We start from the raw sequence: 56287 nt of genomic DNA on the forward strand, positions 1-56287 counted from the left end.
CCTGGAACTTCCCGCTGGCGATCTTCACCGGACAGGTTGCGGCAGCACTTGCCGCCGGCAACGCTGTGCTGGCCAAACCCGCCGACCAAACGCCGCTGATCGCCCACCGCGCCGTGCAACTGATGCATGAGGCTGGCGTGCCGCGCGCAGCCATGCAGCTGGTGCCGGGCCGTGGCAGCGTGGTTGGTGCCGCCATCACATCGGACCCGCGGGTCAATGGCGTTGCCTTCACCGGCTCCACCGCAACAGCGATGCGTATCCGCAAGGCGATGGCCGACAACCTGCAGCCCGGCGCCCCGCTGATTGCGGAAACCGGCGGTCTGAACGCGATGATTGTCGATTCAACCGCGCTGCCGGAACAGACAGTGCAAGCTGTGATCGAAAGCGCCTTCCAGTCGGCCGGCCAGCGCTGCTCGGCGCTGCGCTGCCTTTACCTGCAGGAGGACATCGCCGACACCGTGCTGAAGATGCTGAAAGGGGCGATGGACTGCCTGCATCTGGATGATCCCTGGCATCTGTCGACTGACAGCGGACCGGTGATTGACGAAGGCGCCCGGGCTGGCATCCTTGCCCATGTCGCCAAGGCCCGCGCTGAGGGCCGGGTGCTGAAGGAAATGCGCGCGCCGCAAGGCGGCACCTTTGTGGCGCCCACCATGATCGAAATCCCCGGCATCGGCGCACTGGAGGAAGAGATCTTTGGCCCCGTCCTGCATGTGGTCCGATTCAAATCCCAACAGTTGGATCAGGTGATTTCAGACATCAATGCAACCGGTTACGGGCTGACCTTCGGGTTGCACACCCGTATCGACGACCGGGTGCAGCATGTCTGCGACCGGGTCCATGCGGGCAATATCTATGTGAACCGCAACCAGATCGGCGCCATTGTCGGCAGCCAGCCGTTCGGCGGCGAGGGTCTGTCCGGCACCGGCCCCAAGGCCGGCGGCCCCTATTACCTCAGCCGTTTCTGCGCGCCGGACCGGCAGCAAAGCAACGCGGTATGGGAGACCACCTTTGCCGAACTGCCCGGGGAAAGCGGCGTGCCTGCGCGCGCCGTGACCACCTCCCTGCCCGGCCCGACCGGGGAATCGAACCGCCTGACCGTCTCGGCCCGTCCGCCGCTGTTGTGCATGGGACCGGGGCCCGAGGCTGCGGCGGAACAGGCCAAAGAGGTGATCAGCCTCGGCGGCACCGCGATTGAGGCGCATGGCATGTTCGACCTGCACCGGCTGGAGGCGATCCAAGGCATTGCCGGCGTGCTGTGGTGGGGCGACGAGGCGACAGGCCGCGAGATCGAACAATGGCTGGCCAAGCGCGACGGCCCGATTATACCGCTGATCCCGGGCAAGCCCGACCGCGCCCGAGTCCTGGCTGAACGCCACGTCTGCGTCGATACCACGGCATCAGGCGGCAATGCGGATCTGCTGGGCGGCAACGCCTGAGCTGCGCCCGATAAGTGCTTGACGCTGGGCCGTTTCCGGCCCAGCGTTCCCCCATGTTTCCGATCCGCGACCACAACCCGTCCGGGCGCAAGCCCTATGTCGTCTATGCGCTGATGGCGGCGAATATCCTGGCCTATGTCTACTACACGGCCAGCTATGCCAGCCCCCGCGCGCTGGCCTATTTCTATGACGCCTATGCGGTGGTGCCGGCCGAGGTCAGCCACGGCTACGGGTTCGAGACCCTGTTCACATCAATGTTCATCCACGCAGGGCTGATGCATCTGGGCGGCAACATGCTGTTCCTGTGGATCTTCGGCGACAATCTGGAAGATGAGATGGGCCACATGCCTTTTCTTGCGTTCTACCTTGCCAGCGGTATCGGCGCCGGGTTGATACACGTCTATTCGGCGCCCGGTTCCATGGTGCCCACAGTGGGGGCCTCTGGCGCAATTGCGGGCGTCATGGGCGGCTACCTGCTGATGTTCCCCAAGGCCCGCGTCGATATCCTGCTGGTGCTGATCATCTATTTCCGCATCTTCACCATCCCCGCCTTTGTGATGCTGGGCGTCTGGCTGGCGATGCAATTCTTCGGAGGCCTCGGTGCCGATCCCGACCAAGGCGGTGTCGCCTATTGGGCCCATGCCGGCGGCTTTGCCGTCGGGTTGATCCTGTGCCTGCCCCTGTGGCTGCGGCGCGGCGGCCCGGCGTTCTGGAACCGGACGCATGGATCACCGCCGCATCCGGAGAACGAATATGAGTATTCCGCCAGCCGCATCCCCAAACTGCCGCGCAAGAAGCGCAACCCGGGACCTTGGGGGAAGTAGAAAGACGGCAAAGAGTTCGGGTCAAGGAAATGCCGGAATTGATGTCCCCTCAGGCGGGCTCGATAAGCCAAGGCCGGATTGCAACGGCCGCAACGAAAAGCTGTTCTGTCAAAGACAAGAAAGGCTGACCTGAAACCGGAACGCAAAGCCTTATTGACCAGTGCTTGGATTGAAGCTGTTCAACTGCAAAAGGCGCCCGTTGATCGTCAAGCGGCCTGCTGTGATAATAATCTAAAAGTAATGCAGGCCGCTCTAACCCGATTCCCCTCCCCCAGAAGAAGACCGGGATGTCCGGGATGTAGGGCTGCAAAAGACTGTGTCCAGCAGAGGAACCCCAAATGCCCCAGCTCAAAGCCACCTGCCACTGCGGCGCCGTTGAGATTGAAGCAGAGTTTCCCGAGGGCCTCGCCTCGGCTGCGCGCTGCGATTGCTCGTTCTGCCGCCGCCGCGGGGCGGCTGCAGTCACCGCCATTGCCGCCAGCCTGAAGGTGCTGAAAGGGGCAGAAAACCTCAGCCTCTACACCTGGGGCAGCCATACGGCGAAACACTATTTCTGCAAGACCTGCGGTATCTACACCCATCACCAGCGCCGCTCAGACCCCAAGGAATGCGGTGTCAATCTGGGCTGTATCAAGGGTGCCAATCCGCGGACGCATCCCGAGACCTATGGCGAGATCCCGTGGAACGACGGGATAAATCACCCGTCTGATCAGCGATAACTTTTGCCCGGCCGATAGGCGGGCGCAGTCCTCATCCAATCACACAAAACAAAAAACGCGGCGCAATGGCCGCGTTTCACATTCTCAGTCTTACGGGCAATTCAGCCGCGGATCACCTTGGCGAAGCTATCAAAGATCGGCTCGTTCGAGCACACCACAGAACCGGAATCGATAATGCCCGCTTCGGGGTCGATTGCCTCGGCAAACCCGCCGGCTTCTTTCACGATGATGATGCCTGCGGCCAGATCCCAGGCGTTCAGGCGGCGTTCCCAGAAGCCCTCGTAACGGCCTGCGGCCACATAGGCCATGTCCAGTGCGGCAGAACCCCAGCGGCGCACACCGGCGCAGGCGGGCATCAAGCGGGCCAGATCCTGCAGCGTCAGCGGCAGATCGGCACGGCCGCCGAACGGCACGCCGGTGGCAAAAATCGATTCAATCATCCGGTGACGGCCCGAAACCCGGATACGGGTGTCATTCATCCAGGCACCGGCGCCCTTTTCGGCAAAGAACATCTCGTCCTTGGCAGCGTCATAAACGACGCCTGCAACGATCTTGCCCTTATGCTCCAGCGCGATCGAGATCGCCCAATGCGGCAGCCCGTGCAGGAAGTTGGTGGTGCCGTCCAGCGGATCGACGATCCAGCGGCGGGTCGGATCCTCGCCGTCTTCCTCACCGCCCTCTTCGGCCAGCCAGCCATAGGTCGGGCGCGCATTGCGCAGATCGTCCTTGATGATCTTTTCAGCGGCGATGTCGGCCTTGGAAACAAAATCGCCGGCACCTTTCATCGACACCTGCAGGTTCTCCACCTCGCGGAAGTCTTTCACCAGGGAACGGCCGGCCTTGCGGGCGGCCTTGATCATCACATTGAGGTTTGCGCTGCCAATCATGTCTGCAGAATCCTGTCACGTCGGGGAGATGCCGGTCAAACCGTGCCTATACGCCCCCTGCCCGCAGTTGCCAAGGGGCTTTGCCGCATTGAGGGTTCCGGGCCTGACGCCCGGTTACAGCTGTCAGGGCGGTTGAATTCCTGTGTTGCGGCGCCCAAACTCCAACGCAATCAGATCAAGGAACATTCCCATGCCCGACCAGATGCAGCGTATCGTGCTGGCCAGCCGCCCCGAAGCCCAGGCCAGCGAAGACAATTTCCGCCTTGAGGCGGTGGACCTGCCCCAACCCGGCGAAGGTGAAGTGGTTGTAAAAGTTCATTATATGTCGCTGGACCCCTATATGCGCGGCCGCATGAACGCGGGCAAATCCTATGCTCCGCCGGTCGAAATCGGGGAAACCATGACCGCGGGCGGTGTCGGCGAAGTGATTGCCTCAAACAGTCCGGAGTTTGCTCCCGGCGACTTTGCCCTGGGTATGTTCGGCTGGGCCAGCCATGCCTGCGCCCACGCCTCAGAGCTCCGCAAGCTGGACCCGCAGATGGCGCCGCTCACCACCGCGCTCGGCGCTCTCGGCATGCCGGGGTTTACCGCTTGGCATGGCTTGGACGCTTATGGCCGCCCGCAGGCAGGTGAAACCCTGGTGGTCGCGGCTGCAACCGGCCCGGTGGGGTCAATGGTCGGGCAGCTGGCGAAACAGGCAGGCCTGCGCGTGGTCGGTGTCGCGGGCGGCGCAGACAAATGCAATCTGGCGGTTGAGACCTTCGGCTTTGATGCCTGCCTGGACCACCGTGCCTATGCGGATGCCGGAGCGCTGAACGAGGCACTGGCCGCTGAATGCCCCGATGGCATCGACATCTACTATGAGAACGTCGGCGGCAAAGTGCTGGAAGCGGTGCTGCCCTTGATGAACCCCCATGGCCGGATCCCGGTCTGCGGCATGATCGCCTGGTACAACAGCGCAGAAACCGATCTGACCGCCCCCGCCGTCTGGCGCACGGTCCTGACCCAGTTCCTGTCGGTGAACGGTTTCATCATCTTCAACCACTACGACCGCTATCCGGAGTTCCTGAAGCAGGTCGCGCCAAAGATCGCCGGCGGCGATATCAAATACCTGGAAGACATCGCCGAAGGGCTGGAAAACGCCCCCAAGACCTTTCTGTCGATGATGCAGGGCGGCAATACCGGCAAACAGATCGTCAAACTGGTCTAAGGCCGGGCGCAGCGCTGACGGTATCACGCAACCGCGCGGAGCGGGCACGGAAGCCGGAACGGCGCCCGGCCGCTCCGCGCCTTGTCAAACATGCTGCAGCTTGCGCGCCTCGACCTTGGCCAGTCGGATCAGTTCCTGCATATAAGGTTTCTCGCGGTCCTCCACCCGGATCGCCGCATACAGCCTGCGGGTGATCCCCGATTTGGTCAGCGGCCGGGTCACATAATCCGACGAGTACTTCACCTCCCGCACCACCCAGTCCGGCAGCACCGACACACCGCGGTTTGACGCCACCAGCAGCAGGATCACCGCTGTCAGCTCAACCTGGCGGATCGACGCAGGTTCCACTCCTGCAGGGATCAGCAGCTGGCTGAACACGTCCAGCCGGGTCTTGTCCACGGGGTAGGTGATCAGGTTCTGACCAATAAAATCCGCAGCCTCGACAAACGGTTTCTCCGCCAGGGGATGCTGGGCCGATGCAACAAACACAGCATTGTAATCAAACAGCTCAATAAACTCGACGCCGGCGATGTCCTCGGGATCGGAAGAGACCACCAGATCCACCTCCTCTTTCTGGAGCGCGGGCAAGGCATCAAAGGCCAGGCCGGGGCGGATATCCACATCCACATCGCCCCAGTTCTTGCGGAACCCCTCAAGCACCGGAAACAGCCATTCAAAACAGGCGTGGCATTCAATGGCGATGTGCATCCGCCCGGTATTGCCATCCCGCAAAGAGGAAAATTCCGCTTGTGCGGCCGCAAGTTGCGGCAAAACCTGTTCGGCCAGCCGCAACAGGCGCAGGCCCGCCGGTGACAGTTTCATCGGCTTGGACCGGCGGATAAACAGCTCCACCCCGGCCTGTTCCTCCAGCCCCTTCACCTGATGGCTCAATGCGCTTTGGGTGATGTTCAACTGATCCGCGGCGCGGGCCAGCCCGCCGGCCTCGTGGATGGCCTTGATCGTGCGGAGGTGACGGAACTCAATATGCATTCTTTAGTCGCGCTCATGTTGTTCTTGAGGATTATGAAATTGTCTCACAATGCTGCACATGCAACAAGAGCTGAAATCAACCTAGCGAGAGACCTGAGATGACGACGCCCAAGATTTCCTTTGAATTCTTCCCGCCGCAAAATCTCGAAGCCTCCTTCCGGCTTTGGGACACCGTGCAAGTCCTCGCCCCGATGGACCCGCGGTTTGTGTCCGTGACCTATGGCGCAGGCGGCACCACCCGCACCCTGACCCGCGACGCAGTGGCGACACTGCACAAATCCTCCGGTCTGAACGTGGCTGCGCATCTCACTTGCGTGAATGCTTCCAAGGCCGAAACGCTGGAGATCGCTGACCAGTTTGCCGAAGCCGGCGTGACCGAGATCGTCGCCCTGCGCGGCGATGCGCCCAAGGGCGAAAGCAAATTCACCCCGCATCCCGACGGTTTTGCCAATTCGGTGGAGCTGATCAAAGGGCTGGCGCTGCGCGGTAATTTCAACATCAAGGTCGGCGCCTACCCGGACCGACACCCGGAAGCTGCGGATCAGGCAGCGGACGTGGAGTGGCTGAAGCGCAAGCTGGACGCAGGCGCGGATGAGGCGCTGACCCAGTTTTTCTTCGAGGCCGAGACCTTTTTCCGCTTCCGCGATGCCTGCGAAAAGGCCGGGATTGATGGCAGCAAGCTGACCCCCGGCATCCTGCCGATCGAAAACTGGAAAGGCGCGCGCAACTTTGCCAAGCGCTGCGGCACCATCATCCCGGATTGGGTTGAGAACGCTTTTGAAAAGGCGCTGCGCGATGACCGCGAGGAATTGCTGGCCACGGCGATCTGCACCGAACTGTGTTCGGACCTGCTGGAGGGCGGCGTCGACAAGCTGCATTTCTACACGCTGAACCGCCCTGAACTGACCCGGGATGTCTGCTTTGCCCTGGGCGTCATCCCCAAGGTCTCGCTTCAGAACGTGGCGTAAGCCTTGCGGGCTCCGGCGCGCGGTTTCAAATGGAGGGCACATCCCCGCCAAGGACCCGCGCGCTATGTATTACGCTGAAAAAACCGCCGACCTGCTGTCAGGGGAACAGATCACCCGGATATCCGGTCTGGACTTCATGCAAGGCATCCTGGACGGCCGCCTGCCGGGTCCGCCGATTGCCGAAACGCTGGGGTATCATCTGCACAGCGTCGAAGACGGCCGGATTGTGTTCCGCGGTACGCCGGAATTTCCCGTCTGCAACCCAATGGGCACCGTGCATGGCGGCTGGTACGGCACACTTTTGGACAGCGCCATGGCCTGTGCGGTGATGACCAAGGTGCCTGCAGGGTCGGTCTACACAACGCTGGAATACAAGATCAACATCCTGCGGGCGATCCCGCTGGGCACCGCCATCGACTGCAGCGGCAGCATCGACCATGTGGGACGGTCCACCGGTGTGGCACATGGCGAAATCCGGGGAATTGAAGACGGACGCCTCTATGCCACCGGCTCCACCACCTGCATTGTGATGAAGATCGCCGCGTGATGAAGGTCGCCGCGGGCTGACCTTTTGGTGCAAACGCCTTCCGGGCTTGCCCGCCGCCTTCATCTGTCTATGCTCCAGCAGGACACACGCAGGACCGGAAAGAGGGCTGATCATGCCGCCAAACAGTCTCGGCCGGGCCGCCACAGCCCGCATTCAAATCCTTGCTCCTGCCAAGGAGCTGGATTTTCTGGATACGCAATCCGTTGTTCTGCCGGCGCCTGTCACCCCGCTGGAGGCCTGGAACATCATGCACGCAAAGCCATTGCCGGGCATCAAGCTGGCCTTCCGGCTGCGCGACGCCATTTCCGCATGTTTCGGGGTTAAACGCATCGGCGGCATTTCCCGGACCCCTAAAGAGGCAGTGCAAACGGGCGACAAGCTGGATTTCTTTCTGGTGGAGGCCCTGTCGGATGAAGTGATGACTCTTACGGTCCGGGATCGGCATTTGGATGTCATGGCCTGCGTTTGCTCCAGCAGCGGTGTTCTGTCAGTGACGTCCTCCGTCAAAACACATAATCTGTTTGGCCGGGTTTACATGATCCCGGTCCGGCCGGCCCACAAACTGATTGTGTGGCTGTCACTGAAACGGCTGCGCCGGGAGTTTGACCGGCGGGCAGCTGCCGACTGACATTGCCGCCTGCGCCCGGTTTCATCCGCTAACGGTTTACGGGAAACGTCAGGCCCGCCCTTCAGGTCTTGGAGAACCTGGTCAGCCAGCCGCCAGCCGACCCATCGGGGGTTTTGCCGGTGCTGACGCTGCTGTGCAACCGCTCACTGCCGTCCAGTCCAACCCGGCGGCGGCTGCGCAGCAGGAAAATCTTACCCCAGCCGCGCCAGGTGCCAACAGACGGCGCCTTGGGATCGACCGGAAACCGCATCCGCCAATCCAGCGGCAGCGGCAAGCCGCGGTCTTCGGCCTTTTCCAGCATCCACACCAAAGAGACGTTGGCCTTGGGCCGGGCTTCCTCATAGCCGCCAAGCTGGCCGCCGACGTCACCATGGGCGCCGCGGAACCAGACCTGCTCCACATGTCCGCCCCAGTCCTTTGGGCAATCCCACAACACTGGTTTGAAAACATCGCGTGTCTCGTCCAGCGCCAGCGCGTGGTAACCGCTTTTGACATGGTGGCCCAGGTGGTGGTTGTGGAAGTTGTGCCGGTTCTCCGCCCAGCGCCACAGCAGCGGCAGGCGCAGCCCCAAAGCCTTGACCGTGTCCCAGGCGCCGACCATTTCAATCTCGACTTCTTCGTGGCAATGCGCTGCCGTAAATGCACTCGACGTCTTGGACCGCCCGTTCAGACGGTAATGCCGGTAGGCGGTGCGGATATTGCGCACGGTCGCATGTTCTGCCTGCAGCAGGCCGATCCGGTCGATCACCCCTGCCAGCGAACGCACTGCATAGGCGCCGCGGGAATAGCCGAACAGATAAATCCGGTCGCCGGGCCGGTAACGCGAAGCGAGATAGCCATAGGCCCGGCGGATCTGGCGATTGATGCCGCGCCCCATCATCACATCGGGGGCGCTGCCCCAGCCTTTCCACTGAACGCCGGATTCATAAAAAACCGAGACCTGCCCGCCCATTTCGCGGCACAGACGGAACAGCTGGCCGGCATGGGTTTCATGCCCCTCTTCCAGCGTCGACATGGTGCCGTCCAGGATGATCACATGGGCATGCGGCCCGCGCAGCTTGGTTTCGCCGGAGTGTTCCGAGCGCAGCGGCCGTCCAAGCCACCCTAGAACCTTCTTACTCAGCTGCCTCAGAAACATCCCTAAGCACTTCCCAAACTCTCAGCGGGGTGAACGGCATGTCCACTTGCCGCACGCCGCAGTCCCAGACCGCGTCCTGCACCGCATTTGCAACAGCGGCCAGCGCGCCAACGGTGCCTGCCTCGCCGCAGCCTTTCATCCCCATCGGGTTCTGTGTCGACGGCACAGGCTCGGAGGTAAAACCAATCATGGGGACGCCATTGGCCCGCGGCAAGGCATAGTCCATGAACGAAGCTGTGAGCAGTTGTCCGTCAGAATCATAGACAACATGTTCCAGCATGGCCTGTCCCAGCCCCTGTGCCACCCCGCCATGCACCTGCCCTTCGGCCAGCATCGGGTTGATCAAATTACCAAAATCGTCAACTACAGTGTAGCGCACGACGTCGGATTGCCCAGTCTCCGGATCAATAACAATTTCGGCAATATGTGCGCCGTTCGGAAACGAGCGCCCCGGCAGCCGGGCCCGCGCCGCGTGACGCTGCAGATCGAGCCGGCCTTGCGCGCGGGCCATCTCTGCCGCTTCCAGCATCGTGGGGGTCAGGTTCGATCCAGGCGCCCGGAAGGTTTCGCCGTCAAACCCGACCGCCTCTTCGTCCACACCCATCTCCTCCGCCAGGAAGGGGATGAAGGCGGCAATCATCGTATCCACTGCGGCCAGTGTGGCGTTCGCCTGTGTCGTCACAGACCGCGACCCGCCGGTGCCGCCGCCCGTGGCAATGCGGTCACTGTCGCCTTGGATGACATGGATATTTTCCGCCGGTATACCGCTTTGGTCGGCCAGGAACTGGGCATAGACGGTTTCATGCCCCTGCCCGTTGCTTTGCGTGCCGACATAGATATTCACCCGGCCACCCTCCAGAAACTCCACTTCCGCGCCTTCTGAAGGATCGCCCAAAATGCTTTCGATATAGTAACAGACCCCAACGCCCCGGTACTTGCCGCGTTTACCATCTGCGGCGCGGCGGGCAGCGAATCCCTTCAGGTCCGCCTCTTCCGCAGCCCGGCTCAAAACTCTGTCGAAGTCGCCGACGTCATAGGTCTCTCCTGTCACGGTGCCATAGGGGAAGGCCGCCGGTTTGATAAAGTTGCGCCGCCGCAGCTCCAGCGGGTCCACACCCAGCTCGCGCGCGGCGCGGTCCATCGCCCGCTCCAGCACATAGATCGCCTCGGGCCGCCCGGCGCCGCGATAGGCATCCACTTGCGTCGTGTTGGTATAGATCCCTCCACCTGCAGCCAGGCGGTCTGAATGTCATAGACGCCCGCCAGCACCCGGCTGAACAACTGGGTCTGGATCGGCTGACCGAAATGCGAATTGTAAGCGCCAAGATTGCAACGGGTGCTGACCCTGTAGGCGGTGATTTTCAGATCCGCATCAAAGGCCAGTTCCGCCAGCGAGGTCAGATCGCGCCCGCCGTTGTCGCTCAGCATCGACTCGGTCCGGTCGGCGATCCAGAACACCGGGCGGTCCAGCGCGCGGGCGGCCTGGGCGACAACGAAATATTCCGGGTAGGGAAAAGCCTTCATGCCAAAGCCGCCGCCCACATCCGGGATCGTGACTTTGACGTCGGCCTCATCCAGACGCATCTTGGCCGCCAGCTGGGATTTGATCGCCCAGACCCCTTGCCCGCCAAAGGTGAAATGCAGCCGCCCGCCTTGCCATTCGGCAAAGCAGCCGCGCGGCTCCATCGAGTTGACGATGATCCGGTTGTCATCGACCTGCAGCGCAACGGTATGCGCCGCGGTGCAGAAAGCCTCGGCCGTTGCGGCCTCATCCCCCAGGCCCCAGTCAAAGGCCGTGTTGTCCGGCACCTCCGAATGCAGCGCCTCGCCGCCCGGCAAGACGTCCATCTTCGCAGGCAGATCGTCGATATCCAGCTCAATCAGCTCACCGGCATCACGGGCCTGGTCCAGCGTCCCGGCAATGACCACCGCCACCGGTTCCCCCACATAACGCACCCGGTCCCGTGCCAGCATCGGCCGTTCCGGCGCGGCGCCGGCGGTGCCATCCCGGTTCTTCACTGTGGTGCCATCCATCGACACATCAAGGCCGGCGGCTTCAAGATCCGCCAGGGTGATCACCGCGTGAACGCCTTCACCTGCGCGGGCGTCCTCAACGTTCAGCGCCGTGATCACGCCATGCGCCACCGGGCTGCGCAATACCCAGGCGCGCAGGGCACCCGCTGGGGCCGCATCCTCGATGTACTGCCCCTGACCGGTCAGAAAACGCAGGTCCTCGACCCGTTTCACCGGCTGACTTTTACCGAATTTGTCCATGCTTGCCCCCTTGTTCGCGCTGGCTGGCGTTCCGGGGGCGAGACTAACCTCAGCGGGCAGCTTGTCCAGACAGCTCGATCACCGTCGCCACGTCAGACAGGCCATAACCGTTGAATTGCGTGCTCATGGCGGAAGAATAGGCGCCCAGCCCTGGAAACAGCACATAGTCGCCGGTCACGGCATCACAGGGCAGCGGCAGCCCGTCCGGCAAACGGTCCAGACTGTCACAGGTGGGCCCGAACACCACACGCGGCTTACGCGCGCCCGTGCGATGGGCGCCATCCCCCCCGACAACTTCCACCCGGCCCGGCAGCCCCATGTCGCGGATATCCACCAACCCGCCATAGATGCCGTCATTCAGGAACACCACCTCACCGCCTTTGCGCATCCCCTTGATACGGGCCGCCAAGGTGAAGCTTTCGGAGACCATCGCCCGGCCCGGCTCGCAGATCAGCGTGGGTTTGTCTGTGCCAAATGCCGTGTCCGCGGCTTTGGAAATGGCGGCAAAGACCTTCTCCAGATCCGGCGCCACACCATCCCGGTTGGCCGCAAAGCCGCCACCCGCATTGAGACGGGCGATCTTCACTCCCGCCGCGTCCACAATCCGCTTGGCAGCGTGAACATATTCCACCCATGCGCTTTCATCCTCGCACTGGGTGCCCGGATGGAAACACAGCGCAGGTGTCCAGCCCTCCGCCGCCACCTGTTTCAGCAGCTCTATCGCTTCTTCCGGGGCTGCGCCGAACTTGCTGCCAAAATCATAGGCCGCTCCGGCCACCGGCAAGGCAAATCGCACCGCAATCTCGCAAGAGCGCGGCACTGCGGCCAGTTTCTCCAACTCGCTCAGCTCATCCACCGACCAGCTGGCGACACCATGTTCGATCCCCGCCGCGACTTCGGCAATGGAGCGCATCGGATTGTTGTAATGCATCACCGCATCTGGGCTGGCAGCACGCACTGCAGCCATTTCCGCAGGCGAAGCGACATCAAATGCAGTGATCCCCGCCGCCACCAGATTGGACAGCACGGCAGGGTGCGGGTTGGCCTTCACCGCATAGGTCACCAGTCCTGGAAACCCTTCGCGGAACCGCCCCGCAACCTCGTGCAATACCCGCGGCGAGAAATACAGGATCGGGTGATCCGGTGCGCTGCGGGCCAGGTGGGATTCAGGGGAAAGCCAAAGCGGTGGAATTTGCTGCATCAGGAAAAGCCTCGTTTATTTTGCATATTTTCCGACAAATTCCCGTCGATTCCGCTCGTCACTTTTTTTATAGTGACGAAAATAGACGTCACATCGAAGGAATAACATGCAAACCGACGATACCGATCAGCGTCTTGTCACCCTGTTGCGGGAAAACGCCCGCCGTCCGGTGGCGGAACTTGCCCGGCATCTGGGGCTGGCCCGCACCACGGTACAGGCGCGGATCGAACGGCTGGAAACAACCGGGGTGATCACCGGCTATACGCTTAAATCCTCGGCTGCCTCCCGCCCGCCGCTGCAAGCCACGGTGCTGATGTCGATTGAGCCGCGCTCGGGCCTGAGGTGCTCGCCCGCCTGCGCAGCCTGCCTGGGGTTGAGGTCGTGCATACAACCTCAGGACGGTTCGACCTTTTGGCTCAGGTGGTGGCGCAAAGCACGACCGAGCTTGACAACACCATCGACCACATTGCCGAGGCCCGTGGCGTGCGCTCCTCTGAGAGCCTGATCCATCTGGCAACAAAACTGGACCGGACCGGGCAGTAAAGGTCAGACGGTCCTCACATACTCCAGCAGCCAGTCCCGGAACAGCCGTGCTGCCGGGCGCAGGGCGCCGCGGTCGGGATAGATCAGGTGATAAGCCTCCTGCCCCGGCACCGCGACCTCCGGCAGGCAGCGCACCAGCCCGCTTGCGCTGACCGCCGCGTCCGACGCAGGTGCGCGCGCCAGCGCAATCCCCATACCCTGCGCTGACAGTTCTGCCGCCATCAGGGAGTTGTCGGCAAAGAAATAACGCGCCTGCCCGTGCGAGAGCCGCAAGGCCTCAAACAGCTGCACCCAGCTGGCCCGATGGGTCGAGACTTCAATCAGCGGAAAGCGGAACAGATCCTGCGGTGTCCGGACCTGAGCCGCAATCTCTGGCGGAGCCACCGGATACAGCACCTCCCGCAGCAGCTCGTCCCCTTCGGTGCCAAACAGTGACGGGTTGCCGAATACGATCTGCAAATCGGTGAACCGGTTGGCAAAATCCGCCGCCATATTGCCGGTGCTGAGCGCCAGGTTGATTTGGCTGTGCACCGCCTGGAACTGCGGCAGCCCCCGCGCCAGCACCCCATGGGCAAACAGCAGCACCGACTGCACAAACAGCCGCTGCTCGCGGCTTTCGCCGAACAAGCCGGTCGTGGCTGTTTCCAGCATCAGCAGCGATTGCTGCACGGAGGGCAGATAGGCCCGCCCGGCCTCGGTCAATGTCACCGCCTGGGCGTGGCGGTGAAACAGCGGTGTGCCCAGCTGCGCCTCCAGTGCTTTCACCTGCTGGCTGACTGCAGCCGCCGACATGTTCAGCTGGGCTGCCGCACGGGCAAAGCTTTCGGTGCGCGCTGCCGCTTCAAACACGCGCAGCCAGTTGAGTGAGGGTATCCGGGTCGTCATGCACACAGGCTAAGCAGAACTTAGCCTGACCGGCAAGACATACCGTGCTGGGATTGCCTCGGCCCGGACTAGGGTTTTCAGCAGCGAACAGCCGCGGCTACGGCCGCTCCTCCAAAAACCACATGAGAGACGAGACATGACACGTCCCGCCAGCACACCGCGTCCCAAACGCAATATATGGAATTTCACCCCCCAGCTGCCGATCCAGACCTCCCCCTATTGGGATTGGCCACTACGGCCGCTGGCCTCGATCAGATATCTGCTGCAAAGCTGGAACCCGCTGGCGCTGCGGGCATTTCTTCTTGTCCTTGCCATTGTCACCTGGAATTTCTTCACCCCGTCACTGGACCGGATTGCCACGCTCAGCTGGGACTGGGTGTTTGAAATCTGGCTGCGCAACTTCTGCATTCTGATGGTTGTGGCCGGCGGGCTGCACTTGGCGTTGTGGAGGTTCCGCACGCAAAACGACGTCTACCGCTATGACATGCGCCCGATGATGAAAGGCGCCAAGGTGTTCACCTTCAAGAACCAGGTCTGGGACAACATGTTCTGGACCCTTGGCCCGGCGCTTGCCTTCTGGACCTTCTGGGAGAGCTTCATCCTTTATGCCTATGCAAACGGCTGGATCACGATGATCACTCTGGAAAGCAACCCCGTCACCATGATCCTGATGACCATCTTCATCCCGGTCTGGGCAGGCTTCCACTTTTACTGGCTGCACCGGCTGCTGCACGTGGGCGTGCTTTATACCAAGGTGCACGCATGGCATCACCGAAACATCAATACCGGCCCGTGGTCCGGCCTGGCAATGCACCCGGTGGAAAGCTTCTTTCTGATGTTCGATACCATGATTTTCTTCCTGCTGCCCTCGCACCCGGTTCTGGCGGTCTTCCTGCTGTTCCACCACGGCATCGGCGCCCCGGCCTCACACGCCGGGTTTGAGCATGTGAAATTCGGCAACAAGGCCAAGTTCCTGGTTGGCGATTTCTTCCACCAGCTGCACCACCGGTTCTTCGACTGCAACTACGGCACCTGGGAGACGCCCTGGGACGAGTGGTTCAACACTTTCCACGATGGCACCGATGAAGGCAACGAAATGGTCAAGGAACGCCGCCGCAAGATCTGGGCGTCAGAGTAACCAGCGTACCACAGCACGCACCGCCGGGCACCCGGAATTCAAAACGGGCGGCCCGGCTTCCCTATTTGAAGACCGGGAAAAACGAGGAAGGGTATCTACACCTTCGGCCGCCACCCGGCGCACCGCAATGACATCGTCAAGGGTCTGATCGGCCTGAAAAAACCGGTGTAGGTTTGATCATGTGCAACCCGGCCAACGAGACCGGAAACCAGGCCTGCGTTAATGCGCGCATCGCTCTCCAGACTCTGTGGGACGTGCATCCGGATATGGCGCGCGCAACCGCACCGGGCCGCTTTGCCGGCACCGCGATGAATTAGAGGCAATTCATCACCAAGAATAAGATTATGCGCCACGCCATCACTTGCATGGAAATCGGCTCCGGCATGTATTTCACCAACCGCTCATAGGGCGTAGTCGAAATGGTCGCCAAGAGAGGCATCCCGGTGCAGGTGCATATGGGTCTGATGCCGTCGCTCAGCCATTGGTGCGGCAGCCTGGGCCGGCCGCATAAGCAGATGTACCGGGAGTGGGTAGAAGCGTTGCAGGAATTCCAATCGGAAGTCCGCGCCAGGAAGTTCCCTTATAAGGCGCAGGCGATCTTCATGCACGAAGGCGAGCTGGAGAAACTGCTCGAAGCACTGGACAAGCTGTAAATTGGATAAGCTGAAACCGGAGCAAAGCTGAGCGCGCCCAAGGCGCGCGTGTTGGCTTTAGCGCCTCCGGCGCGGAATTTGGGTATTTGAGACCAGAAAGAAGCAGCAAGCGAAGCGCCCTTGCCCGCTGGCCGTCCGTCCGCCAAGGGATAATCCTGCCAAGAGCGAGGGCAGCTTCTTCCTGGTGCGGTCATCGGCTCCCCAGCCTGTACCGCATAAGAAGAGTGCCGTGATTCCAGTTAACGAAATCTTACCGCTTCTTTCTGGTCTTAAATACCCAATTGCTCTCTGCCAGCCGCAGACGGGACACTTGCGGCAAAATCCGCCTTCCCCTTCCTGCCTCCATTGGGTAATTGATCGGCCACTTGCATGAGGGATCACAGCGATGGCGATGGAAAAGACGTTCAACGCGGCGGAAGCCGAAAGCCGCCTTTACAAGGCCTGGGAAGAAGCGGGCTGTTTCAAGGCCGGCGCCAATGCCAAGCCGGAGGCCTCCGCCTATTGCATCATGATCCCGCCGCCGAATGTGACCGGTGTTTTGCACATGGGCCATGCCTTCAACAACACGCTTCAGGATATCCTGATCCGCTGGAAGCGTATGCAGGGGTTCGACACCCTTTGGCAGCCCGGCACCGACCATGCGGGTATCGCTACCCAAATGGTTGTTGAGCGGGAACTGGCCAAGACCCAGCAGCCCTCCCGCCGCGAGCTGGGCCGTGAGAAATTCCTGGAGAAAGTCTGGGAGTGGAAAGAGAAATCCGGCGGCACCATTGTTGAGCAGCTGAAACGCCTCGGCGCGTCCTGCGATTTCTCCCGCACCGCCTTTACCATGGCGGGGGCGCATGGCGACACCCGCACCGGCCACGAGAACTCCCCCAACTTCCACGACGCCGTGATCAAGGTCTTTGTGGAGATGTACAACAAGGGGCTGATCTACCGCGGCAAGCGGCTGGTCAACTGGGACCCGCATTTCGAGACTGCGATCTCTGACCTTGAAGTCGAGAACCTGGAAGTCGCGGGCCATATGTGGCACTTCAAGTACCTGCTCGCAAATGGAGCGACATATGAGTATTTGGAGAAAGATGAAGAAGGCAATGTGACCTTCCGCGAGGAACGCAATTACATCTCCATCGCCACCACCCGGCCCGAGACCATGCTGGGCGACGGCGCGGTGGCCGTGCATCCCTCAGACGAACGTTACGCGCCAATCGTTGGCATGCTGTGTGAAATCCCGGTCGGCCCCAAGGGACAGCGCCGCCTGATCCCGATCATTACGGACGAATACCCGGACAAGGACTTTGGCTCGGGTGCGGTGAAGATCACCGGCGCGCATGACTTTAACGACTATCAGGTTGCCAAGCGCGCACGGATTCCGATGTACCGGCTGATGGACATGCGCGGCCAGATGCGGGCTGACGGCGAAAGCTATGACGCGGCTGCCACAATTGCCATGGCTGTGGCCAAGGGTGAGAAGGCACTGTCTGAAAACGAAGCCGACGCCATCAATCTGGTGCCGGACGACCTGCGCGGTCTGGACCGGTTCGAAGCCCGCAAACTAGTGGTGGAGCAGATCACCAGCGAAGGCCTCGCAGTGATGCAGACCGTCACCAAGACCGATCCCGAGACCGGTGAAGACGTTGAAATGCAAGAGCCTTACGTCGAGAACAAGCCGATCATGCAGCCCTTTGGCGACCGCTCCAAGGTTGTGATCGAACCGATGCTGACCGACCAGTGGTTTGTGGACGCGGAAAAGGTTGTCGGCCCGGCGCTGGATGCGGTGCGCAATGGCGATGTGAAGATCCTGCCGGAGTCGGGCGAGAAGACCTATTACCACTGGCTGGAAAACATTGAGCCCTGGTGCATTTCGCGCCAGCTGTGGTGGGGTCATCAGATCCCGGTCTGGTACGGGCCGAAGCTTGACGAAAGCGGCAATCTGATCGGCGGAGAAGTTGAAGCTTTCTGTGCAAGCAACATCGAAGACGCCCGAGAACAGGCGCAGGCACACTATGCGCAAAAGTTTGTGGGCTACACAGTTGCCGAATTTGACGCCGATAACGACCAGTTTCTGGATGATGAGACTAGACGTGCTCTGCTAGAGGATCTCGGTGAGTCCTACGTTGAAAACCTGACGCCTGGACGGTTCTGGGGCGTAAACTACGACGCTAAGATTCTGAAAATCGGCCGCGACCCCGACGTCCTCGACACTTGGTTCTCCTCCGGCCTCTGGCCGATTGGCACGCTGGGCTGGCCGGAAGACACGGTGGAGATGCAGAAATACTTCCCGACCTCGACCCTGGTCACCGGTCAGGACATTCTGTTCTTCTGGGTTGCCCGGATGATGATGATGCAGCTGGCTGTGGTCGATCAGATCCCGTTCGACACTGTCTACCTGCATGGCCTGGTGCGCGACGCCAAGGGCAAGAAGATGTCGAAGTCCACCGGCAACGTGGTGGATCCGCTGGAGATCATCGACGAATTCGGCGCCGACGCGCTGCGTTTCTCCTCCGCTGCGATGGCCGCGCTTGGCGGCGTGCTGAAACTGGATATGGAACGCCTTAAGGGCTACCGGAACTTTGGCACCAAGCTGTGGAATGCGGTGAACTTTGCCCATTTCAACAACGTCTATGATGAAAACACCCCGGCCTATGCCTGCCCGGATGCGCAGGCCGCGGTGAACCAGTGGATCATCGGCGAGACCGCCAAGGTTCGGGTCGAAGTGGACGCAGCACTGGACGCCTACCGTTTCAACGACGCCGCTAATGCGCTTTATGCCTTTACCTGGGGCAAGGTCTGCGACTGGTATATCGAGCTGTCTAAACCGCTGTTCACCTCCGAGGATGAGGCGGTGATCACTGAGACCCGTCAGACGCTGGGCTGGGTGCTGGATCAGTGCATGATCCTGCTGCACCCGATCATGCCCTTCATCACCGAGGAACTGTGGGGCAACACCGCCAAGCGCGAAAACATGCTGGTGCATGAAGACTGGCCCGCATATGGCACAGAGCTGGTCAATGCCGATGCCGACGCCGAGATGAACTGGGTGATCACCGCGATTGAGAATATCCGCTCCACCCGCGCGCAGATGCATGTGCCGGCGGGCGCCAAGATCCCGATGGTGGTGACCGAATTCTCCGATCAGGCGCGTTCCGCCTGGGAGAAGAATGAGGCGATGATCCAGAAACTGGCCCGCATCACTTCGTTGGAGCAGGTGGAGAGCTTCCCCAAGGGCTGCGCGTCTGTTGCTGCCCCCGGCGCCGCCTTTGGCCTGCCGCTGGCGGATGTGATCGACGTCGATGCCGAAAAGGCGCGGCTGGAGAAAACCCTGGGCAAACTGGCCAAGGAACTGGGGGGCTGCGCGGGCGGCTGAACAACCCGAAATTCGCGGCCTCGGCCCCGGAGGATGTGGTTGCCGAAGCCCGCGAGAACCTCCGCCTGCGCGAGGAAGAGGAAGCCAAGATCAAAGAAGCCCTGGCGCGCCTGGCTGAGATCGGCTGAACCGGCTGTTAAGCATGTTTCAAACGCCCGCCCTCCCCGGCGGGCGTTTTGCCTTCCGCGGCAAGCCCTTGAACCAGGTGCACTTTCGGCGGAACGGGGAAATTCTTAACAACCGCCCCATTGTCATTGCCGCGCTTTTGTATCAGCCTGCACTCAACCATAAAAAGAAGGGAGGCTGCAGCCCATGCCCAAAGGATACTGGGTGGCCCATGTGGATGTGCAGGACATGGAGCGCTATGAGGACTACAAGACTGCAGCCAGGCCGGTGCTGACTGAGTTCGGTGCAAAGTTCCTGATACGCGGCGGCGAGCGCGAGGTGCGCGAAGGAGCGTTCCGCTCGCGCACTGTTGTCCTTGAATTCAAGGATTTCGAAACTGCAAAAGCCTGCTATGATTCCATGGCTTATCAGGACGCCAAGGCCTTTCGCGATCTGGTCTCGTCGGGTGATATGCAAATCATAGAAGGGTACGGCGATTAACCCGCCCGCCCAGCCGCTTTGACCGAGGTCTGCTGATGCCCCTGCTTAAGAAATTCTTCCAAGCGTTCCGCCCGACTGAGCGCCCGGGATTGCCGGACCCGGATGCCGAATTGGCACTGGGTGCCCTGCTGGTGCGGGTGGCGCAGTCCGACCGCGATTATCAGCTGGAGGAAATCAGCCTGATCGACCGGATCCTTGCCCGGCTCTACCAGCACAACGCAATCGAGGCCGCCAAGGTGCGCGCCACCTGCGAAAAGCTGCATGCCGCGGCGCCGGAAACCGACACCTTCGGGCGGCTGATCCGCGAGACCACCGGGCTGGAGGAACGGCTCGCCGCGATGGACGCGCTGTGGGAAGTGGTGCTGGCCGACGGCAACGAGCACGCGGGCGAAGTCACCATCGTCGAAGAGGCCCGCAAAGCGATGGGGCTGTCTTATGCCGACAGCCAGAAAGCCCGCGCCCGCGCGGTTGGGAAATTCAGCGGCACAGCGGAGGAAACCTGATGTTCAAGGAACTCCTGCAGCGATTGCTGGACCCTGCGCCCGCGCCGCTGGATGATGAGGGCGCGCGGCTTGCCCTGACCGCCTTGCTGGTGCGGATTGCCCGCTCGGACCACAATTATTCCGAGGTGGAAAAGGACCGGATCGACCGGATCCTGTGCACCCGCTACCGCCTGGACACCGGCGGGGCCCTGATACTGCGCGAACAGGCTGAAGCGATGGAGGCCGAGGCGCCTGACACTGTGCGCTTCACCCGCGCGATCAAGGACGCCGTGGCTTATGAGGACCGCACGGGTGTGATTGAAGCGCTGTGGCAGGTGGCCCTGGCCGATGGCCACCGCGATGCAAATGAAGATGCTCTGCTGCGGCTGTCCGCCAGTCTGCTGGGAGTTTCGGATGTGGACAGCGCAATGGCGCGCAAACGGGCAGAGGCTGGTTTATGATTGCTCATCTTGGAATGTACGACCGTCCGGAAACGGCTGCGGCCAACGACCGGTTCTGGGCATTGATCCGCGCGCAACTGGGCCACGGGCCGGAACAGCTGACCCGTGGCGCCGATTTCTGGGAGGTCTGGAAATCGCCGGAGCTGCTGCTGTCACAGACCTGCGGCTGCCCGTACCGCACCCGGCTATATGGCGAGGTGGAGCTGGCGGGCACCCCGGACTACGGCCTGCCGGGCTGCCCGCCAGGCTATTACAATAGCGTCTTTATTGCCCGCAGCGCGGACGCGGGCCGGCCGCTGTCTGCCTTTTCCGGGCGCCGCTTTGCTTATAATGAAGGGCTGTCGCAATCCGGCTGGGCCGCACCGATGGTTCATCTGCACGACCGCAGCATCCTGCCAGGTGCGCTGCTGGAGACCGGCGGCCACAGCCTGTCGGCGCAAGCCGTTGCCGAGGGCCGGGCCGATTTTGCGGCCCTGGACGCGCTGACCTGGGAATTGGTCAAGACGCACGACGTGTTCGCCGAAGGGCTGACCGAAATTGAACGCACAGAGCCAACCCCGACCCTGCCCTACATCACCGCCCTGAACCAGGACCCGCAGGCGCTGTTTACTGCCATCGAAGCTGCAATCCGCGCGCTGGACGAAGACACCAAGACACTGTTGCATCTGAAAGGGCTGGTGCAGTTTGCCCCCAGCGACTACCTGGCGGTGCCGACACCGCCCGGCCCGGTGCTGACCGAACAGCGCATCCGTGCTGCGTAACTGACGCAGCGCCCGCTTCCGAAATGGCGGCTCATCCGGTCATTTCGGCGCCTGCGGCGCCGGCTTGTGCGGTTTGAACGTTGCATTCGGTCTTTTTTTCGGTCCAATAAGAACGAATTTCCACTTACAGGGACAAAGACACCTTGACCGATACTTCGCCCGTTCTGCAAATCCGCGGCCTGCATAAATCCTATGGCGAGCTGGAAGTGATCAAAGGCGTTGATATCACCGCCCACAAGGGCGACGTGGTCTCGCTGATCGGGTCTTCGGGATCAGGCAAGTCTACCCTGCTGCGCTGCTGCAACCTGCTGGAAGACAGCCAGCAAGGCGAAATCCGGTTCAAGGATGAGCCGATTACCTGGTCCGGCCAGGGATTGAACCGCCGCCCGGCGGACGCCAAACAGGTTCTGCGCATCCGAACCAATCTGTCGATGGTGTTCCAGCAATTCAACCTGTGGGCCCATATGACCATCCTGCAGAATGTGATGGAGGCACCGGTCACAGTGCTGGGCCGCGACCGTTCTGAGGTCGAAGAAAAAGCCCGCCACTATCTGGCCAAGGTCGGCATCGGCGACAAATGCGATGTCTACCCGGCGCAGCTGTCGGGCGGCCAGCAGCAGCGCGCTGCCATCGCCCGGGGCCTGTGCATGGAACCCGAAGCACTGCTGTTCGACGAGCCCACCTCTGCGCTCGATCCCGAGCTGGAGCAGGAAGTCGTCAAGGTGATCAAGGACCTCGCCGCCGAGGGCCGCACCATGCTGATCGTGACCCATGACATGAACATGGCGGCGGATGTTTCCAGCCACATCGTGTTCCTGCACCAGGGGCTGATCGAAGAAGAAGGTTCGCCGGACGAATTGTTCGGCAACACCCGCTCACCGCGGCTGAGGGCGTTCCTGTCCTCGACCCGGCACGGCCAATAAGCAATAACAAACAGACCCAAAAACCAAACAGAACGGGAGTAAATACATGAAATCATTGATCCTTGGCACCGCCGCCCTGGCGCTGACCGCAGGCATGGGCCTGGCGGACACCGTGCGCCTGGGCACCGAGGGTGCCTATGCACCGTGGAACTTCGTCAATGACGCGGGCGAGATCGACGGCTTTGAGCGCGAGCTGGGCGATGAGCTGTGCAAGCGTGCCGAACTGACCTGCGAATGGGTCAAAAACGACTGGGATTCGATCATTCCGAACCTGGTTTCCGGCAACTACGACACCATCATCGCCGGTATGTCGATCACCGACGAGCGCGACGAAGTCATTGATTTCACCCAGCCCTACACGCCGCCGGATCCGTCCGCTTATGTGGCCCAGTCGGCAGACGTTGACCTGACAAGCGGCGTGATTGCGGCCCAGGCGACCACCATTCAGGCCGCCTTTGTTGCCGAGCAGGGCTGGACCCTGGTCGAGTTCGCCACCCCGGAAGAAACTGTCGCAGCCGTGCGCAACGGTGAAGCTGACGCGGTTCTGGCTGACAAAAGCTTCCTCGACACGGTTGTGGGCGACGATCTGGTGATGCTGGAGAAATCCGAAGCACTGGGCGGCGGCGTTGGCATGGGCTTCCGTGAATCCGACGCCGAGCTGCGCGGCACCTTCGACGCGGCGATCCAGACCATGAAAGACGACGGCACGCTGAACGAACTGATCGCCAAATGGGAAGTTTCCTCCCAGTGGTAATCTGATCCTGTTACAGGATCTGCAGGCCCGCCGCCGCGGCGCGCGGGCCTCATTCATTCTCATCCGGTGCCGCGCGCCGGGCGTGAACAGAGAAAGACAGGCCCACTTATGTTTTCCTATTGCACGGACCCATCGACGCTTGAGGGGCTGAGCTGGCTCAGCTGCTACCTGACCACCGGCAAGCATTTGAACCTTTATATCTCGGTCTTTGTGGTCCTGACACTGCTGGCCATTACAGCTCCGGTTGCGCTGATGTTCGGATTTGGCGCTGCCAGTGCCGCCCGTTCCAAATTCCTGCCGCTGCGCTGGTTTGGCATGGGCTATACCAGCATTGTACGCGGCGTGCCTGATATTGCCTTCTTCCTGTTCTTCGTTATCGCGCTGGATCAGGCGTTCGAGTGGATGCGTCACAAGGTGAAATGCCCGGAGTGGGACGAACCGGTCCGGCAGGGTATCGACTTTGTGGTCTGCGACGCGGCGAAACTGCCGCTGTCCACCGCGCCGCAATGGGTGCATGAAACCTACGGCTTCTTTCTGGCGGTTCTGACCTTCTCGATCGTGTTTGGCGCCTTTGCTGCCAACGTCCTGTTTGGCGCCATGCGCGCCGTGCCGCGGGCGCAGATCGAAACCGCCGAGGCCTATGGGATGACCAGCCGCCAGGCTTTCTGGCGCATTCTGGTGCCGCAGATGTGGGTCTATGCGCTGCCGGGCCTGTCGAACCTGTGGATGGTGCTGATCAAGGCCACGCCGCTTTTGTTCCTGCTGGGGGTCGAGGACATCGTTTATTGGGCACGGGAGCTGGGCGGCACCAAGACCGCCAGGTTCACCGACTACCCGCATCCGAACTGGCATGTCTGGTATTTTGCTGCGCTGCTGGTGTTCTACCTGTGTTTTACCAAACTGTCCGAGGTGGCCCTGGACCGGATCATGAAGCGTCTGACCAAGGGCCAGGCAACCGCAGCAGGCGAAGCACAAAGAAAGGCCGCGGCATGAGTTGCGTTGAAACCATCCAGGCCTATGCCTTCCGTTCCCTGGGCTTTGGCGAACGGCTGCTGCCCAAGGGCGAATACACCCTGTGCGAGCACTTCACCCTGATCGGCTCCGGCATGATCTGGAATATCTATTTCGGCATCATTGCCCTGATGACCGGCTTTTTCCTGGCGGTGGCCCTGGCAGTTGGAAAATCCAGCCCCAACCCGCTGTTCCGCAAGCCGGCCGAGTGGTTCATCTTCGTGTTCCGCGGCAGCCCGCTGTTCATCCAGTTCTTCTTTGCCTACGCCTGCTTTCTCAGCCTTAAAAGCGTTTCCAGCTTCTTTGATCCGTTCACCTCGGCCTGGCTGGGCGCGCTGGTTGTGCTGTTCTTCAACACCGCGGCTTATTCGGGCGAGATCTTCTATGGCGCGCTTTTGTCGATCCCCAAGGGCGATATCGAGGCTGCAGACGCCTATGGCATGACCGGCTGGACCCGGTTCCGCCGCATCACCTTCCCGACCATGATGCGGCTGGCCTGGCCTGCCTACACCAACGAGGCGATCTTCCTGTTCCACGCCACCACGCTGGTGTTCTTTTCGGGCTTTCCGGCCTGGCAGCAAAAGGGCGATGCGTTGTACTACGCCAGCTATTTCGCGGACAAGACCTTTAACCCCTTTGTCCCCTACCCGATCCTGGCCTTCTACTTCATTCTGCTGACACTGGTTGTTATCTCGGTGTTCGGTTTTGTGAACAAACAGCTGAACCGGCATCTGCCGCAAGAGCGGCGCAGCCGCACCAGGCTGAAGATCAACCTGATCCGCTGATTGCAGAATGGCTCCTTCGGGAGCCATTTTTTTGGGGGAACGCTGGATCATACGGGGCGCACTCGGAGCCACACACCGCAGGGTTTTCTCCTGCAAGACGGGGGCCGCCGGCGGGGCGCCTCAAACTTTTGATCAAATTATCTTGGCGAATGCAATTCTCTGCGCTAGGGTTGGCGCAACGCATTCATGGAGCCCCCTATGGACCTGTCCGGACTGAAGACCATACGCATTGCCGCCTGTGACATGAACGGCCAGATGCGCGGTAAGCGCCTGCCTGCGGGCATGGCCGCCAAGCTGGACAGCGGCGCGGCACGGATGCCGATCTCCACCCTCAATGTCGATCTCTGGGGCCGCGATGTGGAAGACAATCCGCTGGTGTTTGAAACCGGCGACGCCGACGGGGTGATGCTGCCGACTGAACGCGGCGCCGTTCCGATGCCCTGGCTCAAAAGCGCCTCGGCGCTGGTGCCGATGGCGATGTACTGGGAAGATGGCACTGCCTTCCTTGGCGATCCCCGGCATGTGCTGGCTGATGTTCTGTCGCGCTATGCGGCACGCGGCTGGAGCGTTGTGGCCGCCACTGAGATGGAGTTCAGCCTGCTGGATGACAGCGGCCCCCGCCCTGCCCCGCCAATCGACCCGCAGACCGGCCGTGAGCTGGATCAGCAGTCGGTGCTGTCGGTGGCAGAGCTGGACGCATTCGACGACTTCTTCACGGATCTTTATGACGGCGCTGAGGCCATGGGCATACCTGCCCAATCGGCAATTTCCGAGGCGGGCCTGGGCCAGTTTGAGATCAACCTGAACCATCAGGAGGCGATGCGGGCTGCAGATGATGCCTGGCTGTTCAAGGCGTTGGTAAAAGGGCTTGCACGCAAACACGGCTTTGCCGCGACCTTCATGGCGAAGCCTTATGCTGAAGAAGCCGGCAATGGTATGCATGTGCATTTCTCGGTCGAGGATCAGGACGGCAGCAACGTCTTTGACGACGGCGGCGAAAAGGGGTCGGACCTGCTGATGCACGCGGTGGCGGGCTGTCTGGCGGCGATGCCCGCCAGCTCGCTGATCTTTGCCCCGCACGGTAATTCATATGACCGGCTGGTGCCTGGCGCCCATGCGCCCGTCAGCGCTGCCTGGGCCTACGAGAACCGCACCGCCGCCATCCGCATCCCCGGCGGCAGCCACAAGGCACGCCGTATCGAACACCGCGTCGCCGGCGGCGACATCAACCCTTATCTGATGCTCGCAACCGTGCTTGGCTCTGCCCTGGCCGGGATCGAAGATCAGATGCAGCCGCCCGCTCCGTCCGAGGGCAACATCTACGAGATCCAGGGCCTGCCGCAGCTGGCCGCCGACTGGGAGACCGCGATCAACTGGTTTGAGACCGACCCGCTGATCGCCCGTGTGCTGCCGGAACTTGCCATCCGGAACCTGGTGATGACCAAACGGCAAGAGCTGATAGGCTTTGCCGAGCGCCCCCGGGAGAGCCATTGGCTGTCCTGGCTGGAAGCGGTATAGAGCCGCCTTGCCAGCTTCAGCCCCCTCAGCTAGGCTCAATTTGATCAAATCTGGTGACTTATGAAAATCGGTATCCTGCAAACCGGCCACTCCCCCGAAGATCTGTTCGGCCCTTTCGGAGATTACGACGGCATGTTCCGCGACATGCTGGACGGCAACGGCTTTGAATTTCAAACCTGGGCCGTGGTGGACGGGGTGCTGCCGGACAGCGCCGATGAGGCCGACGCCTGGCTGATCACCGGCTCCAAGCATGGCGCCTATGAAGACCACGCCTGGATCCCGCCGCTGGAGGATCTGATCCGCGAGATCAACGCCAGGAAACAGCCGCTGGCCGGCATCTGTTTCGGCCATCAGATCATTGCTCAGGCGCTTGGCGGCAAGGTCAGGAAGTTCGAGGGCGGCTGGGCCGTGGGCCGTGTCACCTATCAGGTGGACGGCAAGGACCTGACCCTCAATGCCTGGCATCAGGATCAGGTGGTGGAACGGCCCCAAGGGGCCCGCGTGCTGGGCGGCAACGGCTTTTGCCAGAACGGTATCCTGGCCTATGGCGACCACATCATCTCCTGGCAGCCCCACCCCGAATTTCCCAGCGCCTTTGTCGGCGGCCTGATTGAAAAACGCGGCCGCGGCGTGGTGCCGGACGACCTGCTGGACCGTGCAGCCGCCGAGCTGGACGCCCCCGTGGACAACCAAGAAATCGCAACCCTCCTCGCAGAATTTTACAGGAAAGAGAGGACGTAATGTCAGCCTGGCTCGACGCCCTTCCCGAAGCAGCAAAAACCTATCTGGAGGGCCGTCGTCTCGACGAAGTTGAATGCGTTATCTCGGACCTTCCCGGTATCGCCCGTGGCAAGGCGGTACCGGCATCGAAATTCGCAAAAACCGACTATTTCCACCTGCCCGACAGCATCTTCTACCAGACCATCACCGGCGACTGGGCGGATGCCGCGGATGAGGACGGCTGGATCGAAAAGGACATGACGCTGAAGCCGGACATGTCCACGGCCACAGCGGCGCCCTGGACCGGCGACTGGACGCTGCAGGTGATCCACGACGCCTATGACCGGCACGACAAACCAATCCCCTACAGCCCGCGCAATGTGCTGAAGCGGGTGGTGCAGCTTTACCACGACAAGGGCTGGAAGCCGGTAGTGGCGCCGGAAATGGAGTTTTTCCTGGTTGCCCGCAACATTGATCCTGCGCATGAGATCAAGCCGATGATGGGCCGCTCCGGCCGCCCGGCGGCGGCGCGTCAGGCCTATTCGATGACTGCAGTGGATGAATTCGGTCCGGTGATCGACGATATCTATGATTTCGCCGAGGCCCAGGGTTTTGAAATCGACGGCATCACCCAGGAAGGCGGCGCCGGCCAGCTGGAGATCAACCTGCTGCACGGCGACCCGGTCAAACTGGCAGATGAAGTCTTCTACTTCAAACGGCTGATCCGCGAAGCGGCGCTTCGCCACGACTGTTTTGCCACTTTCATGGCCAAGCCAATCGAAGATGAGCCGGGCTCAGCCATGCATATCCACCATTCGGTTCTGGATATGGAAACCGGCGAGAATATCTTTTCCGGCCCGCAGGGCGGCGAGACGGACGCGTTTTACAACTACATTGCCGGGTTCCAGAACCACCTGCCCGCGGGTCTGGCAGTGATGGCGCCATATGTGAACTCCTACCGCCGGTATGTGAAGGACCACGCGGCCCCGATCAATCTGGAATGGGCGCGTGACAACCGCACAACCGGCATCCGGATCCCGCTGTCCGGCCCTGCGGCGCGGCGGGTGGAAAACCGCATCGCCGGTATGGACTGCAATCCGTACCTGGGCATCGCCCTGTCGCTGGCCTGCGGCTATCTTGGCCTGATCAACGAGGAGCGCCCGCGCAAGCAGTTCAAGGGCGACGCCTATGAGGGCGAAGGCGATATCCCGCAAGTAATGGGTCAGGCGCTGGATCTTTTTGACGAGGCCACTGAATTGCATGAGGTTCTGGGCCCGGAATTCGCCCGCGTTTACTCCATCGTGAAACGCGCGGAATATGACGAATTCCTTCAGGTGATCTCTCCCTGGGAGCGCGAACATCTGCTGATGAACGTGTAAACCTCCGGCGCTGCGCCCCGGTGCAGCGCCAATGCAATTGAGTATTTTTAGAAAGATGAAGTGCAGGCCGTCCCGGCGGACGACTGCGCCGGAAAGAGGTGTGCTATGGGCATGAACTTGCTCTATTCCAATGACCGGAAGGGCGAATATCCAAACAGCTGGTACGCGGCAACAGCCGCGCCTATGGATCGCTTCGCGGCTCTTGATGGCGACGTGACGGCCGATGTCTGCATCGTCGGCGGCGGCTATACCGGCCTGTCCGCTGCGCTGCATCTGGCCGAGGCCGGGCAGCGTGTTGTGCTGCTGGAAGCGCACCGCGTGGGCTTTGGTGCCTCGGGCCGCAATGGCGGCCAGCTTGGCAGCGGCCAGCGGATGGAACAGGACGGCCTGGAAGCGCTGATGGGCAAGGCCGACGCGCTAAAACTCTGGCAGCTGGGTGAAGATGCCAAGGATCTGGTGAAAGCGTTGATTTCCCGGCACAGCATCGACTGCCATCTGACCCCCGGCATTGCCCATGCCTGTTTCTCCAAAGGCGAAGCAGCCCATGAACACGCCTATGCCGAACATCTGCATAACCGCTACGGCTACGATCAGATCGAACCGCTGGATGAGGCTGGATTGCACGCCATCTGCCCCTCGCCCGCCTATCAGGGCGGATCGCTGGACATGGGTGCCGCCCATTTGCACCCGCTGAACTATGCCCTGGGCCTGGCCCGGGCGGCCGCTGATGCGGGGGCACAGATCTGTGAGCAAAGCGAGGTTCTGGGCATCCAGGAAGGCGCGCAGGTCCGGGTGCGGACTGCAGGCGGGACGGTAACGGCCAGTCACTTGATCCTGGCCTGCAACGGCTATCTTGGCGGGCTGAACCATCAGGTCGCCGCGCGGGTGATGCCGATCAACAATTTCATCGTGGCAACCGAACCGCTGGGAGAAGACGCGGCCCGGGTGCTCGCCCGCGATGTCGCTGTGGCGGACAGTAAATTCGTGGTCAACTACTTCCGTCTCAGCCATGACAAGCGGCTGCTGTTCGGCGGCGGCGAAAGCTATGGCTACCGCTTTCCTGCCGATATTGAGGCCACAGTGCGCAAACCGATGCAGCAGATTTTCCCGCACACCAAGGACGTCCGGGTCGACTATGCCTGGGGCGGCACCTTGGGCATCACCATGAAGCGGATGCCCTATCTGGCGCGGCTGGCGCCCAATGTGCTGACTGCCTCCGGCTATTCCGGCCATGGTGTCGGAACCGCCACCCATGCAGGCCAGTTGATGGCGCAGGCGATACAGGGACAGGCAGAAGGTTTCGACACCCTGGCCCGCGTCCCCGCCCCGCGCTTCCCGGGCGGGCCGCGGATGCGCTCGCCGCTCTTGGTGCTGGCAATGACTTGGTTTGCCTTGCGCGACCGGCTGGGGGTCTGACCCCAGGCCGGTTTCCGCGCAACTCCGCAACATTTCTGTGAAATTTCGCCTGCGCCTGCATTTTCCGCCGCGTCGCCTCTTGGCATTTCCGGCATCTAGTTTTACATTTCCCGAAGCAACAATTCAGGATTTTGAAATATGGCTCTGCCGCCCAACGTTCATGACGCTGAACCCATTCCCGCAGCCGCACTTGAGGCAATCGAGGCCCTGATGCAGTCGGGCGACCTGTTCCGCTACACCGCGCCGGAAAACGCTCCGGTCACGCTGCTGGAACAGGAATATGCGGACCTTTTGGGCAGCAAATATGCGCTGGCAGTCTCCTCCTGCTCCGCCGCCTTGTTCCTGTCACTGAAAGCGCTTGGCCTGCCGCGCGACGCGCGCGTGCTGATCCCCGCCTTCACCTTTGCCGCTGTGCCGTCCTCGGTGGTGCACGCCGACTGCGTGCCGGTGCTGTGCGAGGTCGGCGGCAACTACCGTATCGACATGGCAGATTTCGAGACCAAGCTGGACAGCGTGCAGGCGGTGATCATCAGCCACATGCGCGGCCATACCTCCGACATGGATGCGATCATGGCGCTGTGCGATGCCCGCGGCATCCCGGTGGTCGAGGACGCGGCCCATTCGCTGGGCACCACCTGGAACGGCCGGAATATCGGCACTATCGGCAAGGTTGGCTGCTTCTCCTTCCAGTCCTACAAGATGGTCAACGCCGGCGAAGGCGGTATCCTGGTCACCGATGACGCCGATCTAATTGCCCGCGCCGTGATCATGTCCGGCGCCTATGAACACAATTGGAAAAAGCACAAGGGCCCGCATGGGGAAAACACCCCGGATCTGGAGCAGGCCTTTGCCAAGTGGCAGAACCAGCTGCCGCTGTACAACCTGCGGATGAGCAACCTGTCCGCCGCCGTGATCCGCCCGCAGCTGCCGGAACTGGCGCGCCGGGTGCGCGACGGGCTGGCCAACCATGACTATGTGGCTGAACGGCTGAATGCCTCCCCTTTCTTTGACGTGCCCGCACCGCTGGCCCCTGAACGCCGCGCGCCGGATTCGATCCAGTTCAATCTGGCAGGCCTCAGCGAGGCGCAGACCCGCGCCTTTGCCAGCGCGGCAGAAGCCAAGGGCGTCAAGGTGCAGGTCTTCGGCCTCTCTACCGACAACGCCCGCGCCTTCTGGAACTGGCAGTTCCTGCGCGATCAGCCCGATCTGCCGCAAACCCGCGCCATGCTGATGAAGGCCTGCGACGTGCGCCTGCCGGTGCGCCTGACCCATGCCGAGCTGGATGTGATTGCAGACATTCTGCTGTCCGCGGTTGAGGAGACCATGGCCAAGGCCGCAGCCTGAACGCCACAGGTGATTTAAAGAAGATACTGCCCCGGCATTATGCCGGGGTTTTCCTGATTGCAATCCTGGCTTGCGCCGTACAGTTTGCCGCCATGACCCCGCTTCCCGAATTCGAACGGCGCCCGGCCACAGCCCTGGTTGCGATGGCCAATGCGCTCAGCATGGGCGATCCCGTCAGCGAAGACGCGCTGACGCAAGTCATCCGCGCGGTTTCCACCAGCAGCAGTGAACGGGCTGCGCTTTTGGCCGCCATCGGGGCCGCGAACGACCCGGAAACCGGCCTTACCGTGGCGGATCTGCTGACTGCCTTCGCCACACGGGCCGGAGATGCAGAAGCCCAGGCGCAGGATGCCGATCAGGTGATCGGACAATGGTCGCAACGCCTGGCAGCCGGCGCGCTTCTGGCCAGCTTCGGCGCCGCCATTGCCGGCACAGTAACGGGCGGGCTGGCCTTTGGCCTGACCCTTTTATCTTTTTCAGGTTTCATCTTCGCCACCGCATCCCGCCTCGGCGGACGGGCGCGGCGGCGGATCAAAACGCAAGAACGCGAAGCCGCGGAAACACTGGCCCGCCATGTGCTGGAAGCCGCAAAGAACACGGGCAGTGCAAAGTGATATGGAAATTTCAACACTCCATGCCTATATTGGTCCTGAAACCGGAGAACAGCATGTTTGAAGCCATGGGAATTGAAACAGTCATCGTCAGCGCAATTGCCGGGGCCTGCACCCTGTCTTTTGCTGCAAGCGCCTATCTGTTTCATCGCTCCAAACCGCAGCCGGAAACCAGCGATTTGGACGAAATCGTCAAGAATGCGCCGTACCACCGGCTGCACAATGTCCTGAAAATCAAACCGGGCGCCTGACCGCCGATCCCGGCGTCTGGACCCCGGCGCAGCGCACGGGCGCTGCAAATCTTGCGCAGAAACCGCATAAAAAGCGAATGGCACCGCACCGCGGTGCCACGCCCAACTGTAAGGAACAGTCGCAGACTGTTTGCGAACAGGCGGGAGCCCCTGTTGATCAGGCCCCCGCTGCCGCCAATCGCCTCACTTCATCCTGGACAATTTTTCCTGCAGCTCAGCCAGCTGCTTCTTGATGTCGTCCAGGTCCTCGCCACCTTCGGATTTCTCTTCCCCGGGTGCGCCGCCGGTCCAGCCGGCCCCGCCAAGGCCGCCGGTCATTGCCTTCAGAAACGCTTCCTGCTGCGCCTTCATCGCCTCAAACCCCGGCATCTTGGCCATCGGATTCATCGCGCTCATGTTTTCCATCATCTTGGACTGGCTTTCGCGCAGCATATCAAACGAAGACTGCAGAAACTGCGGCATTACCCCGCCGCCGGGCACCATGTAACTGCGCACCAGGTCGTTCAGAACATTCACCGGCAGTACATTCTCGCCGCGGCTTTCATGCTCTGCAATGATCTGCAGCAGGTACTGCCGTGTCAGGTCATCGCCCGTTTTCAGGTCGACGATCTGCACTTCCCGCCCTTCCCGGATGAAACCCGCGATATCTTCCAGCGTGACGTAATCACTGGTCTCGGTGTTATAAAGCCTGCGGCTCGCGTACCGCTTGATCAGCAAGGGTTTGTCCTGCTCTGCCATGTCTTCCCTCCCCGGTCATGACGCATTGCAGCAAAGCCTATGCCAGCGCAGAACAAAAGGGAAGCCTTCGCATGTTTTCCGCAACATTTGTTCCGGACAGCCCTGTTGCACCGCCGTTGCAGCCCCTGCAGGTTCAACTGCGGTGATTCACCCGGCGATGGTCTATCACCCGGATGGCGGCGTGTTTTTCGCTACTTGGAGGCTGCCCGTCATAGAATACCGTTTGAGATCCGGGGCAGTATCGCAACCCGCAGGCCCTTGGTCGAACGTGCGGATCCTGCCCGCGCCTACCGTCTGCTGATGGAGCGCCCCAAGCTAAAAGGCCACTTCAATGCCAGCGCGGAAACCGGCGTGCCAGTGGCAGAGATCACCCGCGGGATTGCCCGGCGCCAGGACCATGACTCCAGCTGTGTTGTGCGTAGCCTCAAGCACGTGCTGATCAAATACGGCGATTGCGCCGAGGGGCCGGCATTGGACCAGCAGATGGGCTCTGCAAAACTGCGCCAAATGACCGGCTGGGCGCCGCAATACACCAGTTTCCGCAATGCGCAGTTTTGACCTCAAGGCAGCTTTCCATGAACAAAAATCGAACATTTTGCAATTGAGGTGCAGCAAACAGGGCTTAATGTGATATAATTCAGGCAGAGTCTTTTCGAGTCTGTGGTAGCGGGAATGATGGCTGACCAAGGGGACAGACAAAGACAAGCTGCTGTTTTAATCGCTGATGTGGCTGGGTTTTCCGCACTGGTTGAGACCGGGGAGGCGGAAGCGGTCGCTGCCGTTCGCACACTTGCGGACGATATCGTCGTGCCAGCCGCACAGCAGTATTCAGGCCGGCTTGTCAAATCACAGGGCGACGGCTTTCTGCTGGAGTTCCAAACTTCCGTGCAAGCGGTCAAAGCCGCCTTGCTGATTGCCAAGCGGACCGCTGCCGCGGCGGCCAGCCATCCTCCGCCGCATCTGCACCTGAGAATGGGAATTCACACAGGAACCGTCATTGCTGCCGGGGACGATCTGTTCGGCAATTGCGTCAATATCGCCGCCCGCCTCGAAAGCCTTGCAGGACCTGGTGAAATCTGTGTTTCCGGCACGGTTCAAGAACAGGTCCGCGGCAGGATCAATGCAGCCTTTGACGACCTCGGCCTGCAGGTTATCCGCAACATCTCAGACCCGGTGCGGATCTTCCGCATAGCCGAAAACCCGATGCCGCGCTTTGAGGCCGAAGGCCCTGCCTACGAAGTGTCCGTGGCCGTTCTGCCTTTCCTGAACAAATCCCCCGCTGCACCCGGTGCAGACAGTCTGGGCGAAACCCTGACCGAAGACGTGACCATTGGCCTTTCCCGGTTCCGCGAGCTGCGTGTCATTTCCCGCACCACTGCACTCCGCTTTGCCGGCAGCGCATCTGAAACATCCCTGGCTGCAGTGGAATTGGGCGTCCGTTACCTGGTTGAGGGCACGGTGCGGCAACGGTCCGGACAATTGCGTGTCGCTGTTTCGCTGGCAGATGGCTACAGCGGTACAACGCTGCTTAGTGAACAATACAATCTGGAAAATCAGGCCGGGTTCAGCCTTCAGGACGCTTTGGCACGGCAAATCACCCAGACCCTGGCCGGACAGTTGCAGGCCACCGCAAAACGGATATCAGCCGAAGTTCTGGCCAGCGGCGGCCCTTGGACATCCAAGGAACTGGTCCTGCAAGCCAAAGCTCTGATCCTCGACACCCGGGACACACTGTATCAATGCCGGGAATTGTACCGGAGTGCCTGTGACAGCGATCCTGGGAATCCGTCGGCCTATTCCGGATTGGCGCTCACATTTCTGGTCGAATGGATGAGCGGCTGGGGCCTGTCCCCTGAAGCCACCCTGGATCAGGCCTTCCCGTATCTGCGCCGCGCCGCCCGTATCGACCCGCTGGACAGCGCCGTGCAGCGCCGCCTGGCCGTCATGCATCTGTTCAAGGGCGAATTTTCTTTGGCAGAAGACCATTTCCAGCGCGCCCTTGCCCTGAACCCGAACGACACTGACGCAATGGCTTTCCGCGGCCTGTCTTATGTGTACCGGGGCCAGCCCGAAAAGGCCCTTGCCGAATTGGATCAAGCCTCTGGCCGCAACCCGTTCCATCCAACCTACTTCCACTGGTTCAGGGGGCTGGCGCTGTATATGTGCCGGGAGTACCGCCCTAGCATATCAGAAGTGAACAAGGCTGTCGGGCTGTTTCCCGGCTTTCCGGCCCCGCACCGCCATCTGGCTGCCTGCTATGCACAACTGGGAGACAGGGCTGCGGCAGCACGGGAATGCGGGCGTATCCTTGGCCTGGAGCCGGAGTTTTCGCTCGCCCGCATCAGCAAGACCATGCCCTTTGTCAGAGCAGCAGATCTGGAGCACTACTGCGACGGTCTGCGGCGGGCCGGATTGCCGGACTGACCCCTGAACGGCAAAAGGGCAGGCCTTGCGGCCCGCCCTTTCTCACAGTCCGGCTCCGTCAGGGAGGAGAGCCAGGGCCGGTCTGTGGTCGATCTTACTTTGCAGTGGCCGAAGCTTTTTTCGCAGCGGAGGTCACTTCGTCGGTGGCCTTTTTCACAGCTGCGGTGGCTTCTTCGCCCATGTCTTTGCCGGCAGCCATCACCAGTTCAACGGTTTCCATCTGGACCTTCTTGGCGATCTCAGCAAAGGCAGCCATGTTTTCAGCAGCCACTTCAGCAGAAGCGGAGGCGAAATCGGTTGCGGCTTTGGCATAGTCGGCCGGGTCGGCTTTGACTTTGGACACATCGCCCAGCTTGGAGATGGTTTCTTTGGTCCACTTGTTCGAAAGCTCAGCGGATTTGCCGGCAGCGTCCAGCGCAACGGCGGACAGCTTCTCGTTCAGGGCTGCGGTGTTTTTGAATACGTCTTCCATCGCTTTGGTGTCGACCGGGAATGCGCCCATGAAGTCTTTCATCATCGCGGTGAAGTCTTGGGTCTTTGCCATAGTTCTAATTCCTCAGAAAGCTGCAGCAGGACCATCCTGCGCTCTTAGCATGAGAGGAATATGCGTGCCGCACTGCAGCATTTCAAGGTTTTTGATGCTGCAGTGCAGAAAAAAATCGCAAATCCTGTCAAATCAACGGTTTGCCTTGACCTTCACATAAGACCCAGGGGCCGGCATCAAAGACGGATACCCCGAATCTCCCACGTCGCGGGCGGGAACCTGCTTGCCGGACCGCTTTTTCAGCCACTCATTCCAGCGCGGCCACCAGGAGCCTTCGTGGTATTCCGCCCCTGCCATCCAGGCTTCGCTATCGCCTTTCAGATCAGCGTTGGTGTAGTGACCGTATTTCTTTTTGCTGGGCGGGTTGACGATACCCGCGATATGGCCGGACTCCGACACGATGAAGCTTTTGCTGCGCGATCCCATCTGCTGCACACCGCGGTAACAGTCTTTCCAGCGGGCGATATGGTCGGTCTCGCAGGTGATCGACATCAGCGGCACATCCACATCCTTGATATGCAGCTTGTGCCCCATCAGCTCGAACCCCTCGCCAACGAATTCATTGTTCTGGCAAAGGCCTCGAAGATACTGCACCGCCATCCGGCCCGGCAGGTTGGCGCCATCGCCGTTCCAATAGAGCAGATCAAAGGCCGGCGGGGTCTCGCCCATCATGTAGCTTTTGACAGCGGGGCCATAGATCAGATCCTTGGAGCGCAGGAACGACATGGTGCGTGCAATCACCCAGGAGCGCAGCAGCCCCTCCTCTTCCACCTGCGCCTCGATCCCGTCAACAAAGTCATTCTGCAGGAACGGCGTGAATTCGCCCTGATCACCAAAATCGGTCAGCGTGGTAAAGAAAGTCGCCGATTTCACCGAAGTGTCGCCGCGCTGCTTCAGCAGCGACAAGGTCAAGCCCAGCGTGCTGCCGGCGATGCAATAGCCCACGGCGTTCACCTGCTTGACCTTGCAGATCTCCTTGGCGGTCTCAATCGCGGTCAGGATGCCTTCTTGGATGTAATCCTCCATCCCCACCTCGGCATGGCTGGCATCCGCGTTGACCCACGAGACGACAAACAGGGTATAGCCCTGCTCGGTCACCCATTTGATCATGCTGTTCTGTGCCTTCAGATCCAGGATGTAGAACTTATTGATCCAGGGCGGGAACAGGACAATCGGGATCTCATGCACGGATTCCGTCGCGGGTTTGTACTGGATCAGCTCCATCATCCGGTTGCGGTAAACCACATCGCCGGGCGTGGTGGCGATATTGCCGCCCAGCTCAAAGGCGCTTTCATCCGCCAGCCGCACCACCAACTCGCCATTGTTGGCTTCCAGATCGGTGACCAGGTTCTCCAGCCCGTCGATCAGCGACTGGCCTTCGGTCGCAACAGCCTTTTCCAGCGCATCCGGGTTGGTGGGCAGAAAATTGGTCGGCGACATCATCTCGATGATCTGGTCGGCAAAATACGTCAGCCGCTGCTTGTCCTTGCCGTCCAATTCGTCCGCATCCTGCACCGCGTTGCGGATCGCATCGGCGTTGGTCATGTATTGCTGTTTCACAAAGTGGAAATACGGGCTGCTCTCCCACAGCGGATTCGAAAACCGGCGGTCCCTGGCTCCGCCGTCATCCGTACTTTGCGATTGACCCGCCAAGGCCTTCTGCGCTTCGGCGAAATTCAGCACCGATTTGCTCCAGTATGCCACCTGCTGTTCCAGGATCTTGGCAGGGTTCTGCATCGCTTCGGTCCAGTACGCAGTTGCTGCACGCGCATAAAGCTCTTGATTCGGACCGTCCAAAGCGGCGTTATGCGGGGTCTTCCGGGACATGACATCGGCCAGACGCTTAGTCAGCTCCTCAACACGGCTCATGTTTTCCTTAAGCTTTTCAATGCTCTCAGAATTGGGTGCTGCGGATAATTCGTCACTAGTTGTCATATAAAAGAATCCCTCATAGGCTTTCTGCTATGCAGAATACTCTTCTGCATTTTTCAGGGCAAAGCGGCGATTGGTCCAATGTTCCGGATTTGACGATCCGATGACGCAGGGGCAGAACCCGAAGGAGACACGCATGCGATACATGATGACCTACGATCTGATGGAGACCGTCCGGAACACCAACCAATGGTTGGGCGCAACCGCCCTTTCCATGGCATCTTACCCGGTCTTTTCCGCCTTGCCAAACCCTGCGCTCAGCTGGATGGCCGCCTGGGGTGAAGTGACGGAACGTACTTACCAGCGGATGGTGGTGAAACCGGACTGGGGTATCCGCACTTTCACCTGCGAAGACGGCAAGGACCATCTGGTGGACATAACCACTGTTGTCGAACGCCCGTTCGGCGATCTGATCCATTTTAAGGTCAACGGACGCGAGGAACAGCCGCGCAAGGTGCTGCTGGTTGCGCCGATGTCCGGTCATTACGCCACTCTCCTGCGGTCCACCGTCCAAAGCTTGATCGTCAATTGCGAAGTCTATGTGACGGACTGGCACAATGCCCGCGATATACCTGTTTCCGCAGGAAAATTCGACGTCGAGGATTACACGCTCTACCTCGTCGACTTCATGCGCGAATTGGGCCCCGACACCCATGTTGTCGCGGTTTGCCAGCCAGTGCCGCTGACCCTGGCAGCGACCGCTTATCTGGCCGAACAGGACCCCAAGGCGCAGCCGTCGTCGCTGACCCTGATCGGCGGCCCGGTGGACCCGGACGCCACCCCGACCGAGGTCACTGACTTTGGCCGGCGCGTCACCATGGGCCAGCTGGAGGAGACCATGATCCAGCGTGTCGGCTACAAAAACAAAGGTGTCGGGCGCAAGGTCTATCCGGGCCTGCTGCAGCTGTCCTCCTTCATGTCGATGAACGGCGAGCGCCACTCCAAGGCATTCATGGACCAGATCCACCGTGTTTCCCGCGGCGAGGCTTCGGATCACGATGCCCACAACCGTTTCTACGACGAATATCTTGCCGTCATGGACATGACAGCCGAGTTCTACCTGTCCACCGTCGAGCGTGTCTTCAAAAGACGCGAGATCGCCCGCAACGAATTTGTGGTCAACGGCCACAAGGTCGATATCGGCAAGATCACCAATGTTGCGGTGAAAACTGTCGAAGGCGCCAAGGATGATATCTCTGCCCCCGGCCAATGCGTCGCGGCGCTGGATCTTTGCACCGGACTGCCTGAAAGCATGAAGGCCAGCCACCTGGAGCCGGGTGCCGGCCACTATGGCATCTTTGCCGGCCGCAGCTGGCGCGACAATATCCGTCCGCTGGTGATTGATTTCATGAACGCAAACAGCCGCAAGAAACCAGGCCGCAAACCGGCCAACAAGAACACGGCTGCCTGACGGCATGGGCGACGGGCTGGCGTTTTCCTGCAACTGCGGGACCTTGCGTGGTGAAGTTTCCGCGCAAGGCATCAAGGGCGGCACCCGTGTTGTCTGCTACTGTGCCGATTGCCGCGCCAATGAGCTGTACCACGGCCAACCCGACCCGGCGCCGGATCCGGTTGACCTGTTTCAGCTGGCACCGGACAGCATCACCATTACCCAAGGCGCGGCGCATCTGAAAGCGCTGCGCCTTGGCCCCCGCGGCCCGCTGCGCTGGTACGCCGCCTGTTGCAGCACGCCTTTTGCCAACACGCTGGCCAAACCCACGCTGCCCTTTGCCGGGATGCGCTCGGACTTGTTCGAGGACAAATCCGCACTTGGCAAAATCCGCGCCAAGGCTTTCCTCCCAGTCACAGGCAAACAGTCCCGGACCAAGGGCGGCGGAGTCATGGCCTGGGGCATCCTCAGCCGGATGATCACATCGCGGCTGTCCGGCAAGTGGCGGGAAACGCCTTTTTTTAATGCCGAAACAGGCAAGCCGGCAGCTGAACCGGAATTGCTCAGCAAAGACCAGCGCGCAAAACTCTCCCCTTAAGAAACAGGCACCGCCAGCCAGTGCAGCAGCGCCCGGTTCACAGCATCCGGCTGTTCCAGCACCGGCATATGCCCGGCTTCGGGGATCACCTGCAGCTGCGCATCCGGGATCAGCTGCGCCAGCAACTGGTGTTTGGCAACCGGGGTGATCGTGTCATGCTCCCCCCCAAAACCAGAGTGGGAACATGCGCCCGCCGCAGCGTTGCCTGCTGATCCGGCCGCCGCTGCAGCGCGCGGGCCTGCGCCACATACATTTCCGGCCCCAGCTCCATCCCCATGCGGCAGAACAGGTTGTGGACCTCCAGCCGTCCCGGCCCCGGCGCCAGCGCCTCCATCGGCAGGGTGTCGCGCAGCACATCCTCCAGCCGTCCGGTCCGGGCTGCTATGATATGCGGTTCCCGGTCGGCAGCCTGCTCCGGCGTCTCTGCCAGCGGGCTGGCCCCCATGATGCACAACCGGCTGATCCGTTCCGGTGCGCGGCGCAGCAGCTCCATCGCCAGGAGTCCGCCCATCGACACACCCGCCAGAGAAAACCGCGGCGGCAGGTGTGCCAGCATCCGGACAGCGATCTTTTCCACCGTGTCGCCGCCCGCCAGCGGCAGCACCATCACCGGCATACTGCCGGAAAAACTCCGGACCTGAGCGTCAAAAATCCGGCCGTCGCACATCATCCCCGGCAGCAGAACCAATGGTTCGCGGCACGGTTGCTGGTCATAAGGCATATCCTGCCCTCGCGGTTTGCCTTCCACCCGATGTTTCAACTCTGCGAAGATCCGCCCCCTGGATCAAGAAAAACCTCCCGGCAGCAGGGATTTAGAAAGCTGCTGCCGCCGCGGTGCCACGTCTAGTAGCCATTCCAGCAAAAAGCGCCATTCCCGGCCAGTTCTGAAAACGGGTTGAACGCGATTTCCCAAATGTGCCCGTCCGGGCTGCGGAAATAGCCGTGATGCCCGCCCCAAAACACATCCTGCGCAGGTTTCAGAACCTCTGCGCCAGCCGCCTCCGCTGCCGTCAGCAGCACAGCCACGTCCTCCTTGCTGCGGGTATTGTGGCTCAGCGTCACCGCACCGGTGCCCAGCTCCGCTTCCGGCAGGCCTATCTCAGCTGCCAGCGCTGCCAGCGGATAAAGCCCCAAGGTCTGAGAGATCAGATCAAAAGCAATCACCCCGTCCGGGCTTTCAGCACGCTGCCAGCCCAATGCTTCGTAAAAGGCAGCAGCGCTTTCCATGTCCGGCACACCCAGCGTTATCAGGCTTACTCTCTGTTCCATAAATCAACCCATTGCTCTTTCAATCATTCTGCTATGCCCGCCGCACCAGCCGTCAGGCCGCTCCAGCGCGCGCCCGAACCGCCGCATCAGGTGCCGCCCAGAACGTCCAGCACCGCGTCTTCCATCATCTTCAGGCAAATCTCGTTCGAAAACCGGTGGTCGGCATCTTTCACCAGGTTAAGCCGCATATCCGGACAGGCCGCGTGATCCATCAGCCGCAGCGCGGTTTCCGTCGATACAGCCGTATCCGCGGTCCCCTGCAGGCAGCGGACTTTGAAGGGCAGGAACAGCGGCGTGCGCAGGACCAGCCGTTTGCGCCCGTCTTCGATCATCCGCTTGGAGATATGATAGGGTTCCATGTAATCACTGGGCAGCTCCACATAGCCTTGGGTCTCCAGCTCATCCTTCTGCGTATCCGAGAAATTGGCCCAATACCCGTCCTCGGTGAAATCCGGTGCCGCAGCGATGGTCACCATTCCCTTGATCCGTTCCGGCATTTCCCGCGCCAGCAGCAGCGCCTGCCAGCCGCCCATCGACGAGCCCACCGGCACGATGTCCCCTTCGGTCAGCTGCGCCACCGCCTCCAGCGTGTCCTCATGCCAGTCGCCGATGCAGCCTTCCTCAAACGTGCCCGAGCTTTCGCCGTGGCCGGAGTAATCGAACCGCAGAAAGGCCAGCCCGCGCGCCTTTGCCCATGCCTCCAGATGCACCGCCTTGGTGCCCTCCATATCGGATTTCAGGCCGCCCAGGAACACCACGCACGGCCCCTGCCCCTCATTCTTGTGATAGGCAATCCGGCGGCCCTGGGCGGTCTCGAGAAAAGATGTGGCGGGCATGTCGTTGGTCTCCTGTCCTTTTCCCTAAGATGTGGCATGGCAGCGCCTGCCTCGCAAGCGCCGGCACTCCCCGCTTGCAAGCCCCCGCCTGCCTCCTTATGGTCCGCAAAAATTTTCAAGGGACCTAGGGCATGTTCAGACTCATTAAGGGCATTGCGATCGCCACCGCCATTCTTGCCGTGGCCCTGGCCACCGCCTGGGCCGCCCTGGCGCTCTGGTACCGGCTGCCCTTTGGCGCAGTGCCGCGCGGCCTGCTGGCAGGCGGGTTTGCTTTCCTGGGCCTCACTGTTATTGCCGGTCTGTTCCGCAGGCGTGCCTTGCGCGCGCTGACCACATTCACTCTGGCGCTGGCCGCGGTGATCCTGTGGTGGTCCACCCTCACACCGCCGGACGCGCGCAACTGGTCCCCTGATGTGGCCCGCCAGGTCACCGGCCAGGTTGCCGGTGACACTCTCACGCTCACGGATGTACGCAATTTTTCCTGGCAAACCCCTGAAGACTATAGCGAAAGCTGGGAGACCCGCAGCTATGACCTGACTACGCTCGAAACGGTGGATTTGTTCATGTCCTATTGGGCCGGCCCGCAAATGGCGCATATGATCGTCAGCTTCGGTTTTGAGAACGGCGATCATATCGCCTGGTCGGTCGAAGTGCGGCGCCAGGCAGGTGGCGGCTTCTCCCCATTGCCGACCTGTTTAAATCCAACACCCTGGTGATCCTGGCCGCCGATGAACGCGACGTGGTGGGAACCCGCACCAACGCCCGCGGCGAAAACGTGCAACTGTTCCGCATTAACGTCAGCCCCGAGACCGCCCGCGCCTTGCTGATGCAATATGTCGACGCCGCCAACAGCCTTGCCGCCCGGCCAGAGTGGTACAACTCGCTCACCACCAATTGCACCACTGTGGTGATGACAATGATCCGGGCATTCGCAGACGAAGTGCCGCTGGACTGGCGGGTGCTGGCCAATGGCTATCTGCCGGAATATGCATGGGAACAGGGCGTGCTGGACCAGACCCGCACGGTCGGCGAACTGCGCGCCTTGGGCAGCATTACCCCTATCGCCCAGGCCCACGGCGTGACCCCGGACTTCTCCGGGGTGATCCGCGAAGGCATCCCCGCTTTTGTATCGAACTGATCCAGCTTCTTTCTGGTCAAAAACACCCCGGGGAGCGCGAGGGGCCGGCCCCTCGCATCTTTTCTGTATTCAGGCGGGTTCAACACCCGCCGGCCGGCACAGTCACAAAACGCCGGCAGCCGGGCTGCTGACGATTTTCTGAGTGCTCAATCGCCCCAGCAAATCCTGTATCCGGGTCAATGCCTCGCCAGTAAGCCGCGCCTTCTCCCGGCTCGGCCCGCCTTCGACATGCGCGCAATGCTCATAGGACAGACGGCGCTGCGACAGGATCTCCCTGGACTGGCACAGCGCGGTTTCAATCAGGTCCACATCTTCAACCGTCAAGTCAAAGTTCGGGTTCGGGCGGGTCATCGGAACACTCCTGGTATGTCCATTGGGCCTAAGGTTTCGGCCACACTGCCCGAACCCGGATTCGTAGCAACAGTTTTCTTGTTATTTTTCAAAAGCTTACCAGTATACACATATGTGCAATCGCATGCACAGGCACACAATCGGATTTTCCGGCGCAATAACAACTGCCTGCAAAGCCGCCTTGACTTGCCCCCGCATTAGCCGCAAAACGCGCAGACGAAACACATACCCGCAACCGGGCGTTCTGTGGGCGCCAAACCGACGAGGAGCAGCCAGATCATGGCCCAAATCTCTCTCACCTTTCCCGATGGCAATGCACGATCCTATGACGCAGGCGTGACCCCTGCGCAGGTGGCTTCCAGCATTTCCACCTCGCTGGCCAAAAAGGCCATCTCCGCCACTGTCAACGATCAGCACTGGGACCTGCAGTGGCCGATTGATGCAGATGCGGCCATCGCCATCCACACCATGAAGGACGAGGTTCAGGCCAATGAACTGATCCGCCACGATCTGGCGCATGTCATGGCCCGCGCGGTGCAGGAGATCTGGCCCGATACCAAGGTCACCATCGGCCCGGTAATCGACAACGGCTGGTACTACGATTTTGACCGCGCCGAGCCATTCACCCCGAAGACCTCAGCGCCATCGAGAAAAAGATGAAGGACATCATCAACAAGCGTGATGAAGTTCGGACCGAAGTGTGGGAACGCGACCGCGCGATCCAGCATTACACCGACTTGGGTGAACCCTATAAGGTCGAGCTGATCGAGAGCATTCCAGGCGACGAACCGCTGCGGATGTACTGGCACGGCGGCTGGCAGGACCTCTGCCGCGGCCCGCACCTGCAGCACACCGGCCAGCTGCCGGGCGACGCGTTCAAGCTGATGAGCATCGCAGGCGCCTACTGGCGCGGCGACAGCTCCCGCGCGATGCTGCAGCGGATTTACGGCGTCGCGTTCACCGGCAAGGAAAAGCTCAAGGCCCACCTCACCATGCTGGAAGAGGCTGCCAAACGCGACCACCGCAAGCTGGGCCGCGAGATGGACCTCTTTCACATGCAGGAAGAGGCCCCGGGCCAGATCTTCTGGCACCCGAACGGCTGGACCATCTACACCCTGTTGCAGGACTACATGCGCCGCCAGCAGCGCAAGGGCGGCTATGTCGAGGTGAACACCCCGCAAGTGGTAGACCGCAAGCTGTGGGAACGCTCGGGCCACTGGGACAAATACCAGGAAAACATGTTCATCGTCGAAGTGGACGAGGAACATGCCCGTGAAAAGGCAGTGAACGCGCTGAAGCCGATGAATTGCCCCTGCCACGTGGAAATCTTCAAGCAGGGCCTGAAGTCCTACCGCGACCTGCCGCTGCGCATGGCCGAGTTTGGCTCCTGCAACCGCTATGAGCCCTCGGGCGCGCTGCACGGCATCATGCGGGTGCGCGGCTTCACCCAGGATGACGCGCATATCTTCTGCTCGGAAGATCAGATCGAATCCGAAACTGCCACCTTCATCGACTTCCTGTCGACCATCTACAAGGATCTCGGATTCGAGAAGTTCTCGGTCAAATTCTCCGACCGCCCGGACACCCGTGCCGGTTCCGACGAGGTCTGGGACAAGGCCGAGGCGGCGCTTCTGTCCGCGACCCGCGCCGCCGGGATCGAACCGGAACTTAACCCGGGCGAAGGCGCCTTCTACGGCCCCAAGCTGGAGTTCGTGCTGACTGATGCCATCGGCCGTGACTGGCAGTGCGGCACCCATCAGGTGGACTTCGTTCTGCCCGAACGCCTGGACGCCACCTATGTCGGCGCCGACGGCGCCAAGCACCGCCCGGTCATGCTGCACCGCGCCACCCTGGGGTCTTTTGAGCGTTTCATCGGCATCCTGATCGAGGAACACGCAGGCAAGCTGCCGTTCTGGCTGGCGCCGCGTCAGGTCGTGGTCGCCTCGATCACCTCGGAGGCGGATGATTATGTGCAGGAGGTTGTTGCCAACCTGCAAAAGGCCGGCGTGCGCGCCGAGGCGGACATCCGCAACGAGAAGATCAACTACAAGGTCCGCGAACATTCGGTGGGCAAGGTTCCGGTGATTCTCGCCGTCGGCCACCGTGAAGTCGAGGAACGCACCGTCTCGGTGCGCCGTCTTGGCGAAAAGCAGACCAAGGTGGACAGCCTCGAAAATGTTACAAAGGCACTGGCTGTGGAGGCGACCCCGCCGGACCTTCTGTAACATTTCCCGAAAAGCACAGCATCAGCGGCCCCCAATCGGGGGCCGTTTTGTTTCAAACGCAGGCAAAATGGCTTGAAATCAGCTCTTTACCCGGCGTTCCCCTCTCACATACGCTGACGCAGGCGTGAGACACGGCCTCGTGACTTAAATTCCTGAATACCTCAGGTTAGTGTTTGCCTGTCATCACGACACCGCATGTTAAACCGAAAGGAATTCACGAGATGTCGAACACCGCAAAATCCCTGGCCGTTGCAGGCGCCGTTGCCGCCGCTCTGACCGCCGCTTCGACCATCCCCGCTGCCGCCGCCACCAAGGAAAAGTGCTACGGCGTTTCACTGGCCGGCCAGAATGATTGCGCCGCCGGCCCCGGCACCACCTGTGCGGGCACCTCGACCACCGACTATCAGGGCAACGCCTGGACGCTGGTTGACGCGGGCACCTGCGAAGGCCTGGAACTGCCGGCAACTGCAGACGGCTCTGCACGCAAGGGCTCGCTGGAACCGCTGGAGCGCGACCTGCCGGCATAATGGCCGCTTGAATTCTGGGGCGGGAGTGTGAATTCCCGCCCTTTTTGCACCCGGAAACAGGATTTTCCATGCTTGACGCTGCTGCACATAACAGGCTGCCCGCCGCCCCCGGCGTTGGCTACAAGCCGCAGCATTTCGCCCAGATCACAACGGATCCGGGCGCCGTCAAATGGCTGGAAATCCACGCGGAAAACTACATGGGGGACGGCGGCCGCCCGATTGCGCAGCTGCGCCACCTATCGGAACATTTTGCCATGTCAGTGCATGGCGTGGGTCTTTCCATCGGCGGCGAAGGACCGCTGGACGCAGACCATCTGGCCCGGCTCAAACATCTGGTCTCTTGGCTGAACCCCGCCAGCTTCTCCGAGCATCTGGCATGGTCCACACACAACTGCCATTTCTACAACGACCTGCTGCCGCTGCCCTATACGGACGCCAGCCTGCAGCGGATCTGCGATCACATCGGCCAAGTGCAGGACACCATCGGGCGGCGAATGCTGCTCGAAAACCCCTCCAGCTATCTCGCCTTTACTGAGAGCACCTGGTCCGAGCCGGAGTTTCTGGCCGAAATCTCCCGCCGCACCGGCTGCGGGCTGCTGCTGGATGTGAACAACGTCTTTGTCTCGGCCACCAATCTCGACTTTTCGCCGCAGGGCTATATCGACGCCTTTCCGCTGGACAAGGTGGGTGAAATCCACCTCGGCGGCCATGACGAGGATCAGGACGAGCACGGCCATCCTCTGCTGATTGACAGCCATGGCGCCGAGGTAGTGGACCCGGTCTGGGCGCTCCTCGACTACACCCTCGCCAAATCCGGCCCCAAACCGGTGCTGATCGAATGGGACAACGATGTGCCGGACTGGCCGGTGCTGGCAGCCGAGGCCGCCCGCGCCGCAACCGCGCTGGAGCGCATCCCGGCATGAGTGTTTCCCAGGCAGATTTCACCCGCGCCATGATGGATGCGGGCCAGCAGGTGCCGGAAGGGCTGGTGGACCATCAGGCCCAGCCTGCCGGGCGCCGTTTCAGCGTTTACCGAAACAATATTGCTGTCTCACTGACCGAAGCCATGCACAGCGCCTTCCCGGTGATTGCCAAGCTTTTGGGCAAACAGAACATGGACGGGCTGGCCGGTATCTACCTGCGCCAGCATCCGCCGTCGTCGCCGCTGATGATGTTCTATGGCGACCATTTCCCCGCCTTCCTGGAGGGCATGGAGCAACTAAAGCACCTTGGTTATCTGGGGGATGTGGCCCGGTTGGAACTGGCCCTGCGCCGCGCCTACCACGCCGCGGATGCCGTGCCCGTTCCACCCGAGGACCTTGGCGCCTTGACGCCCGAGGACCTGATGAACACGCGCGTGGCCCTGGCCCCCGCGGTGCAGCTTCTGCGCTCGCCCTGGCCCATTCATGGCCTCTGGCAATACAATACCGAAGACGGCGCCCCCAAGCCGCAAGCCCAGGCGCAGGATGTGCTGATCACCCGCCCTGAATTTGATCCCATTCCCCAGCTCCTGCCGCCTGCGGGCGCACACTGGATCCGCGCCCTGGCGGGGGCGCCAGCATCGGCGAAGCCTTGGAACAGGCCGCCGCCGAAGACGAAACATTCGACCTGGGTGCCACGCTGACCCTGCTGTTGCAGGGCGGCGCGATCACAGGACTGGACAGCAAAGGGTAAGACCATGCACGCACTTGTCTCCATTCACAACGCAGTTTTCGACCTGGTGGAAAAGGCCGGCGACTGGCTGATGCCGCTCGCGGCGCGTTTTGTCTTCGCCTCCACACTGCTGCTGTATTACTGGAATTCCGGCCTGACCAAACTGGGTGACGGCATCCTTGGCCTGTTCAGCCCCTCGATCGGTGCCTACAGCCAGATCTTTCCGAAACAGCTGGAAGCTGCGGGCTATGACGTCTCGCAATTCGGCCTGTTCCAGAAACTGGTGGTGCTTGCAGGCACCTATGCCGAATTCATCCTGCCGCTGATGATCGTGATAGGCCTGGCCACGCGCCTGGCGTCTTTCGGCATGATCGGTTTTATCATCGTTCAGTCCTTGACCGACATCGTCGGCCACGGCGCCACCGACGACAAGACACTTGGCGCCCTGTTCGACCGCTTCCCGGATGCCGTGATCCTGGACCAGCGGCTGTTCTGGATCTTCGTGCTGACCTATCTGGTGGTGAAAGGCGCAGGCGCCCTGTCGGTGGATGCGCTGCTGCGCCGCCGGATGGAGCCCGCAATCGCCTGACCCCGCCCTGACAGGAAAAAGGCGCCCTGCCCCCGGCAGCGACGTATTCCGCCCTGTAGGAGGCAAAGGCATGAAGCCCTGCCGTTGCGATACGGCAGGGCTTTGTTTGTTCCACATTTTGACCGGCGTGCGATCCGGATCTCGCCATAGTTTTTGAGAACGGTCGTTCCTCAATTTCCCTATTTCGGAAGACGGCCAATGTTGTCGTTGAGCAATCCTGTCGGCGTGCACCTCGTCCACAATCCTTGCAGAGGGCCGAAGAGCGCGCGTTTTACAGTCTCGGCGGAGCATGCTCGGCAACAGCATCGCCGCGAGAACCTCCGGATTTTTACCGAGTTGGTGAACAACGCCAGCCTAACGTCTATCCAACGAAAACTGTCACTGAAGGATGATCTGAATTAGTCTCGAAGTGATCTGACACCGCCCCTGTGGCGGAGTTACAGGCCAGATTGAGAGCGGCCGGCGCGGTCGTGGCAACTCAACTAATGCCCGTGCACAGCCACGCAAAGACTATCGTCGCAGTGATCCTCCCCCACTGAAGTGGTCCGCCCGGATAGTCAGGAAACGGAGGATCGAATATGGGAATGAAGCGACACAAGCCGGAAGAGATTGTCACGAAGTTACGGCAGGTTGAGGTGCTATGCGGCCAAGGGATGCCGCGTGTTGATGCCATCCGCCAGGTGCAGATAACCGAGCAGACGGTTTACCGCTGGCGTAAGCAATATGGCGGCATGGGACCCGAGCAACTGACAGAACTCAAACGGCTCCAGAAAGAGAATGATCGCTTGCGCCGAGCCGTGTCCGACCTGACGCTGGACAAGCTGATCCTATCGGAGGCCGCACGGGGAGTGATGGCCGTCTAGGAATTGATCCTGTGGATCAATTCAGGCCTGAACGGGCGGAGCCCCTGAGCCCTTCGCGTCGCCGTGCTTGCATTGACCATGTGCAAAGTCAGCTCCACATCTCAGAGCGGCGGGCCTGCCGAGTGTTGCGTCAGAATCGTTCGACGCAGCGCAAAGCTCCGAGGGGCCGTGCCGATGAAGACCGGCTGGTTGCCGACATGATTGAATTGACCAGGCAATATGGCCGCTACGGTTATCGCCGGATTGCGGCTTTGCTGCGAGATGCGGGCTGCCCCCTCCCGGCAGATTGCTTCGCAATCGCCTGCCGGGCAACGGGTGAACGACAAGCGTGTTGAACGCCGATGGAGGCGTGAGGGGCTTAAAGTGCCAATGAAGCAGCCCAAGAAAGGGCGGCTCTGGCTGAACCCTCTCGGGACATTGCTTCGCAATGCCCTGCCGGGCAGTGGACGGTTCATGCATTCGATTACGGCCAGAGTATCGCAACCATGTCTGGTCGTATGACGCTCGCCATTGTCACTCGGACCAATGGCGTTCCCAATGGCTCGATGCATCATCGAACCGATGATGGGAAAGCGTTCCGAACGCTCAACATCCTGGATGAACACAGCCGGGAATGTCTGGCGATCCGGGTGAAGCGCAAGCTGAACTCGACCGAGGTCATCGACGCGCTTACCGACCTGTTCATCCTGCGCGGCGTGCCTGCGTACATTCGGTCAGATAATGGCCCGGAGTTCATAGCTCAGGCCGTTCGGGCCTGGATCGCAGCGGCCGGTGCCAGAACGGTCTACATCGAGCCCGGCTCGCCTTGGGAGAACGGATACTGCGCGAGCTTCAACGCCCGCCTCAGGGATGAACTGCTGAACGGGGAGGTCTTCTACAGCCTGCGAGAGGCGCAAATTCTGATTGAAAAATGGAGGAAGCACTACAACACGAAACGACCACATAGTGCCCTGGGCTACCGCCCACCGGCCCCGGAAACCATCGTCCCGATGGAACCCAGGCCAATCATGCACTAACATTCAAACTGGACCACTTAAGTGGGGCTGATCAGCAGACGACGGGGTCGATGGCGCTCGTGCATTGCTGGGGTCCTGCAACTGGCTTCAATCACCATTTCACACCCTCGAGCTGCCGATCGAGCTGCGCGACGGCGCTGTCGCCAGCTGCCTCGATCTTTTCGGGGCCATCACAGCCGCGGTGCCATCGTCCCGCGACTCGCGCGAGGCCATGCAAGCCAAGCGGGCAGCTTTAAGGTCGAAGCCTATTCGGCTACTCGAACCTGCGCCGACCTTAGACGCGATCCCCGAAAGCCTTCGAAATCTCGCCGCACCCAATCACCTGCCGCTGCTCCGCCGCGCCGCTCATGATGCGGGTGAACGCCTTGCCGTGATGACGCATCGAATGGGGTCGCAGATGATCCAGAACGCCTTTGATCCAGTGCAGTTGGTGTCTGAGCGTATTTCGGCCGTTCAGGCGCTTTTTTCGGTGCGCTCAGGCAAGGTAAAGAAGCGCGATGTGCGCGCCGCAGGGGAGATGGCCGGCGTGCGCCTCGATCTTAGAAACGTCCAAAGCAAGAATGCCATGCTCCACGGCATGGCTCTGCTCTGGGATAATGACGACAACGTGGTGACGGGCTTCAATTGGGGTTCGCAGACCGCCTTGGAAGACAAGCCGCTCGACGAGATCGGCCTCCACCTGCACGGAAAAGGGGTTGCGGATCTTTTGCAGACGGTTCTCGACAAGCGCGTTCTTGCCAACACTGTCAGTTCAAGTGCAAGCGGAGTGCGGACCTCGTAGCGATATCAGCGAAAGGCAGACTGCCCTTGTGTGTGCAGCACCAGGAGGCATGGCCGGGTGGCGTGTGCCCAAGGCCAGTTCGAGAAGCTGACTGTCGGACACCGCACCTGACTTCTGACGCGCGAGTTTCAGCAGCATTGGGTTCACCCGGCCCGAAAGGATCAGGAGGGCATCCCCAGACAACCTATAGAGGCGGAGGTCTGGAGAGTTTCGAGATCCGAAAAGCCGTCTGCGGCACCCTCGAAGGCGGCGAACAGGCTTTCAAGCAGCGAGCTTGCCGCATTCGAACAATACTCGAAAAATAGAACTTTCAATGCCTTGGAAACACGACGTTTCCAAGGCACCAGTAACGCATGAGAAAACAAGCTCTAACACACATGCGGGGTGTCCCGTGAACTCCTGCAACACGGAATGCGTCGCCCCGGCAGCGGCGCCCTTTTTCATTTGACAGCGGCGAACCTTAGAAATGCGCCTTGGGTTCATCCGGCTTCCCGGCTGCCAGCGCCATCAAACCGGCCGCCGCGGCAAAGCTAAGCGGGAAGATAGTAAAAACGTTCAGGCCGAACCCTGCATACATTCCCGCAGCTGATCCCAGCAGCAGGACTCCGCCCCACAATGCCCGCGCCCGCGCCATCGCACCGCCGGCAATCGCCAGAAGCGGCGACAGCACCGCCAGAAGCCGCAGCTGCTCCACGTTAACAACTTGTTCAGCCAGCCCTTCGATCTCGCCGAAATGCTCCACCGCCGCAGTGTAGCCATAGCCGAAAAAACCCACGATCATGCCGAAAACACCGGCGATGATCCCCAATACCAGGGCTGCGTTGCGCATGTTGCCTCTCCCTAAACTGACGATAACGACATAGGCAGCTGTTTAAGATCCGCCAAGAGCCGCTTGCACGTTCTGATCCCAGCCCAGGAATAATTCCCCGTCCCGGTCGATCAGCGGCCGTTTCATCAGTGCAGGATGTTCACGCAACAGGGCCAGCGGTTCGCTTGCCCGATCCTGCTCGCTCAAACCACGCCACGTGGCAGACCGCGTATTGACCAGTTTCGCACCAAATTGTGCATAGGCCGCCTCCAGCAGCCCTTCTGGCATGCCGCTTGTGCGGATATCGATCAGAGTTGATTTTTCAATACTCTTCAAAGCCTTACGGCAGGTATCGCAGTTTTTCAGCCCGTAGATTTTCATACATCCTCCATCCTCCCCGGGAGCCTCACACAATTTATGGTAGAATGCGCCGGTTTCTCTTGATTTTCGAGCAGCCCGTGTAAAACTTAAAGTTGTCCGGTCTTGCCTCACTCGCCTCAGATAACGGGACGGGCCGGATGTCTTGGGAAGCCTCAAGGCGACGTGCAAAGTAGAAGGAGACGCGGCAAATGCCAAGTGGCACCGTGAAGTGGTTCAACACCACCAAAGGGTATGGGTTTATTGAACCTGATCAAGGCGGCAAGGATGTGTTTGTGCACATCTCCGCGGTGGAACGGTCGGGCATGGCCGGCCTCGCCGACAATATGAAGGTCGGCTACGAGCTGTCCGAAGGCCGCGATGGCCGCCAAATGGCCGCAGAGCTGAAAGAGCTTTGACCGATTAATCTGCACTGCGCCCGGGATCAGACTGGGCGCAGGCAAAGGCAGCCCGTCAGGCCCGCCGCAGATACTCAGCCATCACACAGGCCGGATCGCTGCCGCGCAGAACCGTTTCCCCGGCCTTGGCCCATTCGTCTGCCTGAAACTCCGGAAAAAAGGCATCTGCATCCTTGATGGTCAGATCCACTTCGGTGACAAGCAGCCGGTCGGCCATGTCCAGCATGCCGCGGTAAATACCTTCGCCGCCAATGCCATAGACCCGGCGGTAGCCCTGCGCATAGGCCTCCTGCACCGCCGCCCCGATCGACGGCAGCACAATCTCTGCCGCCTGCGGGTTGGACGACACCACCAGATTAAGCCGGTTCTTCAGCGGTTTCACCGGCAGGCTGTCCCAGGTATTGCGGCCCATAATGATGGCGCCGCCCAGGGTCTCGCGCTGAAACGCTTTCAGATCCTCAGGCGCAAACCACGGGATATCATTGTCCTTGCCAATGGCCCCGTTGCGCGCCCGCGCAGCGATCAGAGTAATCATAAGTGTCTTCCTTGCTGTTCAGAGTGCAACCGGTGCCTTGACGTCCGGACCGGGATCATAGTTCAGAATTCACCGGCGGTGAAATCGAAGAATGCGCCGGCCTGCCGCTTGACCGGCAAATGATGCATGTTCTGAACGGTTTTCCGGTCTCCCTCGAATTGGCTATTGCCGCCATAGCCCCATAACGGCCTGCGCTGGTCCGCTCTTCCTCTGAAGGATGCCTGCCACGGCCCGCACCCTGTCTGTCGGCCCTTCCAGCGCCCTGGCCGCCTGGTTCTGATCAAACCGGGCTTTTGCGTGTATGCGTTTCATAGCCGCCGGTTTTTGCACAACAGGCGCGGCTGGCGAGGGAAAGGGCGGATTGGCTGGTGCGGCCTGTGCTGGATTGCTGCCGGTTGATGCCGGTTCGGCGGAATACATCCGGGGCCGGGCAGCCGCAGCTGCACAAAAGGTTCTAGTTGGCGGGGAGGCCGGATGCTGACACAGTTTCGCGCTCCTTTATACAAGCAGCCTGCATCCCGCATAAAAACCGTCACCTGGATCCGAAGCTGGAACCGGGCATTACCACCAAGTTTGTGCTGCTGGCAGATGCCAAGGTTACCGGGCCTAACACCAGGATCCTCCAGCTGAGCGCACCGTCTCCGTCGTATTGGTCTGCAAATCTGACCGACCCCTCCGGCGCCAGCATTCCCAAGGCCGCGGCGGAAACCTCGGACAGGTATTTTGAGGCGGCACGGTCGTCCGGCTGGATATTGCCAACACCGCCAACCGGTCGTCATCGCGCAGGTCATTCAGGCGATGCTTTCTGAAACCAGCTTGATTGCCGGGCTGAACGGCCAGGACAAGGGCACCTCCCGGAGCAGCGATGCAACACGCACTGCCGACCTGCAATTGCATCAGAAACCCTGGACTGGCAATCCTAACGGGATCTGCACGATGCAGTATTTTGGCCCGGGCCTGCCGGCCCGGATTTTTCTTCCAAGGAGCCGTCGGCTTGCTTGGTTATTTTCTCCGCTGCACCTGTCATGGGGCGACCCTGCCAGCACGATGCTGGGGCCACGGGCAACGCTTGCCATCAAGGCCGAGTTTGCCGAGCGGCTGGGGCTGGATCAGCCGATGCCGGTGCAGATCGTGAAATACCTGGGTGCGGTGGCCCAAGGCGATCTGGGCACCGATCTGCGCAGCCGCCGCCCTGTCAGCGAAGTGCTGATGGCGCATCTTCCGCATTGGACCTGTCCCGTTTTCGTGCCGCGCCAAGTGCTCGTTTAGGCCACTTTCCGTTCGAACGCGACCGGGCTTTTCCAACCCAATGCTGAGTGCCGTCGGCGCGGATTGTAGAAGCCATTGATGTACTGGAAGATGGCCATTTCAGCGTCTCGGCGCGTTGGCCATGACCTGCGCCAGATCAACTCTGCTTTGATTGTTTTGAAGAAGGTTTCGACAGCAGAGTTGTCATAGCAATTTCCCTTACCACTCATCGACACCCGGAACCCATGCTGGCGCAGAAGTTTCTGATAGTCGTGGGAACAATATTGGCTGCCGCGATCCGTGTGGTGAATGCATCCTTTGGGTGGCTGCCGCAACGCCACAGCCATCTTCAATGCCCGGATGGCCAGGTCACGCTTCATCCGATTGCTTAACGCCCACCCGATTACGCGCCGTGAATGCAGGTCCAAGATCACAGCAAGATACAACCATCCCTCTCGGGTCCACACGTAACTGATGTCACCAGCCCATTTCTGGTTGGGTTTGTCTGCTGAGAAGTTCCGGTTCAAAAGGTCGGGTGCGATATTGAAAGCGGGGTTGCTGCCCCCCCTCTCGGCAGATTGCGTTGCAATCGCCTGCCGGGCAATGGCCGTCACCTTGTATTTTCTCGACCGTTCAACACGAATGCCATTCTCACGCATCAAACGGCCAACACGCCGATGCCCGGCATTCAAACCGAGTTCCTTTAGTTCCCCGGTCATTCGTGGACGGCCATAGTTGCCCAGACTGAGACGGGACTGTTCTTTGATGCGGGCCAAGACAACCATGCCGGTTCGTTGCCTTTGGCCCGCTGGTCGGCTGCGACAGGCACGCAGGCCGCGAACACTATCGTCCAGCACCTCACACATCCTCTTGGCGCAAAAGGCGGATCGGTGTTCTTCGATGAACCTGAACCTCATGGCTTTAGGCCCGCAAAGAACTGCGTTGCCTTTTTTAAGATCTCCCTCTCCTCCTTGAGAATGCGGTTTTCCCGTCGAAGCCGTTCATTCTCACGTGCAAGATCAAGGTCCTTGTCGGACACAGCATCCGTGTCGCGGTGCGCTAAAACCCACTTATTCAAAGTCGATAGACCAACGCCCAGATCAGATGCCACCTGCTTGCGTGTCAGTCCGCTCGTCAGCGCGATTCGCACCGCATCTGCGCGGAACTCGTCCGTTCGTTTCAAGCCCATAGTTCGTCTCCTTTGCTGCAATAAATGCTATCAAAGGAGCGGCATCAAACCGCGACACGTTCAGTAGCCATGCAGACGCTTTGTGACGCCGTTTTGGCTGAAGTACAGTTCCACGAAGCAGACGAAACCAAAGCTTGTTTCCACTTAAGATCATTCCGTACTATCGAAAGTATTAGAGAACGGTAGCCACTGCAGTGGCCGGATGACAGATATGGCGAAATCACCGCTCGAATTGACATTGCTGGAAACAAAACTTAGCCCGCCAAGAGCTGGGCAGGTCGAGGTTCCGCGCGCTCCCGTGGCTGAGTTCAACGTCCCGCGCACCAACAAGTCATTCTGTGTTGTGGCCAGTGCCGGTTCGGGTAAGTCCACATTTCTGCGTCAGCTTTACGATGCACTCGAGAGTGAAGGTCACCGCTGCGGT

Annotated in this window: 53 protein-coding genes and 7 pseudogenes (2 of these 60 cut by a window edge); 42 read left to right on the plus strand and 18 right to left on the minus strand. The window is 60.9% G+C overall.

Features of this window, described 5'->3' with window-relative positions:
• The 3 genes from putA to ETW23_RS11865 form a co-directional block, all read left to right on the plus strand.
• A protein-coding gene (gene putA, locus ETW23_RS11855) for a bifunctional proline dehydrogenase/L-glutamate gamma-semialdehyde dehydrogenase PutA (protein ID WP_134830102.1) crosses the window boundary here: on the plus strand, window positions 1-1439 show its 3' portion. Its footprint begins 1975 nt before the window's first position; 1439 of the gene's 3414 nt are visible here — the last part of the coding sequence; its start codon lies off the left edge, out of view; its stop codon occupies window positions 1437-1439.
• A 53-nt stretch (window positions 1440-1492) separates the two neighbouring features.
• Window positions 1493-2263, plus strand: a complete 771-nt coding sequence (locus tag ETW23_RS11860; protein WP_134830103.1) for a rhomboid family intramembrane serine protease — start codon at window positions 1493-1495, stop codon at window positions 2261-2263.
• A 338-nt stretch (window positions 2264-2601) separates the two neighbouring features.
• Window positions 2602-2982 carry a GFA family protein gene (locus tag ETW23_RS11865; RefSeq protein WP_129371243.1) on the plus strand — a complete coding sequence of 127 codons (381 nt, stop codon included), beginning with the start codon at window positions 2602-2604 and terminating at the stop codon, window positions 2980-2982.
• 101 nt (window positions 2983-3083) lie between these two features.
• On the opposite strand, the gene ETW23_RS11870 is transcribed toward ETW23_RS11865, so the two are convergent.
• The gene (locus tag ETW23_RS11870) at window positions 3084-3869 is read right to left on the minus strand and encodes an inositol monophosphatase family protein (protein ID WP_129371244.1); all 786 of its coding nucleotides are present in this window, start codon (window positions 3867-3869) and stop codon (window positions 3084-3086) included.
• 190 nt (window positions 3870-4059) lie between these two features.
• Here ETW23_RS11870 and ETW23_RS11875 point away from each other — a divergent pair, with 190 nt between their 5' ends.
• Window positions 4060-5079: an NADP-dependent oxidoreductase gene (locus tag ETW23_RS11875; RefSeq protein WP_134830104.1), complete on the plus strand. Its 1020-nt coding sequence runs from the start codon at window positions 4060-4062 to the stop codon at window positions 5077-5079.
• Window positions 5080-5163: 84 nt separating this feature from the next.
• Here the strand turns inward: ETW23_RS11875 and ETW23_RS11880 are convergent, their stop codons facing one another.
• Entirely contained in the window at window positions 5164-6069 is a 906-nt protein-coding gene (locus ETW23_RS11880; protein WP_134830105.1) for a LysR family transcriptional regulator, read from the minus strand.
• A gap of 98 nt (window positions 6070-6167) precedes the next feature.
• Here ETW23_RS11880 and metF point away from each other — a divergent pair, with 98 nt between their 5' ends.
• From metF to ETW23_RS11895, 3 genes are all read left to right on the plus strand, one after another.
• Complete coding sequence (gene metF, locus ETW23_RS11885) at window positions 6168-7037, plus strand: methylenetetrahydrofolate reductase [NAD(P)H] (RefSeq protein WP_129371247.1); 870 nt, start codon at window positions 6168-6170, stop codon at window positions 7035-7037.
• 64 nt (window positions 7038-7101) lie between these two features.
• Window positions 7102-7584, plus strand: coding sequence for a PaaI family thioesterase (locus ETW23_RS11890; protein ID WP_134830106.1), 483 nt, complete (start codon window positions 7102-7104; stop codon window positions 7582-7584).
• Between the two features lie 112 nt (window positions 7585-7696).
• Window positions 7697-8212 (plus strand): DUF2867 domain-containing protein, encoded by a 516-nt coding sequence (locus ETW23_RS11895; RefSeq protein WP_134830107.1) that lies wholly within the window; start codon window positions 7697-7699, stop codon window positions 8210-8212.
• 61 nt (window positions 8213-8273) lie between these two features.
• On the opposite strand, the gene ETW23_RS11900 is transcribed toward ETW23_RS11895, so the two are convergent.
• The 3 genes and pseudogenes from ETW23_RS11900 to ETW23_RS11910 all read right to left on the minus strand — a co-directional run bounded on the left by ETW23_RS11900 (window position 8274) and on the right by ETW23_RS11910 (window position 12825).
• Window positions 8274-9350 (minus strand): DUF2235 domain-containing protein, encoded by a 1077-nt coding sequence (locus ETW23_RS11900; protein WP_129371250.1) that lies wholly within the window; start codon window positions 9348-9350, stop codon window positions 8274-8276.
• Window positions 9328-11624: pseudogene (locus ETW23_RS11905) on the minus strand (xanthine dehydrogenase family protein molybdopterin-binding subunit). Before ETW23_RS11905 ends, ETW23_RS11900 begins: the two are co-directional and overlap by 23 nt.
• A gap of 49 nt (window positions 11625-11673) precedes the next feature.
• Window positions 11674-12825 carry a type III PLP-dependent enzyme gene (locus ETW23_RS11910; RefSeq protein WP_134830108.1) on the minus strand — a complete coding sequence of 384 codons (1152 nt, stop codon included), beginning with the start codon at window positions 12823-12825 and terminating at the stop codon, window positions 11674-11676.
• Between the two features lie 106 nt (window positions 12826-12931).
• Here ETW23_RS11910 and ETW23_RS11915 point away from each other — a divergent pair.
• A pseudogene (locus ETW23_RS11915) lies at window positions 12932-13368 on the plus strand (Lrp/AsnC family transcriptional regulator).
• A 3-nt stretch (window positions 13369-13371) separates the two neighbouring features.
• Here ETW23_RS11915 and ETW23_RS11920 read toward each other — a convergent pair.
• Window positions 13372-14253, minus strand: a complete 882-nt coding sequence (locus tag ETW23_RS11920; protein WP_134830109.1) for a LysR family transcriptional regulator — start codon at window positions 14251-14253, stop codon at window positions 13372-13374.
• Window positions 14254-14389: 136 nt separating this feature from the next.
• Here ETW23_RS11920 and ETW23_RS11925 point away from each other — a divergent pair, with 136 nt between their 5' ends.
• The 19 genes and pseudogenes from ETW23_RS11925 (at window position 14390) to ETW23_RS12010 (ending at window position 32433) form a co-directional block, all read left to right on the plus strand.
• Complete coding sequence (locus ETW23_RS11925; protein ID WP_134830110.1) at window positions 14390-15391, plus strand: sterol desaturase family protein; 1002 nt, start codon at window positions 14390-14392, stop codon at window positions 15389-15391.
• A 179-nt stretch (window positions 15392-15570) separates the two neighbouring features.
• The gene (locus tag ETW23_RS25160) at window positions 15571-15708 is read left to right on the plus strand and encodes a hypothetical protein (protein WP_167738114.1); all 138 of its coding nucleotides are present in this window, start codon (window positions 15571-15573) and stop codon (window positions 15706-15708) included.
• Window positions 15709-15810: 102 nt separating this feature from the next.
• Complete coding sequence (locus ETW23_RS11930; RefSeq protein ID WP_134830111.1) at window positions 15811-16044, plus strand: hypothetical protein; 234 nt, start codon at window positions 15811-15813, stop codon at window positions 16042-16044.
• A gap of 385 nt (window positions 16045-16429) precedes the next feature.
• Window positions 16430-19539, plus strand: a pseudogene (locus tag ETW23_RS11935) (valine--tRNA ligase).
• Between the two features lie 184 nt (window positions 19540-19723).
• The gene (locus tag ETW23_RS11940) at window positions 19724-20017 is read left to right on the plus strand and encodes a DUF1330 domain-containing protein (protein WP_134830112.1); all 294 of its coding nucleotides are present in this window, start codon (window positions 19724-19726) and stop codon (window positions 20015-20017) included.
• A gap of 41 nt (window positions 20018-20058) precedes the next feature.
• Window positions 20059-20520: a TerB family tellurite resistance protein gene (locus ETW23_RS11945; RefSeq protein ID WP_134831307.1), complete on the plus strand. Its 462-nt coding sequence runs from the start codon at window positions 20059-20061 to the stop codon at window positions 20518-20520.
• Window positions 20520-20960 (plus strand): TerB family tellurite resistance protein, encoded by a 441-nt coding sequence (locus ETW23_RS11950; protein WP_129371258.1) that lies wholly within the window; start codon window positions 20520-20522, stop codon window positions 20958-20960. The genes ETW23_RS11945 and ETW23_RS11950 overlap by 1 nt, the downstream gene beginning before the upstream one ends.
• Window positions 20957-21721, plus strand: a complete 765-nt coding sequence (locus ETW23_RS11955; RefSeq protein WP_134830113.1) for a phosphate/phosphite/phosphonate ABC transporter substrate-binding protein — start codon at window positions 20957-20959, stop codon at window positions 21719-21721. Before ETW23_RS11950 ends, ETW23_RS11955 begins: the two co-directional genes overlap by 4 nt.
• Before the next feature lie 143 nt (window positions 21722-21864).
• Window positions 21865-22644, plus strand: coding sequence for an ABC transporter ATP-binding protein (locus tag ETW23_RS11960; protein WP_129371260.1), 780 nt, complete (start codon window positions 21865-21867; stop codon window positions 22642-22644).
• 46 nt (window positions 22645-22690) lie between these two features.
• On the plus strand, window positions 22691-23398 hold the full coding sequence (locus ETW23_RS11965; RefSeq protein WP_129371261.1) for a transporter substrate-binding domain-containing protein: 708 nt from the start codon (window positions 22691-22693) through the stop codon (window positions 23396-23398).
• A 108-nt stretch (window positions 23399-23506) separates the two neighbouring features.
• Complete coding sequence (locus tag ETW23_RS11970; RefSeq protein WP_129371262.1) at window positions 23507-24391, plus strand: ABC transporter permease; 885 nt, start codon at window positions 23507-23509, stop codon at window positions 24389-24391.
• Window positions 24388-25194: an ABC transporter permease gene (locus tag ETW23_RS11975; protein ID WP_129371263.1), complete on the plus strand. Its 807-nt coding sequence runs from the start codon at window positions 24388-24390 to the stop codon at window positions 25192-25194. The genes ETW23_RS11970 and ETW23_RS11975 overlap by 4 nt, the downstream gene beginning before the upstream one ends.
• A gap of 198 nt (window positions 25195-25392) precedes the next feature.
• Window positions 25393-26712, plus strand: coding sequence for a glutamine synthetase family protein (locus ETW23_RS11980; protein ID WP_129371264.1), 1320 nt, complete (start codon window positions 25393-25395; stop codon window positions 26710-26712).
• A gap of 60 nt (window positions 26713-26772) precedes the next feature.
• Window positions 26773-27453 carry a type 1 glutamine amidotransferase gene (locus ETW23_RS11985; RefSeq protein WP_129371265.1) on the plus strand — a complete coding sequence of 227 codons (681 nt, stop codon included), beginning with the start codon at window positions 26773-26775 and terminating at the stop codon, window positions 27451-27453.
• Complete coding sequence (locus ETW23_RS11990) at window positions 27453-28811, plus strand: glutamine synthetase family protein (RefSeq protein ID WP_129371266.1); 1359 nt, start codon at window positions 27453-27455, stop codon at window positions 28809-28811. Before ETW23_RS11985 ends, ETW23_RS11990 begins: the two co-directional genes overlap by 1 nt.
• A 105-nt stretch (window positions 28812-28916) precedes the next feature.
• Window positions 28917-30227, plus strand: a complete 1311-nt coding sequence (locus ETW23_RS11995; protein ID WP_205879896.1) for an FAD-binding oxidoreductase — start codon at window positions 28917-28919, stop codon at window positions 30225-30227.
• A gap of 138 nt (window positions 30228-30365) precedes the next feature.
• Window positions 30366-31571 (plus strand): DegT/DnrJ/EryC1/StrS aminotransferase family protein, encoded by a 1206-nt coding sequence (locus ETW23_RS12000; protein ID WP_134830114.1) that lies wholly within the window; start codon window positions 30366-30368, stop codon window positions 31569-31571.
• Window positions 31572-31663: 92 nt separating this feature from the next.
• Window positions 31664-32185 carry a hypothetical protein gene (locus ETW23_RS12005; protein ID WP_134830115.1) on the plus strand — a complete coding sequence of 174 codons (522 nt, stop codon included), beginning with the start codon at window positions 31664-31666 and terminating at the stop codon, window positions 32183-32185.
• A 53-nt stretch (window positions 32186-32238) separates the two neighbouring features.
• Window positions 32239-32433, plus strand: a complete 195-nt coding sequence (locus ETW23_RS12010) for a hypothetical protein (protein WP_134830116.1) — start codon at window positions 32239-32241, stop codon at window positions 32431-32433.
• A 183-nt stretch (window positions 32434-32616) separates the two neighbouring features.
• Here the strand turns inward: ETW23_RS12010 and phaR are convergent, their stop codons facing one another.
• On the minus strand, window positions 32617-33171 hold the full coding sequence (gene phaR / locus ETW23_RS12015; RefSeq protein WP_129371271.1) for a polyhydroxyalkanoate synthesis repressor PhaR: 555 nt from the start codon (window positions 33169-33171) through the stop codon (window positions 32617-32619).
• Between the two features lie 258 nt (window positions 33172-33429).
• Between phaR and ETW23_RS12020 the strand changes: the two genes are divergently transcribed.
• Both ETW23_RS12020 and ETW23_RS12025 read left to right on the plus strand, forming a co-directional pair.
• Entirely contained in the window at window positions 33430-33729 is a 300-nt protein-coding gene (locus tag ETW23_RS12020) for a hypothetical protein (RefSeq protein WP_134830117.1), read from the plus strand.
• Between the two features lie 114 nt (window positions 33730-33843).
• A complete protein-coding gene (locus tag ETW23_RS12025; protein ID WP_254695014.1) occupies window positions 33844-35595 on the plus strand; it encodes an adenylate/guanylate cyclase domain-containing protein in 1752 nt (583 codons plus the stop codon).
• Window positions 35596-35689: 94 nt separating this feature from the next.
• Here the strand turns inward: ETW23_RS12025 and ETW23_RS12030 are convergent, their stop codons facing one another.
• Both ETW23_RS12030 and phaC read right to left on the minus strand, forming a co-directional pair.
• Window positions 35690-36139 carry a phasin family protein gene (locus ETW23_RS12030; RefSeq protein ID WP_129371274.1) on the minus strand — a complete coding sequence of 150 codons (450 nt, stop codon included), beginning with the start codon at window positions 36137-36139 and terminating at the stop codon, window positions 35690-35692.
• A 132-nt stretch (window positions 36140-36271) separates the two neighbouring features.
• A complete protein-coding gene (phaC, locus tag ETW23_RS12035; RefSeq protein WP_134830118.1) occupies window positions 36272-38074 on the minus strand; it encodes a class I poly(R)-hydroxyalkanoic acid synthase in 1803 nt (600 codons plus the stop codon).
• A 133-nt stretch (window positions 38075-38207) separates the two neighbouring features.
• Here phaC and phaZ point away from each other — a divergent pair, with 133 nt between their 5' ends.
• Complete coding sequence (gene phaZ, locus ETW23_RS12040) at window positions 38208-39482, plus strand: polyhydroxyalkanoate depolymerase (protein WP_134830119.1); 1275 nt, start codon at window positions 38208-38210, stop codon at window positions 39480-39482.
• A gap of 4 nt (window positions 39483-39486) precedes the next feature.
• A complete protein-coding gene (locus tag ETW23_RS12045) occupies window positions 39487-40059 on the plus strand; it encodes a DUF6151 family protein (RefSeq protein ID WP_134830120.1) in 573 nt (190 codons plus the stop codon).
• Here the strand turns inward: ETW23_RS12045 and ETW23_RS26775 are convergent.
• From ETW23_RS26775 to ETW23_RS12060, 4 genes are all read right to left on the minus strand, one after another.
• Window positions 40056-40184 carry an alpha/beta fold hydrolase gene (locus tag ETW23_RS26775; RefSeq protein ID WP_368075835.1) on the minus strand — a complete coding sequence of 43 codons (129 nt, stop codon included), beginning with the start codon at window positions 40182-40184 and terminating at the stop codon, window positions 40056-40058. The two genes, ETW23_RS12045 and ETW23_RS26775, sit on opposite strands and share 4 nt — an antisense overlap.
• Window positions 40169-40780, minus strand: coding sequence for an alpha/beta fold hydrolase (locus tag ETW23_RS12050; RefSeq protein WP_368075836.1), 612 nt, complete (start codon window positions 40778-40780; stop codon window positions 40169-40171). The genes ETW23_RS26775 and ETW23_RS12050 overlap by 16 nt, the downstream gene beginning before the upstream one ends.
• Before the next feature lie 122 nt (window positions 40781-40902).
• A complete protein-coding gene (locus tag ETW23_RS12055) occupies window positions 40903-41328 on the minus strand; it encodes a VOC family protein (protein ID WP_134830121.1) in 426 nt (141 codons plus the stop codon).
• Between the two features lie 86 nt (window positions 41329-41414).
• The gene (locus ETW23_RS12060; protein WP_134830122.1) at window positions 41415-42164 is read right to left on the minus strand and encodes a carboxylesterase; all 750 of its coding nucleotides are present in this window, start codon (window positions 42162-42164) and stop codon (window positions 41415-41417) included.
• 563 nt (window positions 42165-42727) lie between these two features.
• Between ETW23_RS12060 and ETW23_RS25940 the strand changes: the two are divergent.
• Window positions 42728-43302, plus strand: a pseudogene (locus tag ETW23_RS25940) (DUF4105 domain-containing protein).
• A gap of 102 nt (window positions 43303-43404) precedes the next feature.
• Here ETW23_RS25940 and ETW23_RS12070 read toward each other — a convergent pair.
• Window positions 43405-43653 carry a hypothetical protein gene (locus tag ETW23_RS12070; RefSeq protein ID WP_134830123.1) on the minus strand — a complete coding sequence of 83 codons (249 nt, stop codon included), beginning with the start codon at window positions 43651-43653 and terminating at the stop codon, window positions 43405-43407.
• A 279-nt stretch (window positions 43654-43932) separates the two neighbouring features.
• Here ETW23_RS12070 and thrS point away from each other — a divergent pair.
• The 7 genes and pseudogenes from thrS (at window position 43933) to ETW23_RS12105 (ending at window position 51307) form a co-directional block, all read left to right on the plus strand.
• Window positions 43933-45878: pseudogene (thrS, locus tag ETW23_RS12075) on the plus strand (threonine--tRNA ligase).
• Between the two features lie 221 nt (window positions 45879-46099).
• The gene (locus ETW23_RS12080; RefSeq protein ID WP_129371284.1) at window positions 46100-46405 is read left to right on the plus strand and encodes a DUF2282 domain-containing protein; all 306 of its coding nucleotides are present in this window, start codon (window positions 46100-46102) and stop codon (window positions 46403-46405) included.
• A gap of 68 nt (window positions 46406-46473) precedes the next feature.
• Window positions 46474-47328: a DUF692 family multinuclear iron-containing protein gene (locus ETW23_RS12085; RefSeq protein WP_134830124.1), complete on the plus strand. Its 855-nt coding sequence runs from the start codon at window positions 46474-46476 to the stop codon at window positions 47326-47328.
• Window positions 47325-48079, plus strand: a pseudogene (locus ETW23_RS12090) (DUF2063 domain-containing protein). Before ETW23_RS12085 ends, ETW23_RS12090 begins: the two are co-directional and overlap by 4 nt.
• Before the next feature lie 4 nt (window positions 48080-48083).
• Window positions 48084-48647: a DoxX family protein gene (locus tag ETW23_RS12095; RefSeq protein WP_134830125.1), complete on the plus strand. Its 564-nt coding sequence runs from the start codon at window positions 48084-48086 to the stop codon at window positions 48645-48647.
• A gap of 578 nt (window positions 48648-49225) precedes the next feature.
• Window positions 49226-50526: pseudogene (locus ETW23_RS12100) on the plus strand (IS3 family transposase).
• A gap of 64 nt (window positions 50527-50590) precedes the next feature.
• Window positions 50591-51307 carry a hypothetical protein gene (locus tag ETW23_RS12105; RefSeq protein ID WP_134830126.1) on the plus strand — a complete coding sequence of 239 codons (717 nt, stop codon included), beginning with the start codon at window positions 50591-50593 and terminating at the stop codon, window positions 51305-51307.
• A 460-nt stretch (window positions 51308-51767) separates the two neighbouring features.
• Here ETW23_RS12105 and ETW23_RS12110 read toward each other — a convergent pair whose 3' ends face one another.
• Window positions 51768-52136 carry a hypothetical protein gene (locus tag ETW23_RS12110; RefSeq protein WP_129371288.1) on the minus strand — a complete coding sequence of 123 codons (369 nt, stop codon included), beginning with the start codon at window positions 52134-52136 and terminating at the stop codon, window positions 51768-51770.
• 42 nt (window positions 52137-52178) lie between these two features.
• Window positions 52179-52496 (minus strand): arsenate reductase family protein, encoded by a 318-nt coding sequence (locus ETW23_RS12115; protein WP_129371289.1) that lies wholly within the window; start codon window positions 52494-52496, stop codon window positions 52179-52181.
• A 188-nt stretch (window positions 52497-52684) separates the two neighbouring features.
• Between ETW23_RS12115 and ETW23_RS12120 the strand changes: the two genes are divergently transcribed.
• Complete coding sequence (locus ETW23_RS12120; RefSeq protein ID WP_027259410.1) at window positions 52685-52891, plus strand: cold-shock protein; 207 nt, start codon at window positions 52685-52687, stop codon at window positions 52889-52891.
• 55 nt (window positions 52892-52946) lie between these two features.
• Here ETW23_RS12120 and ETW23_RS12125 read toward each other — a convergent pair whose 3' ends face one another.
• Window positions 52947-53426 carry a dihydrofolate reductase gene (locus ETW23_RS12125; protein ID WP_134830127.1) on the minus strand — a complete coding sequence of 160 codons (480 nt, stop codon included), beginning with the start codon at window positions 53424-53426 and terminating at the stop codon, window positions 52947-52949.
• Window positions 53427-54224: 798 nt separating this feature from the next.
• Here ETW23_RS12125 and ETW23_RS12130 point away from each other — a divergent pair.
• A complete protein-coding gene (locus ETW23_RS12130) occupies window positions 54225-54695 on the plus strand; it encodes a hypothetical protein (RefSeq protein WP_134830128.1) in 471 nt (156 codons plus the stop codon).
• Here the strand turns inward: ETW23_RS12130 and ETW23_RS12135 are convergent.
• Window positions 54692-55863, minus strand: a protein-coding gene (locus tag ETW23_RS12135; protein ID WP_134830129.1) for an IS3 family transposase whose coding sequence is annotated in 2 segments (ribosomal slippage) — window positions 54692-55620 and window positions 55620-55863 — 1173 coding nt in all. Because the reading frame shifts where the segments join, the coding sequence is not laid out codon by codon here. The two genes, ETW23_RS12130 and ETW23_RS12135, sit on opposite strands and share 4 nt — an antisense overlap.
• 202 nt (window positions 55864-56065) lie before the next feature.
• On the opposite strand from ETW23_RS12135, the gene ETW23_RS12140 reads away from it, so the two are divergent.
• On the plus strand, window positions 56066-56287 hold the beginning of the coding sequence (locus ETW23_RS12140; RefSeq protein WP_134830130.1) for an AAA family ATPase. Its footprint extends 324 nt past the window's final position; 222 of the gene's 546 nt are visible here — the first part of the coding sequence; the start codon lies at window positions 56066-56068; the stop codon falls past the right edge of the window.

The organism is Leisingera sp. NJS201 (assembly GCF_004535885.1).
Taxonomy (GTDB): domain Bacteria; phylum Pseudomonadota; class Alphaproteobacteria; order Rhodobacterales; family Rhodobacteraceae; genus Leisingera.

Bases quoted from the DNA above. Each gene is read 5' to 3' on its own strand.
- ETW23_RS11860 (WP_134830103.1), top strand. From the start codon at position 1,493: ATGTTTCCGATCCGCGACCACAACCCGTCCGGGCGCAAGCCCTATGTC.
- ETW23_RS11865 (WP_129371243.1), top strand. From the start codon at position 2,602: ATGCCCCAGCTCAAAGCCACCTGCCACTGCGGCGCCGTTGAGATTGAA.
- ETW23_RS11870 (WP_129371244.1), bottom strand. From the start codon at position 3,869: ATGATTGGCAGCGCAAACCTCAATGTGATGATCAAGGCCGCCCGCAAG.
- ETW23_RS11875 (WP_134830104.1), top strand. From the start codon at position 4,060: ATGCCCGACCAGATGCAGCGTATCGTGCTGGCCAGCCGCCCCGAAGCC.
- ETW23_RS11880 (WP_134830105.1), bottom strand. From the start codon at position 6,069: ATGCATATTGAGTTCCGTCACCTCCGCACGATCAAGGCCATCCACGAG.
- metF (WP_129371247.1), top strand. From the start codon at position 6,168: ATGACGACGCCCAAGATTTCCTTTGAATTCTTCCCGCCGCAAAATCTC.
- ETW23_RS11890 (WP_134830106.1), top strand. From the start codon at position 7,102: ATGTATTACGCTGAAAAAACCGCCGACCTGCTGTCAGGGGAACAGATC.
- ETW23_RS11895 (WP_134830107.1), top strand. From the start codon at position 7,697: ATGCCGCCAAACAGTCTCGGCCGGGCCGCCACAGCCCGCATTCAAATC.
- ETW23_RS11900 (WP_129371250.1), bottom strand. From the start codon at position 9,350: ATGTTTCTGAGGCAGCTGAGTAAGAAGGTTCTAGGGTGGCTTGGACGG.
- ETW23_RS11910 (WP_134830108.1), bottom strand. From the start codon at position 12,825: ATGCAGCAAATTCCACCGCTTTGGCTTTCCCCTGAATCCCACCTGGCC.
- ETW23_RS11920 (WP_134830109.1), bottom strand. From the start codon at position 14,253: ATGACGACCCGGATACCCTCACTCAACTGGCTGCGCGTGTTTGAAGCG.
- ETW23_RS11925 (WP_134830110.1), top strand. From the start codon at position 14,390: ATGACACGTCCCGCCAGCACACCGCGTCCCAAACGCAATATATGGAAT.
- ETW23_RS25160 (WP_167738114.1), top strand. From the start codon at position 15,571: ATGTGCAACCCGGCCAACGAGACCGGAAACCAGGCCTGCGTTAATGCG.
- ETW23_RS11930 (WP_134830111.1), top strand. From the start codon at position 15,811: ATGGTCGCCAAGAGAGGCATCCCGGTGCAGGTGCATATGGGTCTGATG.
- ETW23_RS11940 (WP_134830112.1), top strand. From the start codon at position 19,724: ATGCCCAAAGGATACTGGGTGGCCCATGTGGATGTGCAGGACATGGAG.
- ETW23_RS11950 (WP_129371258.1), top strand. From the start codon at position 20,520: ATGTTCAAGGAACTCCTGCAGCGATTGCTGGACCCTGCGCCCGCGCCG.
- ETW23_RS11955 (WP_134830113.1), top strand. From the start codon at position 20,957: ATGATTGCTCATCTTGGAATGTACGACCGTCCGGAAACGGCTGCGGCC.
- ETW23_RS11965 (WP_129371261.1), top strand. From the start codon at position 22,691: ATGAAATCATTGATCCTTGGCACCGCCGCCCTGGCGCTGACCGCAGGC.
- ETW23_RS11970 (WP_129371262.1), top strand. From the start codon at position 23,507: ATGTTTTCCTATTGCACGGACCCATCGACGCTTGAGGGGCTGAGCTGG.
- ETW23_RS11975 (WP_129371263.1), top strand. From the start codon at position 24,388: ATGAGTTGCGTTGAAACCATCCAGGCCTATGCCTTCCGTTCCCTGGGC.
- ETW23_RS11980 (WP_129371264.1), top strand. From the start codon at position 25,393: ATGGACCTGTCCGGACTGAAGACCATACGCATTGCCGCCTGTGACATG.
- ETW23_RS11985 (WP_129371265.1), top strand. From the start codon at position 26,773: ATGAAAATCGGTATCCTGCAAACCGGCCACTCCCCCGAAGATCTGTTC.
- ETW23_RS11990 (WP_129371266.1), top strand. From the start codon at position 27,453: ATGTCAGCCTGGCTCGACGCCCTTCCCGAAGCAGCAAAAACCTATCTG.
- ETW23_RS11995 (WP_205879896.1), top strand. From the start codon at position 28,917: ATGGGCATGAACTTGCTCTATTCCAATGACCGGAAGGGCGAATATCCA.
- ETW23_RS12000 (WP_134830114.1), top strand. From the start codon at position 30,366: ATGGCTCTGCCGCCCAACGTTCATGACGCTGAACCCATTCCCGCAGCC.
- ETW23_RS12005 (WP_134830115.1), top strand. From the start codon at position 31,664: ATGACCCCGCTTCCCGAATTCGAACGGCGCCCGGCCACAGCCCTGGTT.
- ETW23_RS12010 (WP_134830116.1), top strand. From the start codon at position 32,239: ATGTTTGAAGCCATGGGAATTGAAACAGTCATCGTCAGCGCAATTGCC.
- phaR (WP_129371271.1), bottom strand. From the start codon at position 33,171: ATGGCAGAGCAGGACAAACCCTTGCTGATCAAGCGGTACGCGAGCCGC.
- ETW23_RS12025 (WP_254695014.1), top strand. From the start codon at position 33,844: ATGATGGCTGACCAAGGGGACAGACAAAGACAAGCTGCTGTTTTAATC.
- ETW23_RS12030 (WP_129371274.1), bottom strand. From the start codon at position 36,139: ATGGCAAAGACCCAAGACTTCACCGCGATGATGAAAGACTTCATGGGC.
- phaC (WP_134830118.1), bottom strand. From the start codon at position 38,074: ATGACAACTAGTGACGAATTATCCGCAGCACCCAATTCTGAGAGCATT.
- phaZ (WP_134830119.1), top strand. From the start codon at position 38,208: ATGCGATACATGATGACCTACGATCTGATGGAGACCGTCCGGAACACC.
- ETW23_RS12045 (WP_134830120.1), top strand. From the start codon at position 39,487: ATGGGCGACGGGCTGGCGTTTTCCTGCAACTGCGGGACCTTGCGTGGT.
- ETW23_RS12050 (WP_368075836.1), bottom strand. From the start codon at position 40,780: ATGCCTTATGACCAGCAACCGTGCCGCGAACCATTGGTTCTGCTGCCG.
- ETW23_RS12055 (WP_134830121.1), bottom strand. From the start codon at position 41,328: ATGGAACAGAGAGTAAGCCTGATAACGCTGGGTGTGCCGGACATGGAA.
- ETW23_RS12060 (WP_134830122.1), bottom strand. From the start codon at position 42,164: ATGCCCGCCACATCTTTTCTCGAGACCGCCCAGGGCCGCCGGATTGCC.
- ETW23_RS12070 (WP_134830123.1), bottom strand. From the start codon at position 43,653: ATGACCCGCCCGAACCCGAACTTTGACTTGACGGTTGAAGATGTGGAC.
- ETW23_RS12080 (WP_129371284.1), top strand. From the start codon at position 46,100: ATGTCGAACACCGCAAAATCCCTGGCCGTTGCAGGCGCCGTTGCCGCC.
- ETW23_RS12085 (WP_134830124.1), top strand. From the start codon at position 46,474: ATGCTTGACGCTGCTGCACATAACAGGCTGCCCGCCGCCCCCGGCGTT.
- ETW23_RS12095 (WP_134830125.1), top strand. From the start codon at position 48,084: ATGCACGCACTTGTCTCCATTCACAACGCAGTTTTCGACCTGGTGGAA.
- ETW23_RS12110 (WP_129371288.1), bottom strand. From the start codon at position 52,136: ATGCGCAACGCAGCCCTGGTATTGGGGATCATCGCCGGTGTTTTCGGC.
- ETW23_RS12115 (WP_129371289.1), bottom strand. From the start codon at position 52,496: ATGAAAATCTACGGGCTGAAAAACTGCGATACCTGCCGTAAGGCTTTG.
- ETW23_RS12120 (WP_027259410.1), top strand. From the start codon at position 52,685: ATGCCAAGTGGCACCGTGAAGTGGTTCAACACCACCAAAGGGTATGGG.
- ETW23_RS12125 (WP_134830127.1), bottom strand. From the start codon at position 53,426: ATGATTACTCTGATCGCTGCGCGGGCGCGCAACGGGGCCATTGGCAAG.
- ETW23_RS12130 (WP_134830128.1), top strand. From the start codon at position 54,225: ATGCTTTCTGAAACCAGCTTGATTGCCGGGCTGAACGGCCAGGACAAG.